The organism is Bacteroides acidifaciens (genome assembly GCF_024623065.1).
Taxonomy (GTDB): Bacteria; Bacteroidota; Bacteroidia; order Bacteroidales; family Bacteroidaceae; genus Bacteroides; species Bacteroides acidifaciens.
Genome location: NZ_JANJZR010000011.1, coordinates 1 through 57,671 on the forward strand (window position 1 = coordinate 1; position 57,671 = coordinate 57,671).

The following is a 57,671-nucleotide window of genomic DNA, read 5'->3' on the forward strand; positions in this document are numbered from 1 at the left end:
TCGGACTGCAAAGATAAAAACTTTTATTTATATGTTCCAAACTTTTTCGGAAGTTTTTTGTTTTTATCATCAAGCGGCCCTGCGCTTTGTCACTAAGTCATTTTATCAAGGCTTTCTTCTCTTGGAAAGCGGGTGCAAAAGTAGTTCCTTTTGGGATACACTCCAAATATATCAGGATCTTTTTTCGAAGTTTTTTTGAAGGATTTTGCTAAAGTGTTGAAAGAGAATAATGTTGTAGAACATATTTTTTCAACAGTAGAGAAAGGGGCATGAGAATGAGCAAAGAAACAAAAGTAATACCAGACGCTTTGAAAGAACTTAAAAAAAGCATAGCTTTAGCACTCGTAAAGCACTGCTTTAGCATTAACAAAGCACTACCCTGTTAATAACAAGCGGGTACAGCAGGTACACTTTTTCGAGGCTCTATCACACACGCACGCGCGCGCTATATAATGCCCTTATCACCTGCATTAACAAACACGCTGTATACAATCAAGCGTTTCAATCAAATGAGTGCAGTATTATTCCTAATTTATGAAGGGAGAAAGAGCAACAGGATATAAACAACAAGAACAGCAGAGAGCTCGCAAGATGAGGTAAGGTCTTATAAAATTAGCAAGAGGAACCGCACCAAAATTTGTTTCATTTTAACGGGTAAGGAACAAAACCTAGTGTGGATGAACTTGTTCAAAACTGTGTGGAGATGAATGAAAAATTGTTTTCAATTACTGATTCGCATAAGTAGAACATGAACTTTTGAGTCATAAGTTCCACCAGTTTCACCTTATCTCTGAAACATCGATGGATAAGGAGATAGCGGCATTTCGACAATCAGGTGAAATCGATGAACGGCAATGATCTTATAGTGGCATTTATTATACTTTATTCATTAAGAAAGAGGTAAGTTACACGGTGTTCCGTTATCAAATGATTCAGAACCGTGCGGAAATAAAACAAACTTTTGGTGCGGTTGCCCTGTTTGTCAATAGAAACCACTTAGTCTCAAGCGGTACTTTCTATACCTATTATACGCGCGCACGTGTGTGTGAGAAAATATGCAGTGTACCTACTGTACCTTTTGTACCCGCCGGGCTGTTCATAACTTTTTTTGTGGAGGGTAGCTCTCACCTGGTTGACATCTGAAAAATATCCTCCTGCATTTACCAGCCAGTCTCATCCCATCCGGCAGCCGAATACCATTGCAAAGTCCTAAAATAAGTATTCCATTTTGAATACCTAGTATCCGGTATATAACACCCGATACCCGAATATATATCCGAATCTATATTCACCAATTTATAATCGTCAACATAGTTCTTATATATAACTACCCTTTCCAATTGCTCTTCAAAATCAGAAGGAATATTATTATCAGTCAATTCACGCATAAAAGCTCGAAAATCATATGCCGAATGATCCAAAGAAGACCTCCCATAACCATAATGGGCTTGAAAATAATCTATTTTTCTATTATCAAACTTAACCAGATTGTCCTGATACTGCTTCATAATTGAACAAGTAATATTCGCCAATGCCGATATTTCATTCGTTTTTATCACCGCAATAGTACCCCACGAATAACTATATTCATTTTTATAGTAATCAATAAAGTCCTTTGCGACATTTATAGCATTCTGCTCTGAGTTATCCGCAGACAATAAATATTTCGTTATCTTGAAATAAGGAAAACCCGCACTCATAACCTCTGCAGGAGAAAGAATTAAATAATCAGCAGTATTTCTTAATTCATAAGCAACCTCAACTTGAGACATTAAACAAGCGTCAAATAATATATAATCAAAATGAATACCTGATTGTTCTAAAGCTTTCGATAAATCAGGAATATGAATTTTAGCTCCATTGTCGTCACCAAAAGAACGGCTTTTACTATAGTCCGCAGGCAACCATCCGGTAGCATGAGAACCCAAAATCAGACTATACTTTTCAGCTGGACAGTAAGCCTCCACATCTTTCAATACATTAATTATCACCTCATTTGATACTGAATTCTGGCTACTATAAGTTTTTATCACTTCTCTTTTACTGACAGAACCTTTGCCATCCACTTCATACTTAAACAGAGTCGGGACAGGAAACTCACCTTTTCTACTGCCACCATCCCAATAAATTACAAATGTACCAGGAGACGTAACTTCGCTCAATCCTCGTTCAACTGATGCTATATTGTTATATATATCATTACTGATATCATTGTCTCCAACAAGATACATCAAGACTGTTTTTACCGTTACTGGAACAGGAGTATCATCACCATCACAAGCTGATAAGAAAATCGACAAACATACGAACAAAAGCGATAATATTTTAATATTTTTCATAATATCTTCATGTTTAACGTGACAAAGATAAAAAAATAAGAGATGCCAAACTGCATCTCTTATCATATTAACAAATCAGTTATTATTCTTCCGGTTTCGTAAAGCGGAACTTTTCACCATCAATCCGCGATACCGTTATTCTATTGCTCCGCTTATATTTATTCAGGATTTTCGTTGCTTCCTTCTCCAGCTTCTTTTTGTTTTCGGAGAAGTAAATCATACAAGTACTATTCTGCTGCAATTGATTATCTTCTAAGAAATTCTTCAACTGATAACTATATAATTCACGATGAGCCAAGAATCCTTCCTTGCTAACTTTTGCGCTGCCCAATATCTGAATGTCCGTAAAATAGACTACTGAATCAGTGAATGAAGCAGAGATTCCAAAAGCATAAACAGGTTTAGAATGGTCCTTTTTTAAGGAAAAAGCGGAGCACATGGTAAACACAAGTGCGATGGCAAATAGTATTTTTACGTATTTCATATCATATAATTTTAATTGTGGCAAAGGTAACAAAAAAGAGGAAACAACCTCTATTTATCTTGAAGAAATAGCATTTCTTAGTCATAGATCCATAACAGGACGGGCTTCTTTGCTGCCTTGAGCAATATATCCACCTCTTTCATCACTTCATCGGAGATTACAGGACATCCCTGACTGATGCCCAACGGAAGATGCATCGGATAAACTTCCGTTTCAGGCATAGGAGAATAAGAATGCAGGACAACAGTACGCTTGAAAGCATTATCATTTGTCGCTTCCAATCCATGCAACTTGTAATGTACATTGATTCCCCACTTGCTGTACGAACGTATCCCTACTTTATACTTCCCCAAAGAAGAGCAGTAACTCCCTTCCACATTGCTGAAAACAGGTTTGGAAACCGTACTGTTCTTACCGTATCCATGCGCACACAGACTAGCATATTTGATAGAATCCCCCTTCATATCCCATACAAAGAACCGCCTTCTTCCCGAATGCAGGCTGAAATCTACCAGGAAGCAGTAGTTCGTATTATATCCGTTTTTCGAACAATAAGCCTTTGCCGCCTGCGCTTTTTCACGCAAGCGCTGTTCGGTTTCAGCAGGTACGGCAGTTTTGGAGGCAGTACATCTCCCGTACGCCATTCCCCCCACTCCCAGGAGAATAAAAACAGACAGGATTAAAATAAACTTCTTCATATAACCAGCATAGTATTAAGATAGAACCAACAGCGGACGGTTATCAAATAAAAAGTCGCATAAGTACATTCTTCCATAATGAAAAGTGCGACTTATGCGACTCAAATTCTTTTTCTTTCAGAAACTGATATTTCTTACTTATCCCAAGTAAGATTTGAGCAATTTACTACGATTACTTTGTCTAAGTCTTCTAATTGCTTTTTCTTTAATCTGGCGAACGCGCTCACGTGTGAGACCAAACTTATCGCCGATTTCCTCTAACGTCATTTCCTGTTGTCCGATACCGAAAAACATCTGAATGATTTCTTTTTCCCTATCGGTTAACGTAGAAAGAGCTCTATCAATTTCCCTCGCAAGAGACTCATTAACCAGAGAACGGTCCGCCATAGGTGAATCATCGTTCACCAACACATCCAGCAGGCTGTTGTCTTCTCCTTCCACAAAAGGCGCATCCACCGAAATATGACGGCCGGATACCTTCAGTGTATCAGAGATTTTATCAACAGGGATTTCCAGTTCGTCTGCCAACTCCTCGGGAGACGGACGCCGCTCGTTTTCCTGTTCGAACTTCGAGAAGGCTTTACTGATTTTATTCAGCGAACCTACCTGGTTCAACGGGAGACGAACAATACGCGACTGCTCTGCCAATGCTTGCAGAATAGACTGACGAATCCACCATACAGCGTAGCTGATAAACTTGAATCCACGTGTTTCATCAAACTTTTCGGCAGCCTTTATCAGTCCTAAATTGCCTTCATTAATCAAGTCAGGCAAACTCAAACCCTGGTTCTGGTACTGTTTGGCCACAGATACGACGAAACGAAGATTGGCACGTGTCAGTTTTTCCAATGCCACACGGTCACCCTTACGAATGCGTTGAGCGAGTTCTACTTCTTCCTCGACAGTAATCAGGTCTTCACGGCCGATTTCCTGCAAATACTTGTCAAGAGAAGCGCTCTCTCTGTTAGTGATACTTTTGGTAATCTTTAGTTGTCTCATTCTTTTAAAACAGATTTGGAGTGCAAAGTTACGACAAATAATTTGTTAACATACAAAATTAAGTAACTTTTACACTAAATTTTTCTACTAATAAAACAAAAAGAGATGCCGACAAGTTGTCTATCGGCATCCTTTTTCTAATTCATTAGCTTATCCCGTATCTTGTTACCTTATTTTATACCTTATTCCTGAGTCAAATCAACTGCAAAGTATCCACGTTTACCGGAAGGGAATACACCTGTCAGGAACAATACCTGATTGGGTGACTTAACGGCAGCTTTCATTACTTCTTCAAGGTCGCTGACTTTGCGCATCGGCTGGTCATTAGCTCTGAGGATAATGAAACCTTTACGAACTCCTGCATCTGACATCTTACCGGAAGAAACTCCTGTCACTTGCAAACCGTAACCCAGATTCAATTGTTTCTTCAAATCATCCGGCAATTCTTTGAAAGCAGCTCCCAGGATTTCCATGCCTGTATCCTTCACGATCTTGGTAGTACCTTGCTCGTTCTTCAACGTTACTTCAACGGTCTTTTCCTTCTTATCGCGCATCAGTTTCACTTTCACCTTATCACCCGGACGATGTTTTGCAAGAGCTTCCTGCAAGTCGGCCATATTGGATACTTTCTTATTATTCACACCGATAATTACGTCGTCCACTTTGATGTCAGCTCCTGCTGCAGAACCATTCTCTATGATTTCAGAAACCCATACTCCTTCTACAACACCCAGTTCTTTAGCTTTATCTGCCAGTGTCTTACCGGATTTATCAATCGGCTGACGGTCGTCCATCAAACTGCTACCGATAGAACCACCACGAATACCAAGCAATGCACGTTGTACTGTTCCGTATTGTTTCAGGTCGGCAATTACTTTTGTCATAATGCTGGTCGGGATAGCGAAACCGTATCCGGCATAAGCACCTGTCGGAGAAGAAAGCACCGAATTGATACCTACCAGTTCACCTCTGGCATTTACCAGCGCACCACCACTATTCCCTTGATTGATAGCAGCATCCGTTTGGATGAATGATTCTATACCACCATTATATACACCCAGAGAACGGGCTTTTGCACTTACGATACCGGCAGTTACAGTAGAGTTCAAATTGAACGGATTACCTACCGCCAATACCCACTCTCCTACTTTCAACGCTTCAGAGTCTCCTACCGGAATAGTCGGGAAATCATCACCTTCTATTTTTACCAACGCAAGGTCGGTGCTGGGGTCAGTACCAATCACGCGTCCTTTAAACTCACGGTTATCATTCAGTTTCACACTGATTTCATCCGCACCTTCAATCACGTGATTATTCGTTACGATATATCCATCCTTCGAGATGATCACTCCCGAACCAAAACCTACACGAGGTTGAGACTGTATCTGACGCTGCTGTCCGCGTCCATCACCAAAAAAGAAATCGAAGATGTCCGGCGCTTGCTGAACTGTTCTTGTTTTAGCTTCTTGAGTAGACCTTATATGTACGACAGCATGAAGCGAATTCTCCGCAGCCTGAGTCAGGTCAACAGGTTGAGCGTTCACAGCGTCAAAAGCAGCCAATTTGACATTGGGATTCTGCTTGAACATCTCATTGAAAGATGTCTCTTCAGCAGCTTCGTTAGATTGCAACAATTTGTAAGTTGTCAATCCTGCAACTCCTGAGCTAAGAAGAATGATTGCTCCTACTCCCAGAATGTTCTTTGTTGTCTGTTTCATGATTTATAATTCTTTAAATTGTTAATATTCGACATTGTTTTAACTTTTACGACGTTAAAATAATAACAAATATCGTTCACTTATTCCACTTGTCACTTTTTTTTGTCCACTTTTAACAGAGAATATTTAGAGCTTAACAGCGGTTAACGACAGCACCTGACAAATTTACATTCGTTGTATGTCAGATGGCATTAACACTCTGACATTCAAACACCCACAGTAACCATCAGCTATCATTTACCAACTATTTATAATAAGGATTATTATCCGTAGTATTCATCCCCTTCTCCTTATTAATATAAGGTAGGAAGCGAACGGCAAAAAGCAGACGTTTCGTGTTGAACTCGTCATAGTTCTTATCCGCAGAGTTCATACTACTGATGTGCACATCGCCCAAAGCGTGGATAAACTGCTTATTACCAAGATAAATACCAACGTGAGAGATTCCTTCTTTACGCTCCGGAGTCGCTTTACGACCGAAAAACACTAAATCCCCCCGTTGTACATTGGCAAAATCAGGAGCAATCTCAATATGTTCGCCCACATAAGCCTGTTGAGACGCATCTCTCGGAATAATAATATCATGCATAAAAAGCACGGTACGTACCAAGCCGCTACAATCTACTCCTTTGGAAGAGGTTCCTGCCCACAGATAAGGAACTCCCATCATCGAATAAGCAGTCGCAATGATACTTTCAACATCTTGTTTCAATGAAGCCCTCCATTTTGTTTCTGGTTGAGAAATAGATTTAGAGATGTATGCTTTCCGACCGTCAGGATAAGATACTTTGTAGAAACGCCCTTTGCTTCCCTCCCACTTCAGACGATTGCCTGCAACCACGTCGGACACAGGTTGAGAACTTTCATCCGGTTTTTCATACGCAAATCCGTAGTGCGAAGTAACCACTATCTTTTCCGCCCGGTTCCACTCATCATAACGTTCCTTCGACATGGGGGTAATCACCATCCGGTGTACCCATCCGGTATAATCATCCGGTGTTTGTATCTCGTACCAACCGGTATATTGAAGCACTTTGACCGGCATCCCCAATAATGCCTGTGTACTCATGCCGGAAGTAAATTTGCCTTCTTCGCGCAAATTACAAACAGAGATATGCACTACCCCATAAGCAGAATCGGCAGGCATGGGACGTATTTCCTGTGCTTTCAAGCCGACTGCCGCAATCACCAGAAAACAATAGAAAAGGAGGATATTCTTCTTCATTAAAATTCATTTTAATAATAGCAAAGGTAGAAATTATTTCTATTTGTGGTACTTTCTTTGGCTAAAACAAAATAAATGACGTATTTTTGCAGCCTAAAGCAGTTGGCCGGTCTGTCGCGTGCATGTTTCATGCAGGAGGAAAGTCCGGGCAACACAGAGCATCCTACTTCCTAACAGAAAGCTGTCCGCAAGGGTAGAGTAACGTAGAAGAAAATAACCGCCGCTCCTTTCAGGGAGAGGTAAGGGTGAGAAGGTGGGGTAAGAGCCCACCAGCCGCATGGTGACATGTCGGGCTGTACGTCTTAGGAGTTGTAAGGTCATGTAAACCGGCGTTATGAGAGTTGCTCGCTCCATGTCGGAGGGTAGACCGCTAAAGTGTCGTGGTGACACGCCACTCAGATAAATGACAGACACCTTATTTATATAAGGTACAGAACTCGGCTTACAGGCTGACTGCTTTTTCTTTTTAAAAATCTGATCCATGAAGAAGAAATTCACCGATATATGGAAATTCCTCACGTATGACATTTGGCGCATTACGGAAGGTGAAGTGACTAGAACTAAGTTCTCGCTCTACAATATTATTAAGACCATTTATCTCTGTATCAACCGATTCACAAAAGACCGGATGGCAAATAAGGCATCGGCCCTGACATACAGCACCCTGCTTGCCATTGTCCCGATACTCGCTATCCTGTTCGCCATTGCACGCGGATTCGGGTTCGACAGTTTGATGGAATATCAATTGCGCAACGGGTTCGGAGGAAACATAGAAACCACAGAAGCCATCCTCACTTTTGTTGATTCATATCTTTCACAAACCAAAGGCGGTCTGTTCATCGGAATCGGTCTGGTGATGTTGTTATGGACAGTTATCAACCTGGTCAGCAATATAGAAATCACATTCAACCGTATCTGGGAAGTGAAGAAAGCACGTTCCATGTACCGCAAGATTACAGATTACTTCTCCATGTTCCTATTGATGCCGATTCTAATTGTAGTTTCCGGCGGTCTTTCCATTTTCGTGAGCACCATGCTCAAGCAGATGGATGACTTCGTGCTGCTGGCTCCTATCATGAAATTCTCGATACGCCTCATCCCTTTCGTTTTGACCTGGCTGATGTTCACAGGGCTGTATATCTTTATGCCGAACACAAAAGTGAAATTCAAGCATGCATTTATCGCAGGAGTCCTGGCGGGAAGCGCCTATCAGGTTTTCCAGTACCTATATATCAGCAGCCAGCTGGGAGTATCGAAGTACAATGCTATCTACGGTAGTTTTGCCGCCTTACCACTGTTCCTGCTTTGGTTGCAAACATCCTGGACTATCTGCCTGTTCGGAGCAGAACTGACATACGCGGGACAGAACATCCAAAGTTTCAGTTTCGACCAGGACACCCGCAATATCAGCCGGCGTTACCGCGACTTTATTTCTATTCTGATTATGTCTCTCATAGCCAAACGGTTCGAAAAAAACGAGCCGCCTTATACGGCTTCGGGAATATCGGAAGAGCATAAGATACCGATTCGGCTCACCCACCAGGTGCTTTATCAACTGCAGGAGATACACTTGATTCACGAAGTCGTCACGGATACCAAAAGTGAGGAAATCGGCTATCAGCCATCAATGGATATCAACCAACTGAACGTAGCTATTCTGCTCGACCGTCTGGACACCTACGGTTCGGAAAACTTCAAGATTGATAAAGACGAAGAATTCAGTGACGAGTGGAAAGTGCTGACCGAATCCAGAGAGGAATACTATAAAAAGGCAAGCAAGGTACTACTGAAAGACTTGTAAGAAAACGCAGCCTTAAATCGCGAGAATGAATTTAAATACAATTATATTAGAAAAAATGAAAAGACTACTACTCAGTGCTTTTGCCCTATGCTTTGCAGGAGCAATCGCAGCACAAGACTCACCGTTATGGATGCGTCATTGTGCTCTTTCTCCGGACGGCACAACCATTGCCTTCACTTACAAAGGAGACATCTACACCGTACCGACAACCGGTGGACGTGCAACACAAATCACTACTAATCCGGCTTTTGACACAGAGCCGGTATGGAGTCCCGATGGAAAACAAATCGCTTTTGCGTCCGACCGCATGGGAAGTCTGGATGTTTTCACTGTATCCAAAGACGGCGGAGTCCCCCAACGGCTGACTACCCACTCCGGCAGTGAGAAGCCCATTGCCTACAAGGACAACAAGTATATCTTGTTCACAGCCAATATCGCTCCTTCTACCGAAGACGCCGGATTTCCTTCCGGCCAGTTCCAGCAGGTATACGAAGTGGCTGTGACAGGCGGACGCCCCGTCATGTTCTCATCCATGCCTATGGAATGTATCTCCATCAACAAAGACGGAATGATACTCTATCAGGATAAAAAAGGATATGAAGACTACTGGCGCAAGCATCAGGCATCCCCCATCGCCCGCGACATCTGGAGCTATACCCCCGGAAAAACGCCCGTCTACCAAAAGCAAACGACTTTCGGTGGTGAAGACCGCGAACCTGTATGGGCTCCCGACGGACAGTCATTCTATTACTTGAGTGAGGAAAAAGGTTCTTTCAATGTATTCCAACGCACTCTTGGAGCCGCTACCGCCAAGCAGATTACTTTCCATACCAAGCATCCCGTCCGCTTTTTAAGCGTAGCCGCAGATGGCAAGCTCTGCTACGGTTACAACGGTGAAATCTACACACTTGTTCCGGACGGCAAACCGCAGAAAGTGAGCATCACCATTCTGTCGGACAAGAACGACAAAGACATTATCCGCCAAATCAGAGCGAACGGAGCTACCGACATCGCTGTATCCCCTAAAGGAAAAGAAGTGGCATTTATCATGCGCGGAAACGTCTACGTCACTTCCATTGACTACAAGACAACGAAACAAATCACGAACACTCCTGACCAGGAGCGCAACCTTAGCTTCTCTCCCGACGGACGGACATTGGTCTATTCTTCAGAGCGCAACGGACTTTGGCAACTTTATACTTCGACCATCGTACGCAAGGAAGAAAAACAATTCACCTACGCCACCGAACTGAAAGAAGAACGTCTGACAAAATCCAATGTCGCTTCCTTCGAACCGCAGTTCAGTCCCGACGGTAAAGAAATAGCCTTCCTCGAAAACCGCACCGCTATCCGTGTCATTAACCTGAAAAGTAAAGCTGTGCGCACCGTGATGGATGCCAAATACCAGTATTCTTATGCAGATGGCGACCAGTGGTTCCAATGGAGTCCCGATAGCAAATGGATTCTTTCAAACTTCATCGGCATAGGCGGCTGGAACAATAAAGACGTCGTATTACTGAAAGCAGACGGAAAGGGCGAAATGGTCAACCTGACCGAAAGCGGATATAGCGACAGCAATGCCAAATGGGTGCTCGGCGGAAAAGCAATGATTTGGAACAGCGATCGTGCCGGATACCGCAGTCATGGTAGTTGGGGAAGCGAAGGCGACGCCTATATCATGTTCTTTGACGTAGATGCCTACAACCGCTTCATGATGAACAAAGAAGACCTTGCTTTACTTGAAGAAGCTGAAAAGACAGAGAAAGCGGAAAAAGATAAAAAGGAAAAGGCAGAGAAAGAAAAAGCCGACAAGAAGAAAGATAAAAAAGGAACCAAGAAAGAAGACAAGAAAGAAGACCCGGACAAGAAGAAAAAAGAAGAAGAGGTAAAACCGCTGACTTTTGACCTCGAAAACCGCTTCGACCGCATTGTCCGCCTGACCGTTAATTCTTCTCGACTCGGTGATGCCGTACTTACTCCAAAAGGCGACGCACTCTACTACCTTGCCGCCTTTGAGGGTGGCTATGATTTATGGGAACATAAACTGAAAGAGAACACCACCAAAATATTATTGAAAGGAGTTGGCGGTGGTGCATTAATCCCCGATAAAGAAGGAAAGAATATCTTTATGTGCACAGGCGGACAACTGAAGAAAATCGAAATCGCCGGCAGCAAAATCACCCCGATTAGTTTTGAGGCTTTCTTCGACTACCGTCCTTACGAGGAACGTGCCTATATCTTTGACCATGTCTACCAGCAAGTTAACGACAAATTCTATGTTGCCAATCTTCAAGGAACCGACTGGAAAGGATACAAAGAAGCATACCAACGCTTCCTGCCTCATATCAACAACAACTATGACTTCGCCGAAATGTTGAGCGAAATGCTCGGAGAACTGAACGCTTCACATACCGGAGCCCGTTTTGGTGGTGGCAGCAGCGCACTGCCTACCGCTTCACTAGGCGTGTTCTATGACGAATCATATGATGGCGCCGGACTGAAAATTAAAGAGATTCTTGCTCAGAGTCCTTTCACCCAGAAAAAGACAGATGTAAAAGCAGGATGCATCATCGAAAAAGTAGACGGACAAACCATTGAAGCCAACGCGGATTATTTCCCGTTATTTGAAGGCAAGGTAGGACGCAAAGTTATACTTACCGTATATGACCCTGCTACCAAAAAGCGTTTTGAAGAGACAGTGAAAGCCATCAGTTACGGCACTCAGAGCGAATTGCTTTACAAGCGTTGGGTGAAACGTTGCGCGCAAAAGGTGGAAGAGCTTTCCGGAGGACGCATCGCCTATGTACATATCAAGGGGATGGATAGCCCGAGTTTCCGCAAGATGTATTCCGAACTGTTGGGGCGTTACCGCAATAAAGAAGCAGTCATCGTGGATACTCGTCATAATGGCGGCGGATGGTTGCACGACGATGTAGTAACGCTGCTTAGCGGAAAAGAATATCAGCGTTTCGTTCCGCGCGGACAATACATCGGCAGTGACCCGTTCAACAAATGGTTGAAGCCTTCATGCATGCTGGTCTGTGAAGATAATTACAGCAACGCTCACGGCACACCGTATGTATATAAGACATTAGGCATCGGCAAGCTGATAGGTACTCCCGTTGCCGGAACCATGACTGCCGTATGGTGGGAACGTCAGATTGACCCGTCTATCGTATTCGGCATCCCACAGGTAGGCTGCATGGACATGCAAGGAAAATATCTGGAAAATCAAACTTTGCAACCCGACATTCTTGTCTACAACGAACCGGGAGCGAGCTTGAAAGGTGAAGATACTCAACTGAAAGCAGCGGTAGACCATTTGCTGAAAGAACTGTCAAAAAAGAAGTAAACATATTATTATAAAAGCCCCGTGTATGGGGCTTTTATAATATACTTCTATTATATCCCTATTCTGTAAGTTGGAAATATTTACTTACCGGAATCAATAACGATTATAAGAAACCACTTTCTCTTTCGGCTTCCTCATCTTCTTGCGCTTCTCTTTCATCGGATAGCCTATCGCAATATCCAGCAATACACGTTTGGAAGCAGGAATCCCCGTCAGCCGCTTCATTTCCTTTTCATCAAACCAGCCCAGAATACACGACCCCAAGCCTTCGCTTTCAGCAGCCAACGTGATATGCGCAGCTGTAATTCCAATATCAATCAGCGGGAAATGCTTGTCTTTCACTTTTCCTCCGAGCAAAGAAGTGATATTAGCCGATTCTTCCACAATCAGAATATGCACCGGAGCATCCTTAGCAAACTTGTTCATGCCCAGTCCCGCCGCTGCTTTGCCAATTTTCAAGGCCAGTTCACGGTCGGTTATTACCACAAACTTCCACGGCTGCGCATTACAGGCAGAGGGAGCCATACGCCCCGCCTCAATAATCCGTTCCAACTTCCCGGCTTCCACCGGTCGTTCTTTATCATACGCCCGGTCGCTCTGGCGGGAAAGCACCAATTGCAGAAATTCGCTATATTCCATCTTATTTATATTGAATCATCCGGCTGATATACTTACCTATAATATCAAACTCGATATTCACCACACTGCCAATGGCAAAAGTATGGAAGTTAGTATGCTCGTAAGTATAAGGAATGATAGCCACCTGGAAAGTATCATCCGTAGGGTTACATACCGTCAGGCTGACACCATTCACCGTTACCGAACCTTTATCCACCGTGATATATCCGCGTTTCGCCATTTCCTTATCAAACGCATACCGGAAAGTGAAATACCAGCTTCCCTCCGCATCCTTTATGTCAACGCAAGTGGCAGTCTGGTCTACATGTCCCTGCACGATATGACCGTCCAGACGACCGTTCATCATCATGCTGCGTTCCACATTCACCTTATCCCCCACTTTCAGCAAACTGAGGTTAGAACGTTCTAGTGTCTCTTTCATGGCAGTCACCGTGTACGTATCATCCGTCATGCTCACTACCGTCAGGCATACACCATTATGAGAAATACTCTGGTCAATTTTCAACTCATTCACAAACGAACACTTAAATGTAAAGTGTATATTCTCCTGGTCTTTCACCAGCGCTACCAAAGTAGCATATTCTTCTACAATTCCGGAAAACATAATGTTATTTACGATTTTATGATTTACAATTTATGATTAAAAAACTCTCTTTTATATAGGGCTCAAAGATACGAATAAGCTGGCAGGAAAGAAAATATGAGCATAAAAAAAAGGGGCTTTTCACAAAGCTCCTTTTTTCAGTTTTCAATAGGTATTAGTTTTTTTTAAGGTAAAAAGATTGTTTTCAGGATAACGGTGCAAATATAGGTGCTTTTACCGATATTATCCAAATTATAAAACATGTCATATAACATCTTTTTGAAAAATCTTTGGATTTATTATCATTTGAAGCAAGAACACCCGTAACTTGTCCATTACAAGAGGCAAATATAAGACAAAATTTTAATGACCCCTAATTTCTGTTTAAAAATATGCAAATATTTATTTCTCCGGATAGTGTTCTTCCGTTTTTCCACGGTGCTTTAAGACCTTTGCATCAATGACAAGAAACCGGATTATAACATAAAGAATCAGTAAGAGAGTTTTTAGCCGGTTGGGATGCAGATAATTGGAGATTTGGTTCATTTCCGCACGGGAATGAATCATTCCTTAGGGATATGGCTGTGTACTGAACCAAATTTACGGGTGACCCAAGAATTACAACTGAACCGATATTTTGCCCGTCAATACGGATTTCCCCTTTCAGACGGGCGGCAAAGTACCAATGCTGTGCCGTAAGCCAACGGCAACTGCTCTTCCATATCCGTTTCGTACTTTCGGATTCGCCACCTCGGACACATAGATAGAAACCGACAACCCGAACGGCAAAGCAAAAAGAATGGCGAGCAGGCTTTCCATGCCAACTACGAACGCCATCATCCAATACGTCAGCCAGACGAAAGAAGCTATCGGATATGTCGGACTGGCATACGCCCCCCGCATCAAAACGCTCTCCGTATCTTATGACGGAAGCCACTATGCCACGCCCACAGTGGAGAACGACACCAGCAAGACCTGCCTCATCGTCCGTCCGCTCTACTACTATTACAATGTAAAGAACAAGTCGCTCCCCTGATTCTGCACATTCTTTCACTCGACGGGCAGGACAGCATAAAAAAGAGCGGTTATATTCCAGTTAAATAAAAAAAATGTCCTACTTTTGTAGCCTGAATCATGTATTAACATAAATCGTTATGACAGATATTAAAAACGAAGAAGTACCAAGTGAAAAGAAAAGCCTGAACTTTATAGAACAGGCAGTAGAGAAAGACTTGCAAGAGGGTAAGAATGGTGGAAAAGTACAGACACGTTTCCCGCCCGAACCTAACGGATACCTTCACATCGGTCATGCCAAAGCTATTTGCCTTGATTTCGGCATCGCAGAAAAGCACGGCGGTGTATGTAACCTTCGTTTCGACGACACAAACCCTACCAAGGAAGACGTGGAATACGTAGAAGCCATCAAAGAGGATATCCAGTGGTTAGGCTACCATTGGGGCAATGAATATTATGCTTCCGACTATTTCCAGCAATTATGGGATTTCGCTATCCGCCTGATAGAGGAAGGAAAAGCATATATCGACGAACAGAGTTCCGAACTGATTGCGCAGCAAAAAGGCACTCCTACCCAACCGGGGATGGAAAGCCCCTATCGGAACCGCCCTATCGAAGAAAGCCTGGAGCTTTTCAAGAAGATGAACAGCGGTGAGATTGAAGAAGGCGCTATGGTGCTCCGTGCCAAGATTGACATGGCAAGCCCGAATATGCACTTCCGCGACCCGATTATCTATCGTGTAGTGAAGCATCCGCACCACCGTACGGGCACTACATGGAAAGCATATCCGATGTACGACTTCGCCCACGGACAAAGTGACTTCTTCGAAGGAGTGACTCATTCGCTGTGTACACTTGAATTTGTGGTACACCGTCCGCTGTACGACCTCTTCATCGACTGGCTGAAAGAAGGTAAAGACCTGAACGACAACCGTCCCCGCCAGAGCGAGTTCAACAAGCTGAACCTGAGCTACACGCTGATGAGTAAACGTAACTTGCTGACTCTGGTAAAAGAAGGTTTGGTGAACGGATGGGACGACCCCCGTATGCCGACAATCTGCGGTTTCCGCCGTCGCGGTTATTCTCCGGAATCCATTCATAAGTTTATCGATAAAATCGGTTACACTACCTATGACGCATTGAATGACATCGCCTTGCTGGAAAGCTCCCTTCGGGATGACCTGAACAGCCGCGCTATCCGCGTATCGGCAGTCATCAATCCTGTGAAACTCATTATCACAAACTACCCGGAAGGACAAGTGGAAGAACTGGAAGCTATCAACAACCCGGAAGATCCGGAAGCCGGAAGCCACCTCATCGAGTTCAGCCGCGAATTGTGGATAGAACGTGAGGACTTCATGGAAGATGCTCCCAAGAAGTATTTCCGCATGACACCGGGACAGGAAGTACGTCTCAAAAACGCCTATATCGTGAAATGCACAGGATGCAAGAAAGACGAGAACGGCGTGATTACAGAGGTTTATTGCGAATACGACGCCAATACCCGCAGCGGTATGCCTGATGCCAACCGCAAAGTGAAAGGTACATTGCACTGGGTGAGCTGCGACCACTGCATGCAGGTAGAAGTGCGCTTGTACGATCGTCTGTGGAAAGTGGAAAATCCACGTGACGAATTGGCCGCCATCCGCGAAGCTAAAAAGTGCGATGCCCTGGAAGCCATGAAAGAAATTATAAATCCCGATTCATTGAAGGTATTGCCCAACTGCTATATAGAAAAGTTCGCAGCAACCCTGCCACCACTCTCCTACCTGCAGTTCCAACGAATCGGTTACTTCAACGTAGACAAAGAGTCGACCCCGGAAAAGATGGTCTTCAACCGCACAGTAGGTTTGAAAGACACATGGGGTAAACTTAACAAATAACGAAGCCGACCGGCTTAACTTTATAAAATGGGGCTGTGACAAAAGAGGATATAAAACTTTTGCAACAGCCCCATCTTAGCAATCAAAAAACGATAAAATTAAAATGGGTAGAAAAAATTCACCGTCTGCAAAAAAGGAACTAGTCGAACTAATCACAAACTACGAAGCTGCAAAAGCTAAGGAGCAACAAATCTATCTGGACGGAGATCAATTGGCTGACATTGCCGACTGGTATGCCACCGAACGAAAATTTGACGAAGCGCAGGAAGTCATTACTTACGGACTTCATCTGCACCCGGGAAGCACAGACCTGCTGATAGAGCAAGCCTACCTTTATCTGGACACTCAAAAACTGCAAAAAGCCAAAAAAGTAGCCGCTACAATCACTGAAGAGTATGAACCTGACGTGAAAATGCTGAAAGCCGAACTTCTGCTCAACGAAGGCAAGTTGGAAGAAGCGCAAGAACTTCTAAATTCGATAGAGGATGCTGACGAACTCGTCACACTCACCGATATTGTATATCTCTTTCTGGACTTGGGGTATCCTGAAAATGCCCGGAAGTGGTTGGAGAAAGGTAAAAAACGATATGCCGAAGAGCAGGATTACCTGGCTCTGACAGCCGATTACCTGTTTGCCACACATCAACATGAAGCTGCCGCAAAAGCATATAACAAACTGATTGACAAGGCCCCATACAACGCTTCTTACTGGATGGGACTGGCGAAAATCCATTTCATCGAAGAGAATGTTGACAAAGCAATCGAAGCCTGCGATTTCGCATTGGCAGCCAACGAGAACTGTGGAGATGCCTATGCTTACAAAGCACACAGTTTTTTCTACCTGAACAATGCGGACGAAGCCATCGAGAATTATCAAAAGGCTATTGCATATAAGTCAATCCCGCCCGAACTGGGCAATATGTTTATGGGACTGTCATACGCCAACAAAGAAGAATGGCAGAAGGCAGACGAATATTATACGAAAGTAATCGACTGTTTTGAAAAAGAAGGAGAAAGCGACTCTATCTTATTGATAGACACATATACCAGCAAGGCTTATGCCATCTCCCATTTGGAAAGATATGAAGAAGCCCACCAGCTCTGCGATAAAGCCAAAAAGCTGGGGCCGAACGAAGGACTTAGCTATCTGACGGATGGAAAAATATATCTGGCGGAAGAAAAGGAAGACCAGGCAGCCGAGGCTTTCAAAAAGGCCATAGAAATTAATCCCGGCGTGGAAATGTGCTATATGGTAGCGTCCACTTATTCGGACAACGATTATCTGTACGAAGCCAAAGAATACTACAAGATGGCCTACCAGCTCGACCCGAAGTATGAGTTGGTAACGGAAAAACTGAGCGTTCTCAGTCTGATGAGCAACGAAATAGAGGACTTCTTCAAATACAACAATGAATGTAAGAATCCGCTCGACTCAGATGTCATTCTCGACCTGCTTGCCAGTCCTAACCATAGGGAAGAAGACGAGCAGACTCTTAAAGAGGTATTGAAGCGAATGAAAAAAGAAAGCAAAAAGAAAGGAAATAAATAATCAATTTAATAAACTCTATCCCTAAAAAACATGGAATCAGTAGCTTTTATCCAGTGGTGTCTGGATCATTTGAATTATTGGACTATCACCTTATTAATGACCATTGAAAGTTCTTTTATACCTTTTCCTTCGGAAGTGGTCATCCCGCCGGCTGCCTACAAAGCAGCAGTCAACGACGAGCTTAATATTTATCTGGTAGTTCTGTGCGCTACTATCGGGGCTAACATCGGAGCGTTAATCAACTATTACCTAGCTAAGTGGCTGGGACGCCCCATTATTTACAAGTTTGCCAACAGCCGTATCGGGCATATGTGCCTGATTGATGAAGCTAAAGTTCGCAATGCCGAAGTCTATTTCGACAAGCACGGTGCACTTTCCACCTTTATCGGCCGGTTGATTCCCGCTGTCCGCCAATTGATTTCAATACCTGCCGGACTGGCTCAGATGAAATTGCATACATTCCTTATCTATACTACTTTGGGAGCCGGATTATGGAACACCATTTTAGCAATCATCGGTTATCATCTGGCTAAAGTTCCCGGCATTGAGAGCGAAGCGCAGCTTATAGCCAAAGTGACGGAATACAGCCACGAAATAAGCTACGGATTTATTGCCATCGGTGTATTTGTCGTTGCTTTCCTGATTTATAAGGGAATGAAGAAGAAATGATACATTTCAGGCACGGATTTATTTTGGAAATCCGTGCCTGAATTTTCTCTTTAATCTTAGAAATTGAACTGTACTCCTACTCCCAATATCTCCTTAAACTGTACATGGGCACCTTTCGTCCCGTCTTTCTGCGCAATCTTCACATCATCGTCATACATCAGATTGGTAGTAAGTGTAGTCGAGAACCACTTATTGATAATCATATTCACCTGCACTTCCCAGTTGACGTCTATATTCAGCGGCTTATGCAGATAATCGGAATATAAGTCCAGACGTGAATATACAGTCATATTTTTCAGAAATTCATATTTCACTTCCCCTTTTAGGTTGGTACCGAAGCCGGACAACAAATGCTTGCCGGAATCCACTCCGTAAACTCCTTCATCAGAGAGGCGGTCATTCAGTACAAATGTACCGCGCCAGGAAGCAGGAGACAATACAACTGTAAATATCTTACCGGGGTCATACGTGAAGCCCAAACCTGTAATTACTTAATACTTATGTTATTTTATAGCTGCCAGCACCTTGTCATAGTCAGGTTCTTGTGTAATCTCGGGAACAAGTTCCGTATAAGCCACTTTGCCGTCCTTGCCGATTACGACTACCGCACGCGCCAGAAGCCCTGCCAATGGTCCGTCCGCCATGCGTACACCGTAGCTTTCGTCAAAATCGGAGAAGCGGAAATCCGACAATGGAACTACATTTTCGATACCTTCTGTCGTGCAGAAACGTGCGTGAGCGAACGGAAGGTCTTTAGAGATAGCCAACACGACCGTGTCCTTCATCCCGGCAGCCATCTTGTTAAACTTACGTACAGACGTAGCGCATACGCTTGTGTCCAGACTCGGGAAAATATTCAAAAGCACATTCTTGCCGTTCAAGTCTTTTAGCGAGAAAGAAGACAAATCTGTTTTCACCAGTTCGAAGTCAGGAGCGACTTTACCTACTTGTATAAATTCACCGATCAGTTTCACCGATTGTCCTTTGAAATTTGTTGTTGCCATAATGCATGTATATTTAAAATTTACTTTATATAGAAAACAACTATTACCCAAAATATGTTCACGAAAAAACTTTTCTAAATTTAGAGCCTGTTTAAATTTTCCTGAGATTATGTTAGATAGGCTTTACCGACCTGTTTTTATTCGTCACATAGTCTTCGTCATGCTCCTCACAACAACAGAAAATATACTCGAAAGCAGCTCTCAAAACTGTGTCGGGCAAAACTCGGAGCAGGCTCTTAATAACCCACTTTTCATTCATTAATAGAAAAGTTCTCTTTCATTAATTGTAAACTTCTTATTATCAGCATGTAAACTTATTTTTCGTTAACTGTAATCTATAAACGCAAGCTTCGTTTATAAAAACAAAGGCTTTGATTATAAAAACAAAGCTTGCAATTATATAATCAAAGCTTGCGTTTATAGTTTGCATCGAATGAAAAGAAAGTTTCCTTCCTGTCCGAAGGAACTTTATACTTAATGGGCGGGAAGTTTTCTATTAACAGCCAAGAGCGCAACTGTTAATACCCCTTCCGCCAACTACAGACGGACGCGACAAGAAAAGCTGGGGTAAGAGCTATAATATTATGACTGAAGAGAATTTAAACAGGCTCTCAATTTGTTATTCCCCAACGAAATCATTCCAGTATTCAATCTAAAATATCAAATTGCTGATAAGCGGCATTCTGGGAATCATCTTTGCCATCAGCAATAAAAAAGGCGTGCCCAGTGGGGGATGGTACATGGGATTCGACATCCTTGCTATCTTCTGCTCACTGCTGATATTGTGGCTGCCTGCCGTCGGAGCGCTTTACGCAGTGTACATGATTTCTTCTACTTTCCTCATTATCTGACTTTTCCGCATCATGCTCTCATTCGAACTAAAAAATCTGCATAAAAGAAAATAAAAAGCTTTCGGCGCTTACTTTGGTATTTTGTTTATCTTTGTAGGCAATTTACATATATCAATTAATTAAAAAGGAAGAAAATTATGGCAATGCATACATGGTTTGAATGCAAAATCCGTTATGAGAAAGTAATGGAGAACGGAATGCAAAAGAAAGTAACCGAACCTTATCTCGTTGACGCGCTTAGCTTCACAGAAGCTGAAGCACGAATCATCGAAGAAATGACTCCGTTTATCTCAGGAGAGTTTACCGTTTCGGACATCAAACGTGCTAACTATAGCGAACTTTTCCCCAGTGACGAAGAAAGTGCCGACCGCTGGTTCAAATGCAAACTTATTTTCATCACGCTGGATGAAAAAAGCGGTGCGGAAAAAAAGACTTCCACACAAGTATTGGTACAAGCTGCCGACTTGCGTGACGCTGTGAAGAAACTGGACGAAGGCATGAAGGGAACAATGGCGGATTATCAAATCGGCATGGTGTCCGAGACACCGTTGATGGACGTATATCCGTACAGTGCCGGCCCGAATGACAAACCGGAGTTTGATCCGTCAAAAGCATAAGTGACAATGAGTATTGCTGACAATTTAAAGCAAGTGCTGGCCGAGCTCCCGCAAGGAGTCCGGCTGGTTGCTGTCTCAAAATTCCATCCCAATGAAGCGATAAAAGAAGCATATCAGGTGGGACAGCGTATTTTTGGAGAAAGCAAGGTGCAGGAAATGACAGCTAAATACGAAAGTTTGCCCAAAGACATCGAATGGCATTTTATCGGACACCTGCAAAGCAACAAAATCAAGTATATGATACCATACGTAGCGATGATACATGGGATTGATACTTATAAACTACTGGCAGAAGTCAACAAGCAAGCAGCCAAAGCAGGACGTGCCGTCAACTGCCTGTTACAGATACATGTGGCGCAGGAAGAAACGAAATTCGGTTTCAGTCCTGAAGAATGCCGGAAGATGCTGGATGCCGGAGAATGGAAAGGACTCACCCACGTGCGGATATGCGGATTGATGGGAATGGCCAGTAACACCGATGATATAGAACAAATCAACCGGGAATTCCGTTTACTTGACAAACTCTTTCATGAGCTCAAAGAAACTTGGTTCGCCGGTTCGGATGACTTCCGGGAGTTGTCGATGGGAATGTCACACGACTATCACGAAGCAATTGCCGCAGGAAGTACCTTAGTACGGGTGGGAAGCAAGATTTTCGGAGAACGTAATTATAATATTTAACCAATCATTATGACCATAACCAATTTAAAAACTACTTTCGCAGGACTTTCTCTTAGAAACCCTATCATTATCAGTAGCTCGGGACTGACCAACAGTGTCGGCAAAAATAAAAAGCTCGCCGAAGAAGGTGCCGGAGCTATCGTTTTGAAATCACTGTTCGAAGAGCAGATTATGCTGGAAGCAGACCAGCTGAAGGATCCGGCTTTCTCTCCCGAAGGCAGCGATTATCTGGAAGAGTATATCCGTGAACACAAATTGTCCGAATACCTGACTTTGATTAAAGAAAGCAAGAAGGTCTGCCCTATTCCTATCATCGCCAGCATCAACTGCTACACTGATTCCGAATGGGTCGACTTTGCCAAGCAAATCGAAGAAGCCGGTGCCGACGCGTTAGAAATCAATATTCTGGCGCTTCAATCGGATGTGCAATATACATATGGTTCTTTCGAACAACGCCACATCGATATTCTTCGCCATATCAAAAAAACAATCAGCATTCCGGTTATCATGAAACTGGGAGACAACCTGACTAATCCCGTAGCATTGATTGACCAGCTCTATGCCAACGGCGCGGCAGCGGTTGTCCTCTTCAACCGTTTCTACCAGCCGGACATCAATATCGAGAAGCTGGAGCACATCTCAGGTGAAGTATTCAGCAATGCTTCAGACCTCGCCACTCCACTTCGCTGGATTGGAATCGCGTCGGCCGCAGTAGACAAAATCGACTATGCAGCATCCGGTGGAGTTGGCAATGCGGAAGCAGTAGTAAAAGCGATTCTCGCCGGTGCATCGGCAGTAGAAGTTTGTAGCGCAGTTTATCAGAACACGAACGCATTCATCGGAGAAGCCAACCGTTTCCTCTCTGCATGGATGACACGGAAAGGATTCAACAGCATCGCCCAGTTCAAAGGCAAACTGAATACGAAAGATGTGAAAGGTATCAATACCTTCGAACGTACGCAATTCTTGAAATATTTCGGAAAGAAGGAATAAGCGGAAAAGTAAAAGGCAAAAATCAGGCACGGATTACACAGATTACGCGGTTTAAGATAATTGGAAAAACCGTGAAATCTGTGTAATCCGTGCCAGTTTTATATTTCATCATTACATCAGGTTACTAGCCAACTCACTCAATTCACTCCGTTCACCCTTCAGCAGGTTGACATGTGCAAAGAGGTTCTGATCTTTCATACGGTCAATCATATATACCAGACCATTGGACTGACTGTCCAGATACGGCTGGTCAATCTGCTGGATATCCCCCGTAAAGACCATTTTCGTACCTTCGCCCGCACGGGTAATAATCGTCTTTATCTCATTCGGAGTCAGATTCTGCGCTTCGTCAATAATACAATACATTTCGCTCAAGCTACGTCCACGGATAAATGCCAAAGCTTCAATCACCAGTTGCTCGCTTTTCTGCATATCCTCGATACGCCTCACTTCCGTAGAATTAGCGGCAAACTGACGCTTAATCACGTTCAAGTTGTCAAACAACGGCTGCATATAAGGAGCCACCTTCTCTTGTGCATCTCCCGGAAGGAAACCGATGTCCTTATTAGAAAGAGCCACAACAGGACGTGCCAACAAAATCTGTTTGTAATCTGTCAATTTCCCCAACGCAGCAGCCAAAGCCAGCAATGTCTTACCAGTTCCCGCCTTTCCGGTCAGTGCCACCAATTTTATATTCGGGTCGTTCAGAATCTCAAAAGCAAAACTCTGTTCGGCATTGCGGGGCTCAATTCCATAGTTTTTGCCTTTCATCACACGGCAAATGGAGTGAGTGAAAGGATTGTAACGCGCCAATACACTATTGCGGTCGCTCTTCAGCACGAAACATTCATTAGGATGAACCAAATCCTTAAAGCCGAACTCACCCAAATCGATACCTTCTTTAGAAGAATAGATACGGTCTATCAATGCCGGATCCACATTTTCAAATATTTCATTGGATTTCTCGAATACATCTACATTTACAACCTTATCCGTGATATAATCTTCGCAAAGCAGACCGATGGAACGGGCTTTCATGCGCAGGTTCACATCCTTGGTCACTAGAATGGATTTCATTTTCGGATATTTGGCAGTCAGATACTCGGTTGCCGCCAGAATCAAATGGTCGGGTTTCTTGATAGGGAAAGAGTCCCATACTTTAGTAGCTTCCACTTTACTGGTCACCACAAACAGACGTCCCAATCCTTCACCCAGCTTCACTCCGTCAGTGAAAAGTTCGTCGCTGGTCAACACGTCCAGTTCGCGTACAAACTCACGAGCGTTGAAGTTAATCTGCTCGTTTCCTTTCTTGAACTTGTCCAACTCTTCGAGTACGACAAGAGGGAGATAAATATCATTTTCCTGGAAATTCTTCAAACAATTGTAGTCGTGAAGAATAACATTTGTGTCTAACACAAAATTTTTCTTAGTTCCCATGATTTCTTAGATTTAAATGTTGATATTTGCAATCTCAAATCGCCAACCACGCACATTATGGTTGAGTTGACGGTTCTAAAGATAAACAAATTAACGGGCAATAAAGATTACCCGGAGTTAAATTTTATAAAACATGGATTATCAGAACACTTTAAAGTACTTATATGAAAGTGTGCCTATGTTTCAGCAAATAGGAAGCAAAGCATATAAGCCGGGATTAGAGACTACACACAAATTGGACGAACATTTCGGGCATCCGCATCAACAATTCAAGACGATACATATCGCAGGCACAAACGGAAAAGGTTCCTGTTCACATACCATCGCGGCAGTATTGCAAAGTGCCGGCTACCGGGTCGGATTATTCACCTCTCCTCACCTGATTGATTTTCGCGAACGCATCCGCATCAACGGTGAGATGGTACCGGAAGAGTATGTAGTCAATTTTGTGGAAGAGCACCGCGCGTTCTTCGAACCGCTGCACCCTTCTTTCTTCGAACTGACCACTGCTATGGCATTCCGTTATTTTGCCGACCAAAAAGTAGACGTGGCGGTTATCGAAGTAGGCATGGGCGGACGCCTGGACTGTACGAATATCATCCATCCGGATTTGTGTATTATCACCAATATCAGTTTCGACCATACCCAATATCTGGGAGACACGCTGACAAAGATTGCCAAAGAGAAAGCCGGCATCATCAAGGAAGGCGTCCCGGTAGTTGTCGGCAGAGCCAAAGGGGCGGTGAAACGTGTGTTCACCATGAAAGCCAAAGCAATGAATGCGCCCATCGAATATGCCCGTGAAAAGACGCGCCACTGGAACATGGAGATACTTCCTTATTCAAGGTTGCAGGAGGCAAGGACAAGGGCGGACGAAATAATGCAGACCCTACACCACATGATCAAAGCAATAGGCGAGCAGTCGGAAGAACAGGGAAATCGAATGCGGCAAGCATTGCTCATGCTGGACGTACCAAGTAGCATACGTGCGATAGACCAGATACTTGACAAAAGAAAAGACGCTATCAGAATCAACAATGAAATGTTTCCTTTCGGACTTTACACAGAGTTGAGCGGAGCTTACCAGTTCGAAAACATGTTCACCATTCTGAAAGCTCTTGCGGTACTGACCAAATTGAACTACAACATCACCCCCCGGAACTACTTCGACGGTTTTGCAAACGTTTGTCAACTCACCGGACTGATGGGGCGTTGGCAGAAAGTGCACAGCTATCCGGACATTATCTGTGACACGGGACATAATATCGACGGAATCGAATATATCCACGTACAACTCGATGCTATCCGCAAAACTTTCGGTCAGGAAATTCATTTCGTATTCGGCATGGTCAATGACAAAGATATCAAAGGTGTCCTGCAAGTGTTGCCGAAAGATGCCACTTACTACTTCACCAAAGCTAGCGTGAAACGTGCGCTGCCGGAAAATGAATTGATGGAACTGGCAGAACAAGCCGGATTGAAAGGAACTGCCTACCCTACTGTGGTGGATGCCGTACAGGCAGCGAAAAAGAACTGCCCCCCAAAAGATCTTATCTTCGTGGGAGGCAGCAATTTCATTGTCGCAGACTTGTTAGCGAACCGCGATACACTCAATCTCTACTAACGCATCCTTTGGCAAAGCTTTTACGGCAAACGCCGAGCGTGCCGGAAAAGCTCCATCAAAATAGGTGGCATACACGCCATTCATCCCTGCAAAGAGGGACATATCCTGAAGAAATACAGTAGTTTTGACAATGTCAGCCATTGTCAATCCTGCTTCTTCAAGAATGTGTTTGATATTCTCCAACGACTGACGCGCCTGTCCTTCTATCCCTTCAGCCATCTCTCCCGTAGCGGCATCAATAGGTAATTGCCCGGACACAAATACCATTCCATTAGCTTCTATCGCCTGGCTGTAAGGCCCGATAGCTCCGGGTGCTTTCTCACTGCAAATTACTTTTTTCATATTTATTCTTATTTTCTGTTTTACTGACTTTCAAAGATAGTAAAAAAAAACACTCGCAAAACGATTCATTCACAAAATTACACCATCCCATTGCATTATCACTTCCCACTTTTCCGGCTGTCCGGCTCCGTGCGGACCATGCGGAACTGTGACAATCACCAAATCACAGCGGAAAATCAACGTCACCTTTATCTGTTTCAACAACTCATCTATCAAAACTCTCAAATCCTAGAGAAGCTTGGAATGGCGGTCCCAAACGATAGTACATACACTAACTTTTTGGGGCAACCTCTTTTACTTGCAGTATTTCTTAATCAATTCGTCCACGTTCGGATCGCCCAGTTCCTTCGCTTTCTTGAAGTTTGCGCAAGCCTCGTCCGTCTTCTTCAACTGCACCTGGCAAAGTCCCAGCAAGCGGTAGGCTTCGCCGTATTTCGGGTCATTTTTCAGAATACCATTCAGTATTTCAATAGCTTTCTCATAGCGTCCTACACGCAGGTTGACAACAGCGTTTTCGGCCTGGTAAGTCAAGTCTGCGGGGTTCAGTTCCACTGCTTTTGCAATGTCGTCCAATGCACGTTGGTATTGGCGCGCTTTCAAGGCAGCTTGTTCGCGATAATAATAAAACACGTCGTTCACCTGACCGTTGACAGCTTTAAAATAAGCGTCATAATCGAGCATTGCGTTCCGCGGCTGGCCGGCATTCATATTTATTTGCGCACGTTCCAGCAGATAAGGGGCAAAGTCGGCGGTAATCGGTTGCGGACAACGGGCGATGCAGCTATCCATCAATACCAAAATCTCTTTCGGTTCAGCTTTCAACAACTCTTTCGTCTTCGCAGCACTGAAGAACGTACCGGCAGAAGCCATATTGCTGGCATTTACTTTCTCATAAGCCGCCAAAGCTCCGGCATAATCCTGCTGGGCAAATAATATATCGCCTTCCAGTTGCACGTATATAGGCAGCGGGTCGATAGCGAATGCCTGACGGACATTCTTCAAAGCAGTGTCATACGTCCAATCCTTATACGTTTTCTCCGGCTTCGACAGTTGGTAAGCATACATCAGCTTACCTATATTATAATATACATCATCTTTCTTCTGAGCCACTTTCAAAGCCTGATTCAAGTCGACAACGGCTTTATCGAACCAAGACTGGTTGTCCTTAGCCTTAGCCACATAATAATTCGCGCGGCGCAGATAACCGTCTGTGTTAGCAGGGAACTGACGAATAAAATCATCCAGCAACTTGCCATAATCCTCTGATGACAGACTGGAAGAAGCCATGAACAAATACACCAATGCTTGGTCTTCCGTATCCGGCAACCCTTTCTGGATACCGATACTCTTCAGTGCTGCATCCCCAAGCGAAAGGGCGCTAATCTTCTGAGCCATGGCAAAGGCAGCTCCTGCGGCATAACAGGTAGTCACTGTATCGAGCCCGGACGACTTCTGCGCAATGCCGAACACCTGACCTTCTACATTCATCACCGGACAGCTCACCATCTTGTCTTTCATCTGCATGCCCAACGTATAATAATGGTATTCGCCGGCCACCTTGGAAACCTCTTTCACCTTGCCCGAAACGCAAGCAATGCTTTTCTGTGTAGAATAGGGAAGCATCCACGCATCAGTTCCTACTGCCGGAGTAGTCTTAGCCACCACCAACGCAGGTACTTTCTTTTCGGTAATAGCTACACGGAACTTGATGACATCATACATATCATTCGCTCCAAGTATGGTGCTAACCGGCATCTGTTTGCCTTCCGCCGTGATAACCACCGCACGCTCGGCGCCTTTAAAAAGAGAGTAGTCGGACAAAGCCAACCCATCTTCGGACACGAAAAATCCATTTCCGGTATTCAGCATCTTGTCATTCTTGTCATAAGTCACTACAGAGAAGACAGCACGTTTCGCCTTCTCCACCCATTTAGGGGTTTGTGCCATGCTTCCCTGTGCTAGGAAGAAAAGCAACAAAGGTAGGATTAAAATCTTCTTCATATCAGTCATTGTTTCTTTGTTTCACACCTTCGTAAATCAAGATGCCTGCAGCCACGGAAACGTTCAGAGACTCGATTTTTCCCAACATCGGTATCTTCACCCATTCGTCGCAGAGCGCCAGATTCTCATAAGACACCCCTGTATCCTCCGCTCCCATGATGATACACAACGGGCCTGTATAATCGGCTTTCGTATAGTCGTAATCCCCCTTCTCAGTGGCAGCCACAATGCGGAAACCGCTATCTTTCAGGTATTGCAGCGTCGAACGCAAGCTCTGCTCGCGGCATACAGGAAGCGTATGCAACGCCCCTGCCGAAGTCTTCACGGCATCCGCATTCACAGATGCGCTGCCACGGGCAGGAATAATCACGGCGTCTACGGCAGCACACTCGCAAGTACGGGCAATCGCACCGAAATTACGCACATCCGTCACTCCGTCCAGCATCACAAAAAACGGATTCTTCCCCTGCTCGAACAAGAAAGGAACAAGGTCTTCCGTCTTCTGATAAGTCACAGACGAAATGAACGCCACCACACCTTGGTGATTCTTCCGGGTAATACGGTTGATACGCTCCACCGGAACACGCTGAACCGGAATCAACAAACCTTTCAAAGCTGCAAAAAGTTCCTTGGAAAGTTCACTCTGAATGTCTTTCTTTACCAGGATTTTATCAATCTCTTTTCCAGCCTGAATGGCTTCTATCACGGCACGAACGCCGAAAATCATTTCACTTTTATCTAACATCGCGGTTATTTACTATTTTACTATTTACCAATTAACTATTTGTCTACCCCTAATCGTTACTTGCTGTTTAACAGAGCTTTGGCGTTACTGAGAGCGGCTTCGGTCAGCGTAGCGCCGCTCAACATATGAGCAATTTCCTCTACCCGTTCTTCATCGGTGAGACGGCGGATATGGCTGTTCGTTTCCGTATCACTGTCTTTCTTATATACTTTATAATGCGCACGTCCGCGGGCAGCGATTTGCGGCAAGTGGGTGATACTGATAACCTGGCGATTCTGCTCGCCCATCTCCTGCATCATGTCCGCCATGCGGTCGGCTATCTCGCCGGATACTCCGGTGTCTATCTCATCAAACACGATGGTCGGCAGCTTCACGGCTCCGGCAATCATGGCTTTGATAGAAAGCATGACGCGGGCTATCTCACCGCCCGAAGCTACGGAAGAGATATTCTGCAACATACCGTTCTTGTTGGCGGAAAACAGGAAGCCGACAGTGTCTTCCCCTTGCAATCCGGGTTCTTTCTTGAATCCCATTTCCACCTGAAAACGAACGTTCGGCATCCCTAGCGGAACCAAGCGTGCCGCCAATTGCTTTTCCACTTCACGTGCCGCCTTCGTACGGGCTTTGGTGAGCAGTTCCGCCTGTTGCTTCACTTGCTTATATTGTTCTTCCTTGCGGTCGGTCAGCCCGGCAATACGGTCATCATAAGAAGTGATGGCAGACAACTTGCTCCGATACTCTTCCGTCAATGCAATCAGCTCGCCGAGTGTCTGTACACGATGTTTCTGTTGCAAGGAATAAATCAGGTTCAAGCGCTCGTTCACTTCATCGAGCCGCACAGGATTAAATTCTACAGAGTCACTTTGCGAAGAGACTTCATGCGAAATATCCTTCAGCTCGATATAAGCACTTTCCATACGTTCGGTAAGCTCCTTGGCGGGTTGGTAGACTCTTTGCAGGCTGTTCAGCGTGTTCAGACTATCTTTCAGATAAGAGAGCAAACCGCCCTCGTCGGAAACAAAGGATTGCTCCACCCGGTAAAGCCCCGCCTTGATTTCTTCCGCATGGCTCAAGGTTTCGGCTTCCTGTTCCAGCTCTTCCTGCTCGCCTTCGGAAAGGTGGGCTTCTTCGAGCTGTTCCAGTTGGAAACGTATATAATCCTCGTCCGCACGGCTCTTCTCCGCCAGTGCCGTCAGTTCCGCCAGTTCGCGTTCGGTCTGCTTCCATTCGGCATAACGGGCATGGTATTTTTCCAATGCAGCGTCATTATGTGCCAATATATCAAGTACATTCAACTGGAAACCTTCTTTATTGAGCAACAGGTTCTGATGCTGTGAATGTACATCAATCAACAGCTCGCCCAGCTCCTTGATTTGCGCCAGTGATGCAGGAGTATCATTGATGAATGCCCGGCTCTTGCCGGATGCCTGCACTTCACGGCGCAAAATGCACTCCTCGTCATATTCCAGTTCGTTGTCTTCAAAAAACGGACGCATACCGTAGCCCGATATATCAAAACGAGCTTCTATGATACATTTAGAAGCTCCACGACGAATCGCCTTCACATCGGCACGCTGTCCCAGCAGCAGACCGATGGCTCCTAGAATAATTGATTTTCCGGCTCCCGTTTCACCTGTTATAACGGAAAAACCTGTCTCGAAACTGATGTCCAGTTTCTCTATCAACGCGTAATTCTGAATGTATAGTGAACGTAACATTGGGATAAGTTAAGAGTTAAGAGTTGAGAGTTTCAATTCATCAGACAGACGGTCGATGATATCCTGCGCCACTTCCGTTTTCGATTTCAGCGGATAGTCCGTGCGGCCTTTCCGGTCGATGATACTGATTTTGTTGGTATCGTGACGGAAGCCGGCTCCCACGTCGTTCAGCGAGTTGAGCACGATAAAGTCGAAGTTCTTGCGTTCGAGCTTTCCTTCAGCGTTCTGCTGCTCGTTGTTGGTTTCGAGAGCAAAGCCCACCAACAACTGACCTTCTCTTTTCGCAGCCCCCAAGCCGGCTGCAATATCTTTCGTTGCTTGAAGATGCAATGTCAGTTCCCTCTCTTTCTCCCGTTTTATCTTCTTGTCGGCCACTGTCTCCGGACGATAATCGGCAACTGCCGCACAGAGGATGGCTGCATCGGCATCGGAGAAACAGGCTTGTGAGGCGACATGCATTTCTTCCGCCGATTCCACGTCAATACGGTGGATACGGGAGTGCTTTGCCTCCAGTTGCACAGGCCCCGCAATCAGCGTAACTTCCGCGCCACGGCGGGCGCATTCTTCCGCCAAAGCGAATCCCATCTTGCCTGAAGAATAATTGCCGATAAAACGGACAGGATCTATCTTTTCATAGGTAGGCCCGGCTGTTATCATAATTTTCCGCCCTTGCAACTCGCCACTTGTCGAGAAGAATTCATCCAGTGCACGGATGATGGCTTCCGGCTCTTCCATACGTCCCTTCCCTACCAGATGGCTGGCAAGTTCTCCCGTTCCCGGTTCGATAATATGATTGCCAAACGAGCGCAGTGTGTCCAAGTTCTTCTGAGTGGAAGGGTGGGCATACATATCCAAATCCATGGCAGGAGCAACAAATACCGGGGCTTTTGCCGAAAGATAAGTGGTTATCAGCATATTGTCGGCTATCCCGTTTGCCATCTTGCCGATGGTAGAAGCGGTGGCAGGCGCAATCAGCATCGCATCCGCCCACAGGCCAAGGTCAACGTGGCTGTTCCACGTCCCGTCACGTTGAGCAAAAAATTCGCTGATGACCGGTTTGCTAGTCAAAGCCGAAAGAGTGATGGGAGTAATAAATTCTTTTCCCGCCGGAGTAATTACGACTTGCACTTCCGCCCCTTGCTTAATAAGTCCGCGAATGATATAACAAGCCTTGTACGCGGCAATACTGCCGGTAATTCCAAGAATTATCTTTTTTCCTTTTAGCATTATTTTGTAATCAAATTACTCATTTCACGCAAACGGATTTTTGTCAATGTCGCTTTTGTATTCAGCGTAAAATCACTGTTCAAAATCCAACTGTAATATCCGGGGTCTTTCTTCAATACCTCAGCTACGGACATTCCTTTGTACTTTCCGAAATTGAACACTTCTACCCCATTATCATCGTACACCATACGTCCGGCAAAGTCCACATTCTTGTTGTAGCTGGAGTAATCCGCCAAAAATGCCATATCGTTCTGAAGGTCGGGATAACGGTCGAGTTGTGCTTTCAGCACTTCGTAAGTAGCCCGCGTATCCGCTTCCGCAGTATGCGCATCTTCCAGATTCTTTTCGCAATAGAATTTGTAGGCAGCAGACAGGGTACGTTGTTCCATTTTGTGGAAAATCACCTGTACATCTATAAATTTCCGCTTTGTCATGTCGATATCTACTCCGGCACGCAGAAACTCTTCCGCCAGCACCGGAATATCGAAACGATTGGAATTGAATCCCGCCAAGTCACAACCCTCGATATCGCGGGCAATGTTCTTTGCCACTTCCTTGAAAGTAGGGCAGTCAGCCACATCGGCATCATAAATACCGTGTACGGCAGAAGATGCTTCCGGTATATGCATTTCAGGGTTGATACGCAAGGTTTTTGCTTCCTCGTTCCCATTCGGGTAAACTTTCAAATAACAGATTTCAACAATACGGTCTGTGTTGATATTGGTTCCAGTCGTCTCAAGGTCGAAAAAGACGATGGGATTTTTCAAGTTTAATTTCATTTCTGTTTATTTTATTGAGTCACCACAGAGGACACAGAGGACACAAAGGGTTATTTAATAATAAATATTCAAATTTATCCTCTGTGTCCTCTGCGTCCTCTGTAGTAAATTAACATTAATCGTTCAGCATCATAGGCATCAGCAACATCAGCAAGTCTTCGTTCTCTTCCTGTTCCACGGGGATGATTACGCCGGCACGTGACGGGTCTGCCAATTCGATGATTACTTCATCTGCCGAGATATTGTTCAAGATGTCAATCAGGAAGGTAGACTTGAAGCCGATACTCATTGCGGCACCTGCATACTGGCACACCTGGGTTTCTTCGGCAGAAGTAGAGAAGTCGATATCCTGCGCTGAAATCACAATCTGGTTCTCCTGCATACGAAGTTTAATCAAACTGCTCGCTTGTGACGAGAAGATAGACACACGGCGCAAGGCTCCCACCAACTGCTGGCGGTCTACGGTCAACTTGTGAGGGTTGTTTTGAGGAATCACCGAGTTGTAGTTTGGATAACGTCCTTCGATGAGACGGCACACCATGCGGTACTTTTCAAGCATAAATACGGCATTGCGTTCGTCAAATTCGATAGTTACGGTTCCCTGTTCTTTCGGCAGAAGGTTCTTGAGCAGCGTAGCCGGTTTCTTCGGCAGGATGAAGGCTGCGCGTTCGTTGCCTTTGGCGGCCAACGTCTTGCAACGCACCAGTTTATGACCGTCCGAAGCCACCATTGTGATGTCTTCTGTGGTAATATCGAAGTAAATACCATTCATTACAGGACGAAGTTCATCGTCGGCCGTAGCAAATACAGAGCGGTTGATACCACCCAGCAATACTTCTGCGTCCATTTCCACACGGACAGCGTTGTCACCCAATGTAGCCGACTGCGGGAATTCATCCGCGTTCTGCCCCATCAGGCTGTATTTTCCGTTTTGGTACTGCACTGTAATTTCGTAATTCTCCGGATTGATATCGAATGTCAGCGGTTGTTCCGGTATTTCTTTCAGTGCATCAAGCAGTGTTTTCGCTACTACGGCAAAACGCCCGTTTGTATCGCCATTCACTTCGACGGTAGTCACCATCGTTGTTTCGCTATCAGATACGGTCACAGACAATGTTCCGTCTTCCAGTTCGAAGAGGAAACAATCGAGAATAGGCAACGCATTTTTTGAATTAATCACACGGCTGATGGCCTGTAAATGGCTGGAAAGAGCAGTACTTGAAACGATAAATTTCATATATTTTCGTGTATTTAAGTTTTAAAAGTTCTATCGCACAAAGTTACGAAAAAAGATTCGTGCCACCCAACAAAACAAAAGAAAAAACAGAGTTTGTGTGAGGGATATTCCTAAAAAATCGTAACTTCGCCGCAGAATTTAAATTAATCGCAATGGAATTTACAGGAAAAATTATCGCTATACTCCCCCCAAGAGGCGGAGTTTCAAAGACTAGCGGCAACGAGTGGAAAGCACAAGAGTTCGTTATCGAAAACCACGACCAATACCCGCGCAAAATGTGTTTCGATGTATTCGGTGCGGACAAAATCGAGCAGTTCAACATCCAGATGGGCGAAGAACTAACCGTATCATTCGACGTTGACGCCCGCCAATGGCAAGACCGTTGGTTCAACAGCATCCGTGCATGGAAAGTTGAACGTGTCGGCGCAGGTGCTCCGATGGCTCCGGGTGCCCCCGTTCCACCGCCGGCTCCGTCAGCAACTCCAGCTTTCACTCCGGGCGATGTAAAAGACGACCTGCCGTTTTAAGCCGAAAATATTCCGCTTGACGATACAGATAAAAAAGACTTCTGGTGAGAATGATTCTTACCGGGAGTTTTTTTATGCCCACACTTTGTAAAGATTCCGCCACGGGCTGAAAAGGCTTTCCTCCGGGGATGGACGGCACTCTGCTGCGGGACGGAAAAAATCTGTCCACAGGTTACGGAAGGAATCAGGCAACATCAACCACAATACTTCTCCTTTTCTCAGAATCCCGTTTTCCTTTTCTCAAAATTCCATCAGCAACAAGAGCAGTTTTTTCTATTTCTTTTTCTTTCTGTTCTTATATTCTTCTCTATTCTCTTGGGTTATGATTATTTTTTACACCCTACTAGAAGGCGTTTCAGAAGTTTTTTCTGACGAAAAAAGAGGCATACTTTTCGACTAGCTTTTGTAGGTTTTCCGTAGATATTCCATTAAGGGTTCATTGGGTTTTCTACTTTTCAAATCCAATAATTCTTAGTTGCCCCCTTCTGCCACATAGAAAAACAGACTGTCGGATGAGATTTCCGAGCAGGATTCTACTCGGTTTTATACCACAAAACGATATTGGGATACACCACTCCATCGGCACAGGTGAACTGAGCAAAAAGTATAAAATTACGAAAAAAACCGGAGTTGCGCAGGAAGAAATCCGGCACGAAATGGACTTGTTTTTCCGCCTGATGGAACAGATGGTCAAAGTCTGCCATCAGCATGAAATGATAAGAATCAGAGAGGCTATCCATTCCCGCCCGATACGCTATCGCTCCATCAAGCACATCACCTTTATCCAACTGCCGTATATAGCGCGACAGACTGCCCTCATCAGGAGCCAGCAATAGACGCCCGCCATAGAATACGGCATACATATACGATGTCGGTTCCACAAAAGTGGTCAGTTGCGCAAACAACGTTGTTTGAGACAAGCGATAGACGGAATATGCCTTGTTGGCGGTATAACAAAAAGTTATACGAGGTGTCTTCACCCCTTCTTCAGCCGGGGCAGTGTTGACAAGTGAGCGCAACTTCCGTTCCGCTTCCGTCACATCCAGCACAGACAGGCTCAGAACAGCCGCCGCACCCTGCAATGTGTCTTCCTGCTGAAACAGGCAGGCTACCAAGTCGTGTCCGGTATTCTCCATCAGATAGCACGATAATTCCCGGTTTCTTTCCTGCATCTCGGTAGTACGACCTGCGGTCGCATATGCCTGCATGCCTCCGTAAGAGAGCAAGGACGTCCAGTCCGTGATGCTTTGTCTGCTGAAATAAAAAGCTGTAGAAGGTAACACTTCACTTGGAAATCCTTTCACGGATTCCTGTTGGCGAAGCAGGTTGATAAAGTTAAAACAGGTATCGGTGTCATGACTGACTCCTGTAAAATAAATAAAATCATCCTTCATCTTCATATCGAATTCCGTCCATCCCATCATGCCGTTCACACGGGTGTATATAGTGGCAGTAGCCGTACTTTTCTTTGAAGCAAGCACTCCCATGAACGTAGGGTCGTACGCCAGTGAGCCACCTTTCTTATAGACATCAATAACATCTTCCACCAATTTCTTTTGGAAACTCAGCACCATGAAATCGGGTGTGAGATAGCAGGCGAGGAAATCGCCATCCGACAGGGGGTAAATCATTATTTCCTCTCCTTTGTAGTCGAATTTCTTCGGTGGATAGAGCGACGAAATGTATTTCTGCGTGAATCTGCCAATCAATTCCCTGTCTCCATTTCCCAAACGGCAATAAAGTACCTGATTACGGTCGTTATCCGGCTCGTGGAAGCTAATCAGCATTTGATTCATTTGCCGGCTCAAGCCGTGAGGAGTATCTTCCGAAAATGCATAGAGCGACTGTTTCAGGCAAGAGAAAAGTTTGGAGACATGTAGATATTGGTGGTTCTTGCTACACGTCAAACCGTCTATTTCGGTGACAAACCCGAGCACATCATCGGTTGCAAATACTGCGGAAGCGGTGGTCGGCACCAGTTCGTAGAGGTTGAAATCCTTCTGTCCTTCGGCTGCCGACAGTCTGAAAAAAGAGTATAAAACGAAACCTGCGCACAAGAGTACAACAGAAGAAGTGACCGCTATTTTCACTATCGTACGAAGCTTCATAATATTCGCTGTTTATCGGTTAGATGCAAAAATAATAAATTCTACAAAGAAAACAAAACTTTTGCTAAATATTTTACCAACAATCAGAGATAGATTTCCAATCCGTCATATGCCAGGTGAATATCGTCCGGAAGTTCCCGTTCAACCTCGGCATGCAAGCCCATATCATGGCTCATATGTATAAAGTAGGTTTTCTTTGCCTGAATACGCCGCGCGACTGCCAATGCTTCTTCCAAACTCTGATGCGTAGGATGCGGGACAATCCGTAGTGCATTCATTATCAAAACATCTATCCCCGCCAATTGTTCAAAAGATTCTTCGGGCATGGTCAGCATATCGGTGATATAACCCAGCTTCCCGATGCGGTAACCCAGAATCGGCAAGCGTCCATGTATCACGCGCAGGGGAAGCACCTCGGTCTGATTTATGGAGAAGCGCTGCCCCGGTTCTATTTCCTGCAAAGGGATGTCTGGCACGCCGGGGTAACGATGGTCTACGAAACAGTAGGGCATGCGCAGGCGCAATGCTTTCGCTACATATTCTTCGGCATAAATCGGCACGGAACCGAAGCGACAGAAGGGACGCAAATCATCCAGTCCGCCTACGTGGTCGTAGTGTTCATGCGTTATGAGCACACCGTCTATCCGTTCGTAAGGGAGATGCAATACTTGTTCCCGGAAATCGGGACCGCAGTCTATCAGTATCCGTGCATCGTCTGTCTCTACGATGGCGGATGCACGCAAACGGTTATCTTTCGGGTTGGCAGAAGTACAGACTGCACATGTACAGCCTATTTGGGGTACTCCCGTCGATGTTCCACTTCCTATGATTCTTACTTTCATTTCTCGTTATCAGACAAAATTTACTTCGGGATGAATGTCGATGCCGAACTTCTCACGCACGGAAACTCTCACTGCATCCGAAAGCGCAATAATATCACTACCTTTCGCTCCGCCCCGATTCACAAGGACGAGTGCCTGTTTATCGTGCACTGCCGCAGGCCCCAGGGATTTTCCTTTCCATCCGCATTGGTCTATCATCCATCCCGCAGGGATTTTGACCTGACCATCGGCCAGTTCATAATAAGGTATCTGCGGATATTCTTGTTGCAGTACCAGCAATTTTTCTTTAGGAACAATGGGGTTCATAAAGAAACTGCCTGCATTTCCCATCACTTTCGGGTCAGGCAGCTTACTTTCGCGAATGTCAATGATTACTTTCCGGACTACCGGCAGCGTCAGTTCAGGGTATTTGCCAAGTTCCTGGCGGATGGTTCCGTAGTCCAATGTGTAATATTCTTCCTTGCTAAGCCGGAATCGCACATAGGTAACAAAGACCGACTTATTCTCAGGACGCTTGAAGATGCTATTGCGGTAGGCATATCCACATTCTTCTATGGAGTAAACACGTTGGTCGCCTTGAATGTTCACTGTCTCTACGGCGGTTATCAGGTCTTTCACTTCGACACCGTAGGCTCCGATATTCTGCACGGCGCCCGCTCCCACTTCACCAGGAATCAAGGAGAGATTTTCTGCTCCATACCATCCGTGTGCCACGCAGTATGCCACGAAGTCGTCCCATACGACGCCCGCCCCTACCCGCACAGATACGGTGCGCTCATCTTCTTCCGTCACTTCGATGCCTTCAATACATGAATGGAGTATCAGCCCGTCATAGTCTTTGGTAAACAGCAGGTTGCTTCCGCCACCTATATGCAAAAAAGGTGTCGTAACGGCACCTTGCGCAATCTGTTGTTGCAACTCTTCAACTGAAGCATATTCTAAAAAACGGGCGGCACTGACATCAATGCCGAATGTATTGTGAGACAAAAGGGAATACATCATCTATACTGTTTTAGGGGTTACATACTTTTAAGAGTTATATACTTGTAAGAGCTATATACTTGTATCTTCAAATTTATACAGTTTCCATTCTCCGGCTTTCCGGTGGAAATAAAGGATGTTGGAAAAACCGTTGCCGATGCCCTTCAATGCCAAGATTTTCATCGTAGAGTTATCGTCGTTCCGTTGCCCATAGTTGATATTGGAAAGGCGTTCGGAAGGCAGTTCGGGCTTGAAGGCAAACCATTGGTTCAAGTCGAGACTCGTTTCAAGTATGGAGAAGTCATCGTCCGGGTCGCTGGTGACAAAAGCCAACGGGTCATTCACACGCTGACTCTGAAAAAGGCTGTCGGTGGCAAAACGACCGAAAAACTCGACAAAGTTCTCGTTGTCATTCGGCTCGATAGGGCGCTGGTTGATTGCTTCCAGTATCCATGCGCCTTTGATACGCTCAAAATAATATCGCTTCATCATCCGCGTCTTGACGAATATCCATTCGACCTGTACGGACGTAAGCGAAGTATCTCCTACCAAGTCCATATCTTCTTCCTTATCAAACAAGAGCGTATAATAGTGTTGTTTGGTAAACAAGTTATCGTGCATCCAATGATATTCGTCGATTTCCAACTTTTTTTCTCCATTGTAGTAGGGCAACGGGAATTTCACACGCTGACGCTGTAATACTTCATCGGAAGCAAAATTATAGATAAAATCGTCGAAAGATTCGTCAGCCTGTATAGGCTGCGGCTCTTCCGGCAATTTATCTTCGGGGATAGAATCGGCTTGATGCCAGATTGAATCCACCTCGTGAGTAATAGATGCGAAGGGGTCAATATTGTTTTTCTTGTTGCCACAAGAACCCAGTATGCTGAACAATATGACCCCTGCGATTAGTTTTTTCATTATTTCAGTTTCTCTCTTAACTTTTCAAGCATATCCACTGTCATGCTTTCCAAATCGTAAGCCGGCTTCCACCCCCACTCTTCACGAGCACAAGTGTCGTCCAGGCTATCAGGCCAACTATCGGCGATGCGCTGCTTCAAGGGGTCGATGTCATAAACCATCTCGAATTGCGGCACGTGCTTCTTGATTGCCTGATAAATCGTTTCCGGGTCGAAACTCATAGAAGCGATATTGAAAGCATTGCGGTGTATCAATTTTGTCGGATCGGCTTCCATCAGCGTAATGGCTGCGTTGAGCGCGTCCGGCATATACATCATATCCATCAGGGTGCCTTGTTTGATAGGACACACGAATTTCTCCCCTTTTACCGCCGAGTAATAAATGTCGACAGCATAATCGGTGGTTCCGCCACCGGGAGGTGTCACGTTCGAGATAATGCCCGGAAAACGGACAGCACGAGTGTCAACACCATATTTGTTAAAATAATAGTCGCTCAGCAACTCTGTGGTTACTTTAGTGACTCCGTACATCGTACGAGGACGCTGAATAGTATCCTGCGGTGTTTGTGTGTGCGGCGTTGTCGCACCGAAAGAACCGATAGAACTGGGAGTGAAAACGGCGCATCCTTGTTCGCGCGCAACTTCCAGTACATTCCATAACCCGTCGATACCGATTTTCCAAGCCAGCTTGGGCTTCGATTCTGCCACGACCGACAACAGCGCAGCAAGATTATAAATCGTATCAATCTGATACTCTTTTACCACAGAAGCGATTGCTTCTGCATCCGTTACATCAGCAATAGCTGACGGCCCGGACTCTTTCAACTCACCTTTAGGTTCTGCACCCGGGATGTAACCAGCTACTACATTTGCATTTCCGTAACGTTTACGTAGCTCCATCGTTAGTTCGGAGCCTATCTGTCCAGTGGCTCCAATAATCAAAATGTGTTTCATTTTTTTTCGTACTTAAGTTGTTAAGCTAAATAGCGCACAAAGTAAGCACTTTTTTTTTAGATTTTAATCAAAAAGACATTGTTATTCCAAGAAAAATTGTGTCCTTTGTAATCGAACTTAATTACTCAAACACTATGTACGGTAAAATGAAAGAATTCCTCAGCCAAACATTGGCTGAAATCAAAGAAGCCGGGCTTTACAAAGAAGAACGACTGATTGAAAGTGCGCAGCAAGCTGCCATCACTGTAAAAGGCAAAGAAGTGCTGAACTTCTGCGCTAACAATTATCTGGGACTGTCCAATCACCCACGACTGATTAAGGCGTCCCAAGAAATGATGAACCGACGCGGATACGGTATGTCGTCTGTCCGTTTCATCTGTGGAACACAAGATATACACAAGGAACTGGAAGCCGCTATCTCCGATTATTTCCAAACGGAAGATACGATTCTGTATGCTGCCTGCTTCGACGCGAACGGCGGGGTATTCGAACCGCTTTTCACCGAAGAGGATGCCATTATTTCGGACGCTCTGAACCATGCTTCTATTATCGACGGTGTCCGTCTGTGCAAGGCTAAACGTTACCGTTATGCTAACGCCGACATGAAGGACTTGGAAAGATGCCTGCAAGAGGCACAGGCACAACGTTTCCGCATTATCGTGACCGACGGTGTGTTCTCTATGGACGGTAACGTTGCTCCGATGGACCAGATTTGTGACCTCGCCGAGAAGTATGACGCGTTGGTAATGGTGGACGAGTCTCACTCTGCCGGTGTGGTAGGCGCTACGGGACATGGCGTAAGCGAACTATACAAGACTCACGGACGTGTGGATATTTATACCGGTACATTAGGCAAGGCTTTCGGTGGTGCATTGGGCGGATTTACTACCGGCCGGAAGGAGATTATTGATTTGCTGCGCCAACGCAGCCGTCCATACCTGTTCTCCAACTCATTGGCTCCGGGAATTATCGGTGCAAGCCTTGAGGTATTCAAGATGCTGAAAGAGAGCAATACACTGCATGACAAGCTCGTTGAAAACGTAAATTATTTCCGCGACAAGATGACGGCTGCGGGATTCGACATCAAGCCGACTCAGAGTGCTATCTGTGCCGTAATGCTGTATGACGCGAAGTTGTCGCAGATTTATGCCGCACGTATGCAGGAAGAAGGTATCTATGTGACAGGTTTCTACTATCCGGTAGTGCCGAAAGACCAGGCACGCATCCGCGTACAAATCTCCGCAGGACACGAGAAGGAACATCTCGACAAATGTATCGCTGCCTTTATCAAAGTAGGTAAAGAACTCGGCGTACTTAAGTAAAACATTTTCATGTCTTCCGTTGTTAGTATTGTAAGCATAAGATTGCGGCAATATAACAACGGAAGATTTTTAATTTACTTATGGAAGAACTGACTCTCACTACTCCCGCCCTGCTTTTCTCGGCAGTTTCTCTGATTTTACTGGCTTACACCAATCGTTTTTTATCATATGCGCAGCTCGTACGCCAACTGCGTGACCGCTATATGGAGAATCCTACGGATATCACCGTAGCGCAAATCGAAAACTTACGGAAACGGTTGAATCTCACGCGCACCATGCAAGGGCTGGGAATTGCAAGCCTGTTCCTCTGTGTAGTCAGCATGTTTTTTATCTATATCGGGCTGCAACTGCTCTCTGCCTATGTGTTCGGAGTGGCTTTGTTGTTGCTTATCGCCTCTCTTGGCGTATCTTTCCGTGAAATACAGATTTCCACCCGCTCACTGGAGATTTACTTGGGAGCGATGGAGAAAAGACAAAAAAAGCTGTCAGAAAACACTTCCCGACAGCTCTGATTATATATATCTTTAAGATATTCTCAATCCATCATCAACGTTGTCCCAATTGCGAGTCAACAAAGAAGATTCCTGCATCACCGACTTTCTTGAGTTTATCAACAATACCCTGTGCGGTAGCCTCTTCTTCTACCTGTTCGCGAACGAATCCCCACAGGAAATCTTGAGTAGCCTTGTCTTTTTCAGCAGCAGCCACGTCTACCAGCTTATCTATCAATTGAGAAACATGACATTCATGTTTGTAAACGTGTTCGAATACTTCCAGCGGAGTGCCCCATCCGTTAGGTACCACATCTATTTTATCCACTTTTGCAGTACCTCCACGTTTGATAACATAATCTGCCATAGCATAAGCATGTTCCATTTCTTCTTGGGATTGCTTTTTCATCCAATGAGCAAAACCGCTGAAACCTTCTTTCTCAAAGTAGAAAGACATTGCCAGATACAGGTTAGCGGACCACATTTCAGCAGTAATCTGTTCGTTAATTGCATTCTGTAATTTTTCTGAAATCATAATCGTATTTTTTATTAAGTTGTTAATGTAGTTTCTTTTTGAACTCATTACAAAAATAATACGCTTTCAGTTAAGATTGTTGCATGTACCCTGTATTTTTAAACTACATTCACATTTTGATTGTAATGGTTCATTGTCCACTTACACCAATTCGTCGGAAATATATCCTTTCGGCAGTTCACGACAATTGTATCCAGAAGCCATTATTTCACCGTATGCGCCTGCCGAACGAAGGGCTATCAAGTCGCCGCGCTTCACTTTGTTCAGGTCAATTGCCTTGCCGAAAACATCGGACGATTCGCAGATAGGCCCTACTACGTCATAAGCCTCTATCGGTTCTTCAGAGGTAATATTTTCCATTTTATGATAAGCCTGATATAATGCCGGACGGATTAAGTCGGTCATACCGGCATCAAGGATAGCAAACTTCTTCTTTGCGCCTTGCTTCACATACAAAACTTTAGAAATCAACGTACCGCACTGACCGACTACCGCACGTCCTAATTCAAAATGTAAAGTCTGGTAAGGACGCAGCTTCAATTGTCCGGCGTAGGTAGCAAAGTAATCTTTGAAATTCGGGATAGCCTGACGGTTGGGATGCCCGTAATCAATACCGAGTCCGCCGCCTACATTGATATGTTCTACTAAAATATGACGGGCTTCAAGTTTATCCTGCAATTCGTTGACACGATTACAGAGAGCTACAAAGTCACCCATATCAAGAATCTGCGAACCTATGTGGAAGTGCAGTCCTATGAATTTGACATTCTTCATTTCCTGAGCCACATCGATCACCTTATCCATATCCTGCATGCTGATACCGAATTTATTTTCTGCCAGTCCGGTAGTAATATTGGCATGAGTATGTGCACCGACATCAGGATTGATACGGAAAGCCACATTGGCAACTTTATTTTGGGCGGCAGCTAATTCATTGATTACTTCCAGTTCGGGGATAGACTCGACATTGAAACAGAAGATACCATATTCCAATCCGAGATTGATTTCCCAATCAGCCTTGCCTACTCCGGCAAAAACAATTTTGCCGGCAGGGAATCCGGCACGAATAGCAGCGCGGATTTCTCCACCACTCACACAGTCGACTCCCATTCCGCCCTCACGGATAATGGTAAGTACCTTCGGGTTGGCATTGGCTTTAACAGCATAATGCACTGAATAATTAGGATATTTGGCAACCTCATGGTTTATAGCCGACAATGTATCGCGCAATACCTTAGTATCATAATAATAAAAAGGAGTCTGCAAAGTGCGGAATTTATCAATTGGAAATATTCCTTTCATAGTTCGGAAAACTTGTTTAGTTAGTTAAAAAGAGCGCTTTTATCAGTTCAGTAAAAGCGCTCACATTATTTGTGGAATTATTTGTTGTTGAAAAGCATATCGCTCAGCGATTGCAATGCCCTCTTCTTGTCACACTCACGGATGAGGAAAGAAATATTGTAATTACTTCCACCAAAAGAAATCATTCGTACCGGAACATCACGCATCGCATCAAGTGCCTTGGCTTCAAAGCCAACGTTCTCCCATTCCAAATCACCTACAACACAAATAATACACATCTCTTTGTCAACGGTTACTGTTCCGTATTTTTTCAGATCGTCCAGAATCTCGTTCAGATGCTTCGTGTTATCGATTGTTACAGATACACCTACCTCTGAAGTACAGATCATGTCGATAGACGTCTGATAGCTTTCGAAGATCTCGAATACCTTGCGCAAGAAACCGTGGGCAAGTAACATACGGCTGGATTTGATTTTGATAGCCGTAATGTTTTCCTTCGCTGCTACTGCCTTGATTTTACCTTTTTCCGTGTCGTTGGAAATCAGCGTACCGGGAGCTTCCGGGTCCATGGTGTTCAACAGACGTACAGGGATATTGGCATATTTGGCAGGCTGGATACAGGTGGGATGCAGGATTTTTGCACCGAAGTAAGCCAACTCGGCCGCTTCTTCAAAATGAAGCTGACGAACCGGGGATGTCTTGTCGACAACACGCGGGTCGTTGTTATGCATACCATCGATGTCTGTCCATATCTGGATTTCGGAAGCGTTCACAGCAGCACCAATCAGGGATGCGGTGTAGTCGCTACCACCACGTTGCAGGTTGTCTATCTCGCCGTAAGCGTTGCGGCAGATGAAACCTTGCGTAATGTAGATTTCTACATCCGGATAGAGATCAAGCTGTGCGCGCAATTTATCCTTAATATATACAGGATCCGGTTCTGCGTTCTTGTCAGTACGCATGAATTCCAAAGCCGGAAGCAACACAGACTTCACACCACATTCCTGCAGATAGAAGTTCACCATGGCCGTAGAAATAAGCTCTCCCTGTGCCAAAACCACTTTCTCTTCAAACAAAGTGAAAAGGTCTTTCGTATAGGAGCGGATGTAGTCGAAGTGGGATTTGACAACTTCAAGACCTTTCTGTTTATATTCCTGAGTGGCGAAAAGCTCATCAATGTGCTGTTTATATTTTGCTTCCAACTTATTGATAATCTCGTTGGCACCCTCCGGATTCTTCTTATACAGATAGTCCGAAATTTCCACCAATGTGTTTGTCGTGCCTGACATAGCAGAAAGGACAACAATCTTCTGTTCACCATCGGTAATCAATTTGGCTACTTCCTTCATGCGCTGAGCAGAACCTACGGAAGTTCCTCCAAACTTTAAAACTTTCATTTTCGTTACTGTTTTAGTTATCTATATTTAAATCTATTTCTATTGTTCTCTGCCGGGGCATATATTCGGCTGTCACATCTACAATCTGATGGTCGGCACAACGATATACCCTGCCCGGATACTCTTTCAGCAATTGCAGATTGTGTGTCGTCATCATTACGGACGAACCGGAACCACAGATATTGTGCAACAATTCAACAATGGACTTTCCGGTTTCCACATCTAAGTTTCCCGTCGGTTCATCCGCAAGGATGATGGCGGGAGAATTGAGTACGGCACGTGCAATCACAATGCGTTGTTGCTCACCACCGGAAAGCTCGTTCGGGAGCTTATAACCCTTGTTGGACATTCCCACCAGCTGAAGCACCTCTTCAATGCGGTCTTGGATTTCCTGTTTGTTTTTCCAGCCTGTGGCACGAAGTACAAATTCCAGATTATTATATACAGTCCGGTCTGTAAGCAACTGAAAATCCTGAAAGACAATGCCTAATTTCCGGCGCAATTGCGGAATATGCTTACGTTTGATAGAACGCATGTCATAACCTAACACTTCCGCTTCACCGTCGATTATGTCCAGTTCGCCATACAAGGTCTTGAGCAGACTCGTTTTTCCCGAGCCTACTTTTCCTATCAGATAGACGAACTCTCCTTTGTGCAATTCCAGATTTACATCGCTTAGCACACAGAGTTCCTGTTGATGGATTTCTACGTTCTTATATTGAATCAACGCCTCGTCATCCATACCGACTCTTGTTTCATTTTTTAATTTTTAAATATTAATTGTTCAATGTTTCTTCCATGTACTGCTGTGTCTTTCCTGCAATTCACGTGCAAGATCTTCGAGACGATAGCCTTTTGAAGTAAGCAATACAATCAGGTGGTAAATGAGGTCGGCTCCTTCGTAAATCAGGCGGTCGTCTGTTCCGTTGGTTGCTTCGATGACTGTTTCTACGGCTTCTTCACCTACTTTTTGAGCCATCTTATTGATTCCCGACTGAAACAGACTGGTAGTATAAGAACCTTCGGGCATTTCTTCATGACGTTTGTCAATGAAATCTTGCAATGCTTTCAGGAACATAACCGGTTCTTCGTTTTTCTCACCCCAGCAAGTATCTGTACCTGTATGGCATACGGGACCTACCGGATTCGCCTGTATCAGTAGTGTATCATTGTCACAATCGGCTTTGATAGAAACTACGTGAAGGAAGTTACCGCTTTCTTCGCCTTTTGTCCAAAGACGATTCTTGGTGCGGCTGAAGAAAGTAACTTTTCCGGTTTCTACCGTTTTATCATAAGCTTCTTTATTCATGAAGCCCAGCATCAGGACTTTACGTGTCTCGTTGTCCTGTATGATAGCCGGAACGAGTCCGTTCGTTTTATCGAAATCCAATTCCATTTTTATATAAGTTCCAATTACTATTTCAAATTACAATTATGAGCTATTCGCCTATGAAGTTTTTTGCAGATATCTTATTCTATTTATCTAAATAGATTATTCATCCGCATGGAAACCTGGCCGGGGTGCCTCACCCCTAATGGTAATTCCTTCGCCGCAGCCTGAAGGATAATTTTTGCTGCGCAGTAATTACCTAATGGTAATTCCTTCGCCGCAAAGATACAATTTTAATTCGGTAATTTTAATTTCTCCGAAGTGAAAAACACTGGCAGCCAAGGCGGCATCTGCTTTTCCTTGTAAAAACACATCACGGAAGTGCTCTTTGCAGCCTGCCCCGCCCGAAGCTATGATAGGAATGGAAAGCTGATCCGCCAAAACAGCAAGTGCATCATTTGCATAACCGGCCTTTACACCATCGTGATTCATGCTTGTGAAGAGAATTTCTCCCGCTCCACGCTCCTGGGCTTCTTTTGTCCATTCGAACAGGTCTTTATCCGTTTCAATACGTCCTCCATTCAAGTAACATTTCCAACCATTTTCGGTTTGTTTGGCATCTACCGCCAACACACAAACCTGCGAACCGAAATTCTTTGCAATTTCGTCAATCAGTTGCGGATTGCGGATTGCGGAAGAGTTGATAGAAATCTTGTCAGCTCCGGCATTGAGCAGACGGTCTACATCGCTTAGTTCGTTGATGCCGCCACCTACGGTAAACGGGATATTGATATTAGCAGCAATCCGTTTTACCAATTCCGTGAAAGTCTTGCGTCCTTCATGACTTGCAGTGATATCCAGGAAAACAAGTTCATCGGCTCCTTGTTCACTGTAAGCCCGCCCCAACTCTACCGGATCACCGGCTTGGCGCAAATTGACAAAATTCGTTCCTTTCACGGTTTGCCCGTCTTTTATATCCAGACAAGGTACTATTCTTTTTGCTAACACAATCCTATTTTATTTATTGTTCAACAATTTATAATCTATATCCCTGAAGTTTGATTATTTATCTATATCCCTAAAGTTTAATTATTTATCTCCTCTTATAATAAGAAAGCAACCATTTATAATACAAACAGCCATTTTATTCCGGTACGCTAATTATAAAAAGATTCTCAAATCTTTTAGGGTGATATGTCCTTCGTACAATGCCTTGCCGAAAATTACTCCGGACACTCCGGCTTCGTTCAAGGCAATAATGTCATCGACATTACTTACTCCGCCACTGGCCATCAGATAGAGGTCGGGAAATTTCTCCAGCATCTCCTTATATAAATCAATGGAAGGTCCACTCAGCATCCCGTCACAACTGATGTCTGTGCAGATTACTTTTCGTATACCTTTCTCCATATAATTTTCAAGAAATGGAAAAAGTTCACAGGCACTTTCGTCTTTCCAACCATTGACGGCTATCTTATGATCTTTTACGTCTGCCCCCAAAATAATTCTCTCGCTTCCGTACACGTCAAGCCAATGACAGAACAGTTCGGGGTCTTTCACGGCAATGCTGCCACCCGTCACCATTTGTGCACCGCTTTCGAAAGCAATTCTCAAGTCTTCATCACTCTTTACTCCACCACCAAAATCTATTACCAAGGAAGTACGGATAGCAATCCGTTCCAACACCCGATAATTGACTATATGATGAGAAGCGGCCCCGTCCAAGTCTACCACGTGAAGCCTGCGAACACCGTTCGCTTCAAACTCCTTGGCAACTTCCACCGGATTTTCGTTATATACTTTCTTACTGTCGTAATCTCCCTGGGAAAGGCGTACGCACTTTCCGTCAATAATATCAATGGCTGGAATAATTTCTATCATCTATTATTTATTTGCTAAAAGTTTATTATAAACGATGAACGAGTTTATTATAAACGATGATGGAGTTTATTATAAACAGCGACATTGTTTATCATAAACAGCGATATAGTTTATTATAAACGGCGACATAGTTTATCATAAACAGCGATATAGTTTATTATAAACGGCGACATAGTTTATATTTATAGATTCAAAAAGTTCATCAGAATCTTCTCTCCCGTCTTACCGCTTTTCTCCGGATGAAACTGGGTGGCATAAAAATTGTCTTTATGCAAGGCGGCACTAAAGGGGTGAATATAATCAGTTGTAGCAGCAGTAAAGTCACAGGCAGGCACATAAAAGCTATGTACGAAATAGACGAACTCTTCTTCGGTGAATCCTTCAAAGAGTTTGCTGTTCGTGCTCCCAATGGTATTCCATCCCATGTGCGGAACTTTATCCTCGTGCTTCTGCGGAACAAAACGTTTCACGTCCACATCAAAGATATTCAAACAATCAACCGCTCCTTCTTCGGAATGCCGGCACATCAACTGCATGCCAAGACAAATTCCCAATACAGGCTGACGGAGACTCTTTATCAATTCGTCCAGCCCTGTCGCTTTCAGGTGTTTCATGGTAGTCTCCGCCTCTCCCACTCCGGGGAAAATAACTTTATCTGCCGACTGGAGTTTTTCCTTATCGGCAGTAATCACCGCTTCCACGCCCAACCGCTTCAAAGCATAATCCACGGAACGAATATTGCCGGCATTGTATTTTACAACTGCTACTTTCATCAGCTAAATATTACTGTTTTATTTTTATAAGCCAAAACTTTACGTTCGATATGCTTCTGTACGGCACGCGAGAGGACAATCTTCTCCAAATCCTTTCCTTTATTTACAAGGTCTTCGATAGAGTCTTTATGAGTGATACGCACCACGTCTTGTTCGATAATCGGACCTGCGTCCAGTTCGGTCGTTACATAATGACTGGTTGCACCGATAATCTTCACCCCTCTTTGGAAAGCGGCATGGTAAGGCTTCGCACCTACGAACGCAGGAAGGAAAGAGTGGTGAATATTGATTATCTTATTCGGATAAGCGTTTATCATCTGTTCGGAAATCACTTGCATATAGCGTGCCAATACGATAAATGTAATCTTATGCTTGGCAAGCAGTTCCATTTCCTTGCGTTCCTGTTCTTCTTTCGTCTCCTTCGTGATGGGGAACAGATAGAAAGGAATGCCGAAACGTTCGGCCACATGCTGCAAATCGGGGTGATTGCTTATAATAAGAGGTATCTCTACATTCCACTCACCTGCCGTATAGCGTGCCAGCATATCGAAAAGGCAGTGCGACAGCTTGGAAACGAAAATAGCCATACGCGGTTTCACATCCGAGAAATAAAGGCGGAAATCCATTTCGTATTTTTGAGCGTAAAGTGTTCTGAAATAATCTTCAATCTTTTCCTGAGGAACTAAAAAGTCTTTCAATTCCCATTCAATACGCATGAAGAATATGTTTTCTACATGGTCTACATATTGGTCCAAATAGATAATATTTCCTTTGTTTACCGTAATAAAGTCCGTCACTTCCGCAAGGATTCCCGGTTTGTCGGGACAGTGCAATAACAGTTTGGCTGTTGTCATCATTCTTTTTGCTAATTTACGATTCCAGGCAGAATTGTTTTCCACCTTTCTAATTTTAGTTTGCAAAAATAACGATTTATTGCAAAATCGCGAATTATTCAAGCAGAAAGTTGATATAAAAACAGAGATTTCTTACAGATAGAAAGAATTCGGGAGCTATTTTCTATGAATAGAATGACAAACTTCGGGATAATGATGCTATTGCCTTCGGGATAGTGATGCTATTGCCTTCAGGATAATGACGCCATCCGATTGTCATAGTGACGCCATCCGGTTGTCATAGTGACGCCATCACAATAGGATAGCGTCACTATCCGAAGAGAAGAAAAAAACGATATTTTTTTCATTTCAAAAGTACTCAAAATGAGACACTAAGCATTTTTCCCGTTTTTTCTTGAAAAAAACTTTTCCTAAAACGCTTGCAGATTTACAAAAAACAACTACCTTTGCACCCGCAATCGAGAGAGAGATGCAGATTAACAAAATGAAATTCTGGTGCGTTAGTTCAGTTGGTTAGAATACATGCCTGTCACGCATGGGGTCACGGGTTCGAGTCCCGTACGCACCGCTTCTTTAATAGAGAGGCGGAAAGAAATAAAATGAGTTAGTCTGAATAAAAGCAGAATAAAATTTGGTGCGTTAGTTCAGTTGGTTAGAATACATGCCTGTCACGCATGGGGTCACGGGTTCGAGTCCCGTACGCACCGCAATAAACACTGAAAATTAATGTATTACAAGTATAACACCCAGTTTTACACCCAATAATGTAAAACTGGGTGTTTTTATTTTATTTAAGTTTTTTCTTCTCTAGTCATTTTTTTTCTGAAGAAATCAGAACTAAGTGAGTATGTTTTTCTAGTTTTGCATGCAAAACTAATCGAGTATTTTATAGTTAGAGTTATGAATTTAGATGATATTTATAAAAGAGGTGTGTGTATCATTCAAGGAATGTCTATAAACCTCAAACGTTTTACCGAAGATGACCATGCGTTAATAGAAAGATTGTTCTCAGATATTTCTGTTAATAATTATTTTATATTACGAGATGATCACCGTGAAAACTTAAAACTATTTACTGAACATTTACTTAACTGGATGAGGGAGTATAGTGGTTTTACGTTTGTAATTGAAGATAAAGGAGGAAGACAAATAGGTTTTATTGTCTGTGAATTTGGGCAATGGAACGGGGAATTTGGCGCATTTCTTTCTTTTGCGGTCTTACCGCAATATCGAAATCAAGGTTATGCTACAGAAGCTGTTGCATTATCTATCGCATTAATGGGGAACTCTGTAATTAAAAATATTATTTTAGATATTTCTTCATCCAATCAATATTCTTCAAACATTGCTAAATCATTGGGCTTTATACCTGATAAAAAACCTTTATATGATATATTTCATCCAGAAGTTGGAGTACGGTATAATTGGGTAAGACAAGCTCCTTGTAACAATGAGGTTATTGACGTTAAAGGTTTGCGTGATAAGAAAAGGGCACAAGTTATAGGTATAGAAAATGGAGTATATCTTGGATTCGATTCTGATAATGGGGTGCCTTTATATTGGGCAAAAACTAATTTGATAGCTCAAAAAGATGATATCTTTTGTTTTGCAAGTTCTCCAACTTATTTAGTTAAAAACAATAGCTATTCAGAAGATGCAGAAGACTGGGACTTATTTTGTTGGGGTGATACAACTGGAAGACTTTTAAAATCAGAATTAGATAGGCTTCCTCAAAATATCTGTGGTGATACAAAGTTTGATTTAGCATCTGTTAAAATTGGAAATAATTGGCGATTACCATCTTTATCTGAATTTGAAAAGCTTGAAAAATATTGTAGCTGTGAATGGTCTACGGATTATCGTATTTCAGGAATGGAGTTTGTTAGTCGTATAAATGGACAAAGTATATTTTTACCGGCATTAGGTCTTAGAGGAGGAAATCGTGGGCGTGTCTATGGTGGAGGATTGGGCTGTTATTGGACTGGTACGTTGGACAGTAGTAATGAACCATACTATTTTTATTTCGGACGAGGTGGCTCCGGTCTTAAACCTGTTCCGTTATATTATGGTGTTTGCATTAGACCTGTTATCGATAAATTATAAAATAAGTAATGTGTCAAACATACTCAAAATAAAGCTCACCCACACTACAAATATTTGTGGTATGGGTGTAGTTTTTAAAAAAGTTTTTTGACACATTCTCTTTTTATTATCTCCCTTCAAAGTTTTATCCAACGTAAAAAGCAATCGGGTCTGTCTGAAAACTTTGTGGGTATATTATGTTAATTCAAGTTTCGCAAGTGTATTATCTTTGCGGTTAGATTAAAAAAAACAACCATCCAATGAATTCTAATCGCCCCCTACACCAAGGTATACCATTCTTTGTGTTTAGATTATGCAAACTAACAATGTAGATTTAATGTACCCGCAGGTTTTTCAGACTGACTCGTTTATTCCATCCGATGCCGTTCTTGGTTAATGGTTAAATGGGCTCAACCACGCTGTAATTATGCTTCAATGCAGTCAACAATCACCGACGGGAGAAAGTTTTCCGACAGGCGCCCCGTTCTGTTAACGGATGCAAACGCAATAAGAGAGAGTTTGTCCGCATTTTGAAAAACGCAACAAGCCATCCACCGCTTTACATCATTTAACAATAACGCATCAAATTCCGCTTTATCCTCGCTTCATGAAGCATTCATTTTCGTTTCTTCACGGATATTAAGTAAATATTTATTCAATTTTAGAACGGAGATGGAACGAAGGTGATACGGAGGTGATACGAAGGTGATACGGAGAAGTGACGAAAAAGCAGCGGGAAAGCAAGGAAAAGACAAAAAATCAGAATCTTCGGAAAGGCTCCGGAGGGAGTTTGTTTTTTTGTTTTTTTACCAGTTCGTTAACCAAGATTAAGCGTCTGGAGTGAACCGCCGAATGGAAAATCTTGGGTATGGATGTTGCAGCACCCTGACAAATTCAACATACCCACAGGGCTTTCAGGCTGCCCCTTTCCATGCTGCCCCTTTCCATGCAGTTACCTGATTATCATCATTTCGACTGTCCGAGTTTGTCATACTCATCATCCGTAACCGGTTCAAGCCATTCATTGGAAGTGTTTTCGCCGGATACTTCAAAAGCCAGATGGGCAAACCAACTGTCGGCAGCAGCTCCGTGCCAGTGTTTCACATGGGCTGGAATATGGATAACCGTACCGGGCAGAATCTCTACCGCCGGTTTGCCCTCTTCCTGATACCAGCCCCGACCTGCTACACCAATAAGCATCTGTCCGCCACCTTTCGTTGCATGGTGAATATGCCAGTTATTGCGGCAACGCGGTTCGAAAGTAACGTTAGAGATATTCACCTGCTCGCGCGAAACCGTAGCAAGATAGCTGTTACCAGTGAAATACTGTGCATAGGCGGTATTGGGTTCGCCAATAGGGAAAATCATCTCACGCTGGAAAGCTGTTTTGGCATCCTCACCAACAATATCTTCTGCCCATACTCCTTTTGCCAGGTTGAAGGCTGCCCACGCCTTCGGCCAGCCAGCATAGAAACCTATGTGAGTGATAATCTCCGCAATCTCTGTGCGGGTGATGCCGTTCTTCTTTGCCGACTGAAGATGATAAACGAGCGAATTGTCCGTGATTCCCTGACTGATAAGAGAAGTAATGGTTACTAAACTGCGGTCACGCAGACCGAGTTTATCGGTGCGGCTCCAAACTTCGCCAAAGAGAACATCGTCATTGAGTTCCGCAAACTTGGGGGCAAACGTTCCCAACTGGTCGCGTCCTGCCGTCTGTACAATTCTTTCTTGTGCCATAACATTGAGTGTAAAAATACCGAATACTGAAAATAAAAAAATCTTATTCATAATCATTCCGTTTTTTGAATGAAGTTATTAATGCGGTTGCCGGATTAAGCGGCATCTGGTCGGAAAGTACGAGCGTCTTGACCATGTGCAGCGTTGCTTGTTTGTACTTTTGAAAATGCTCCGATGCAATATGAGATTCATAAGCCTCCTGACTCGCGTAAGTTTCAAGAATAGTGATCCTGCCTGGGTTCTCTTTTTCGCTGACGGCATACATAGTCAGCACTCCCGGTTCAGTACGCAAGGAGACTTCACCCGCTTCGGTCGCATATTTTATATATTCTTCAAGATACTCCGGATAAACCTCGATTTTTGATAGCCGCACAATGCCATCAGCCGCCATAGGTAATTTGGCGCACATACCAGACGGTTGTTTCATATCCTTTTTCCCTGTCATACTGCAAGATAACATAACCAATAAAGACAAAACACTGAGAATCGTTTTTATCATCATCTCCTATCTTTTCATTGTCAAACTTCTGATTGCAAATTTACTGGGATAAAACGGATGGGATTGTATATCAATTACGGATTTTTGTACCCAAATCCCCGATTCTGTAATAATGCCGAATAAGAATCAATTATTATCAGATACAAATCAATATTGGGGGGCTGCCAATATGGGGGCTTTGTTTTTATAACTACCCAATTATAACTGCACTTTATTTTTTCCGGATACAATCAGTTATCAATGTAACGCTTTATTTCAGTCGCTTTACAGCTTCCGGAAGCGGAAGAAAGCAGGCAGGCGGTCGGGATTCAGCGTGTAGCGGGCACGGTCTTTCAAAAACGGTTCGGCGTTCATCACCGCACAAGAATGGGGTACTGCCGACATCATTTCCCAATCTTTCTGCGAGTTGCCGACAATCAATACTTGCTCCAAAGGGAAAGCTAAAACTTTACATATATGGAGCACTCCTTCCTTTTTGCCGGCTTCTTTATGTACAACTGTGATAAGGGGTGGTTTATAAAACACCTGATAAGGTTTCTCTTTCAACAGGGAAAGAATGTTCTCCCTCTGTCCTTTCTCATAAACCAGCATGCTATACTTATAGACTTGGCCTTCATAGCTATGCGCCGTTATCTTTGCCGATTTTTCGTTTACGTCCGGTAGTGATTCAACCGGTAAACATCGGCTCTGCCCGTCGTACAACAATAATCCGCCGTCGGCAAATGCCCCACCTTTGAACAAACTGAAAAGAGTCTTACCCAATTTTCTCCGCGCCTGTTCCATAGATAAAGAAGTAGCCAGATACAAAGGAACAAATTGCGCTATGTACCGCAAGGCATGGGCATAACTTTCCGAAACCCTTCCTTGTGCATCGGTAAGAGTTCCGTCCACATCAAAAAACACGGAAGTAATCAAGGGTTTATCCGGTATCCGCCAAAATGCCCCCTCTCCCATTATCCGATGCAAAGGATGATTAGTCTGATTACTGAAAGCAATGTAACAATCACAAACTTTCCTCTGACAAGGAAGCGAGATATCCAACTTCCGACTCTGATAAAGATTGCCTATTTTCACCCGACTTCGGGGACAGGCAAAGATATCTCCTTTCCAGTCAATGAAACAACTGCTTCTCCCTCCCAAACAGATATCCCATTGGGCCGAAGCGTTTTTTAAATCATACTCAAAAAGGTTATCCAGTTGCGTAAAGAAACGAATATCTTCTATGCTCAACGGAGACTTCAACCCCTGCATAGCATTAATAAACAAATAAATATCCGGCAAAAGAGCATTTCGCAAATCGCTAAGTACACTTTTTGCCATCGGATTGCCTACTGCTCCGGCACAGACCTGTATTCCTGCATGATAAAGCGTATGAAGTTGCCGAACAAAACTTTCTACCGAAGTCATTTCCGGATGAAAGCTGGCCCAAATCTTTATCTTACCCCTCAATGCCGGAGTTGCGCGGAGTTCGTCCAGCCATTCGTCGGCAGAAAAAGAAAGATTAGTCTGACAGGAAATTCCGGTCACATGTGGCAATGACGCAAGCCGTATTATTCCTTCCCTATAATAGCGATGTATGAGTGCTTCACCATAAGGAATGACAAATAGTTGCAAAGCCTCTCCTGCCCATTGCTCAATAGCGGCAATAAAACGACTCCATGCCTGCTTGTCCTGCATTGTTGTAGATGCAGGATGAGACTTCTTGCCAAAAGGACAATAAGAACAAGTGTAGTTACAACTATTCAATTTACCCCGATAGTATATACGTCGGATAGAAAGTAAAGAGCCTTCGTTTGCCATTGTCATTTCATTCAAATATCATTCAAATATCACCCAATTTTCACTCAGTAAGAATAAGTATCCATTAGTCGCCTGATTCTCTGTGGGATAAATAACTGACCGATATAATCGGAATAACCAAGTCCTTCGGGAGTCAGCCGGATACGGTCGGAAGTTTCCTCTATCCAGTGCTGTTCTGCCAGTTCGCGAAACAACGGAGTCCTGTCAATCGGCTCTCCAAAACGCCGGGTATATTCAGCCTTGTCAATCCCCGTATAATACATCAGATTCTTGATGATAAAACGCTGCTGTTGTTCCTTTGCGGAAAGGATAAATCCGTTCCGGGCTACGGTGAAATCAGTGGTTGCCATATATTCGTCTATCTCGCGGGCAATGCATTGCTGACAGACGGTATATCGGGTGGCATAGTGTAAATCACCCAAATAACTGCGTCCGCCCGACCCGCACGAAAGCATCACTTCGTCGCCACATGAGACTTCCGCGTCAGTGGACGGATGATGAATGAAACGCCGCATGGATGTTTGCAGAAAGCCTTTCGCCTGCAACAACTCGCAGGCAGCGCGATACATTCGGAAACAGACATCATCCGGTTCCCGTTCGGTAATACCCGTACCCTGACGCACATATAGCGGATAGATAAAGAGTTCGTTAGGCTGGAACCGGAGCGCTTCTTCCAGTGAATAGAGGAAACTTTCTACCGTCTGTCCCTTAATGCCATAAATCAAATCGATATTGAAATAGGGAAAATCCATTTGACGAATACCTTCCAACGCTTGATAAATAGTGTTTTGCCGGGGGCGCCTTTTGATAGCTTTCAGTTCTTCATCTTGAAAACTCTGTATGCCGATACTTACGCGGGCTACTCCCGCCTGTTTCAAGACATTGAGCCGCGAACGGTCTGCGTATTCCGGTGAAGTCTCTACAGAAGTAAAGGCATGAGACGGATGCACACCGAACAAAGCGGCGGCAGCCATTAATCGTTCCAGTTGCGGAACAGTCAGTAGCAACGGAGTACCGCCGCCAATGGCAAAGCTATCGAACGTCAGTCTGGCAGTGAGCGGCGAAAGTTGCTGTGCCTGTCTGTGAAGGGTGTCCAGATAAGCGGCAATATATTCTGTACGGTT

48 protein-coding genes, 2 tRNA genes, 1 other RNA gene and 4 pseudogenes (1 of these 55 running past the window's edge) are annotated in these 57,671 nt (G+C 44.2%); 18 read left to right on the forward strand and 37 right to left on the reverse strand.

The features are described 5' to 3' along the window. Positions 1–1,160 precede the first annotated feature (1,160 nt). From NSB03_RS04995 to NSB03_RS05020, 6 genes are all read right to left on the reverse strand, one after another. Complete coding sequence (locus tag NSB03_RS04995) at positions 1,161–2,339, reverse strand: clostripain-related cysteine peptidase (protein ID WP_024988241.1); 1,179 nt, start codon at positions 2,337–2,339, stop codon at positions 1,161–1,163. An 82-nt stretch (positions 2,340–2,421) separates the two neighbouring features. Continuing rightward, on the reverse strand, positions 2,422–2,823 hold the full coding sequence (locus NSB03_RS05000) for a hypothetical protein (RefSeq protein ID WP_024988240.1): 402 nt from the start codon (positions 2,821–2,823) through the stop codon (positions 2,422–2,424). 77 nt (positions 2,824–2,900) lie between these two features. Next, positions 2,901–3,521, reverse strand: coding sequence for a murein L,D-transpeptidase catalytic domain-containing protein (locus NSB03_RS05005; RefSeq protein ID WP_121767082.1), 621 nt, complete (start codon positions 3,519–3,521; stop codon positions 2,901–2,903). A gap of 138 nt (positions 3,522–3,659) precedes the next feature. Further along, positions 3,660–4,520, reverse strand: coding sequence for a sigma-70 family RNA polymerase sigma factor (locus tag NSB03_RS05010; protein WP_002561589.1), 861 nt, complete (start codon positions 4,518–4,520; stop codon positions 3,660–3,662). A gap of 182 nt (positions 4,521–4,702) precedes the next feature. Further along, positions 4,703–6,238 (reverse strand): trypsin-like peptidase domain-containing protein, encoded by a 1,536-nt coding sequence (locus NSB03_RS05015; RefSeq protein WP_024988239.1) that lies wholly within the window; start codon positions 6,236–6,238, stop codon positions 4,703–4,705. 244 nt (positions 6,239–6,482) lie between these two features. Next, the gene (locus NSB03_RS05020; protein WP_257466259.1) at positions 6,483–7,463 is read right to left on the reverse strand and encodes a C40 family peptidase; all 981 of its coding nucleotides are present in this window, start codon (positions 7,461–7,463) and stop codon (positions 6,483–6,485) included. Between the two features lie 98 nt (positions 7,464–7,561). Here NSB03_RS05020 and rnpB point away from each other — a divergent pair. The 3 genes from rnpB (at position 7,562) to NSB03_RS05035 (ending at position 12,616) form a co-directional block, all read left to right on the forward strand. Further along, positions 7,562–7,924: RNase P RNA component class A (rnpB, locus tag NSB03_RS05025), an RNA gene on the forward strand. Positions 7,925–7,944: 20 nt separating this feature from the next. Next, a complete protein-coding gene (locus NSB03_RS05030; protein ID WP_024988238.1) occupies positions 7,945–9,264 on the forward strand; it encodes a YihY/virulence factor BrkB family protein in 1,320 nt (439 codons plus the stop codon). 55 nt (positions 9,265–9,319) lie between these two features. After that, positions 9,320–12,616, forward strand: coding sequence for a S41 family peptidase (locus tag NSB03_RS05035; protein WP_024988237.1), 3,297 nt, complete (start codon positions 9,320–9,322; stop codon positions 12,614–12,616). A gap of 93 nt (positions 12,617–12,709) precedes the next feature. Here NSB03_RS05035 and NSB03_RS05040 read toward each other — a convergent pair whose 3' ends face one another. Together NSB03_RS05040 and NSB03_RS05045 are read right to left on the reverse strand one after the other, a co-directional pair. Further along, a complete protein-coding gene (locus NSB03_RS05040; protein WP_024988236.1) occupies positions 12,710–13,255 on the reverse strand; it encodes a nitroreductase family protein in 546 nt (181 codons plus the stop codon). Position 13,256: 1 nt separating this feature from the next. Continuing rightward, positions 13,257–13,859, reverse strand: coding sequence for a riboflavin synthase (locus NSB03_RS05045; RefSeq protein ID WP_024988235.1), 603 nt, complete (start codon positions 13,857–13,859; stop codon positions 13,257–13,259). A gap of 778 nt (positions 13,860–14,637) precedes the next feature. On the opposite strand from NSB03_RS05045, the pseudogene NSB03_RS05050 reads away from it, so the two are divergent. The 4 genes and pseudogenes from NSB03_RS05050 to NSB03_RS05065 all read left to right on the forward strand — a co-directional run. Beyond that, positions 14,638–14,942, forward strand: a pseudogene (locus NSB03_RS05050) (PstS family phosphate ABC transporter substrate-binding protein); the annotation flags it as partial. Between the two features lie 50 nt (positions 14,943–14,992). Next, positions 14,993–16,735 carry a glutamine--tRNA ligase/YqeY domain fusion protein gene (locus NSB03_RS05055; RefSeq protein WP_024988233.1) on the forward strand — a complete coding sequence of 581 codons (1,743 nt, stop codon included), beginning with the start codon at positions 14,993–14,995 and terminating at the stop codon, positions 16,733–16,735. Between the two features lie 103 nt (positions 16,736–16,838). After that, positions 16,839–18,284, forward strand: a complete 1,446-nt coding sequence (locus tag NSB03_RS05060; RefSeq protein WP_024988232.1) for a tetratricopeptide repeat protein — start codon at positions 16,839–16,841, stop codon at positions 18,282–18,284. Positions 18,285–18,314: 30 nt separating this feature from the next. After that, a complete protein-coding gene (locus NSB03_RS05065; protein WP_024988231.1) occupies positions 18,315–18,953 on the forward strand; it encodes a DedA family protein in 639 nt (212 codons plus the stop codon). 56 nt (positions 18,954–19,009) lie between these two features. Here NSB03_RS05065 and NSB03_RS05070 read toward each other — a convergent pair. Further along, positions 19,010–19,438, reverse strand: a pseudogene (locus tag NSB03_RS05070) (DUF3078 domain-containing protein); the annotation flags it as partial. Positions 19,439–19,456: 18 nt separating this feature from the next. After that, positions 19,457–19,957 (reverse strand): thiol peroxidase, encoded by a 501-nt coding sequence (gene tpx / locus NSB03_RS05075; RefSeq protein ID WP_024988229.1) that lies wholly within the window; start codon positions 19,955–19,957, stop codon positions 19,457–19,459. A gap of 725 nt (positions 19,958–20,682) precedes the next feature. Here tpx and NSB03_RS20860 point away from each other — a divergent pair. The 4 genes and pseudogenes from NSB03_RS20860 to NSB03_RS05095 form a co-directional block, all read left to right on the forward strand. Then, positions 20,683–20,808, forward strand: a pseudogene (locus NSB03_RS20860) (HdeD family acid-resistance protein); the annotation flags it as partial. A gap of 137 nt (positions 20,809–20,945) precedes the next feature. After that, positions 20,946–21,425, forward strand: a complete 480-nt coding sequence (locus tag NSB03_RS05085) for a DUF4494 domain-containing protein (RefSeq protein WP_005678170.1) — start codon at positions 20,946–20,948, stop codon at positions 21,423–21,425. A gap of 6 nt (positions 21,426–21,431) precedes the next feature. Further along, a complete protein-coding gene (locus NSB03_RS05090; RefSeq protein ID WP_024987179.1) occupies positions 21,432–22,106 on the forward strand; it encodes a YggS family pyridoxal phosphate-dependent enzyme in 675 nt (224 codons plus the stop codon). Between the two features lie 15 nt (positions 22,107–22,121). Then, positions 22,122–23,099, forward strand: a complete 978-nt coding sequence (locus tag NSB03_RS05095) for a dihydroorotate dehydrogenase-like protein (protein ID WP_024987178.1) — start codon at positions 22,122–22,124, stop codon at positions 23,097–23,099. Positions 23,100–23,210: 111 nt separating this feature from the next. Here NSB03_RS05095 and NSB03_RS05100 read toward each other — a convergent pair whose 3' ends face one another. Beyond that, positions 23,211–24,536, reverse strand: coding sequence for a PhoH family protein (locus NSB03_RS05100; protein ID WP_024987177.1), 1,326 nt, complete (start codon positions 24,534–24,536; stop codon positions 23,211–23,213). A gap of 133 nt (positions 24,537–24,669) precedes the next feature. On the opposite strand from NSB03_RS05100, the gene NSB03_RS05105 reads away from it, so the two are divergent. Beyond that, the gene (locus tag NSB03_RS05105) at positions 24,670–26,160 is read left to right on the forward strand and encodes a bifunctional folylpolyglutamate synthase/dihydrofolate synthase (protein ID WP_024987176.1); all 1,491 of its coding nucleotides are present in this window, start codon (positions 24,670–24,672) and stop codon (positions 26,158–26,160) included. Here NSB03_RS05105 and NSB03_RS05110 read toward each other — a convergent pair. From NSB03_RS05110 to dnaN, 8 genes are all read right to left on the reverse strand, one after another. After that, a complete protein-coding gene (locus tag NSB03_RS05110; protein ID WP_121766673.1) occupies positions 26,128–26,502 on the reverse strand; it encodes a RidA family protein in 375 nt (124 codons plus the stop codon). The two genes, NSB03_RS05105 and NSB03_RS05110, sit on opposite strands and share 33 nt — an antisense overlap. A 69-nt stretch (positions 26,503–26,571) precedes the next feature. Continuing rightward, positions 26,572–26,703 carry a hypothetical protein gene (locus NSB03_RS05115; protein WP_255261005.1) on the reverse strand — a complete coding sequence of 44 codons (132 nt, stop codon included), beginning with the start codon at positions 26,701–26,703 and terminating at the stop codon, positions 26,572–26,574. 93 nt (positions 26,704–26,796) lie between these two features. Then, positions 26,797–28,503, reverse strand: coding sequence for a serine protease (locus NSB03_RS05120; protein WP_257466260.1), 1,707 nt, complete (start codon positions 28,501–28,503; stop codon positions 26,797–26,799). A 1-nt stretch (position 28,504) separates the two neighbouring features. Continuing rightward, the gene (gene rlmB / locus NSB03_RS05125) at positions 28,505–29,248 is read right to left on the reverse strand and encodes a 23S rRNA (guanosine(2251)-2'-O)-methyltransferase RlmB (RefSeq protein ID WP_024987175.1); all 744 of its coding nucleotides are present in this window, start codon (positions 29,246–29,248) and stop codon (positions 28,505–28,507) included. Between the two features lie 56 nt (positions 29,249–29,304). Further along, positions 29,305–30,966 carry a DNA repair protein RecN gene (recN, locus tag NSB03_RS05130; RefSeq protein ID WP_024987174.1) on the reverse strand — a complete coding sequence of 554 codons (1,662 nt, stop codon included), beginning with the start codon at positions 30,964–30,966 and terminating at the stop codon, positions 29,305–29,307. Between the two features lie 9 nt (positions 30,967–30,975). Then, entirely contained in the window at positions 30,976–32,193 is a 1,218-nt protein-coding gene (gene coaBC / locus NSB03_RS05135; protein WP_024987173.1) for a bifunctional phosphopantothenoylcysteine decarboxylase/phosphopantothenate--cysteine ligase CoaBC, read from the reverse strand. Then, on the reverse strand, positions 32,193–32,972 hold the full coding sequence (locus NSB03_RS05140) for a 3'-5' exonuclease (RefSeq protein WP_024987172.1): 780 nt from the start codon (positions 32,970–32,972) through the stop codon (positions 32,193–32,195). Before NSB03_RS05140 ends, coaBC begins: the two co-directional genes overlap by 1 nt. 115 nt (positions 32,973–33,087) lie before the next feature. Next, on the reverse strand, positions 33,088–34,209 hold the full coding sequence (gene dnaN, locus NSB03_RS05145; RefSeq protein WP_121766676.1) for a DNA polymerase III subunit beta: 1,122 nt from the start codon (positions 34,207–34,209) through the stop codon (positions 33,088–33,090). A 152-nt stretch (positions 34,210–34,361) separates the two neighbouring features. Here dnaN and NSB03_RS05150 point away from each other — a divergent pair, with 152 nt between their 5' ends. Next, positions 34,362–34,736, forward strand: a complete 375-nt coding sequence (locus NSB03_RS05150) for a DUF3127 domain-containing protein (RefSeq protein WP_024987171.1) — start codon at positions 34,362–34,364, stop codon at positions 34,734–34,736. 533 nt (positions 34,737–35,269) lie between these two features. Here the strand turns inward: NSB03_RS05150 and NSB03_RS05155 are convergent. The 5 genes from NSB03_RS05155 to NSB03_RS05175 all read right to left on the reverse strand — a co-directional run bounded on the left by NSB03_RS05155 (position 35,270) and on the right by NSB03_RS05175 (position 40,541). Next, a complete protein-coding gene (locus tag NSB03_RS05155) occupies positions 35,270–36,844 on the reverse strand; it encodes a DUF3352 domain-containing protein (protein ID WP_121766677.1) in 1,575 nt (524 codons plus the stop codon). Between the two features lie 83 nt (positions 36,845–36,927). Next, complete coding sequence (locus NSB03_RS05160; RefSeq protein WP_024987170.1) at positions 36,928–37,686, reverse strand: MBL fold metallo-hydrolase; 759 nt, start codon at positions 37,684–37,686, stop codon at positions 36,928–36,930. A 9-nt stretch (positions 37,687–37,695) separates the two neighbouring features. Then, positions 37,696–38,685 (reverse strand): UDP-N-acetylmuramate dehydrogenase, encoded by a 990-nt coding sequence (gene murB / locus NSB03_RS05165; protein WP_024987169.1) that lies wholly within the window; start codon positions 38,683–38,685, stop codon positions 37,696–37,698. Between the two features lie 54 nt (positions 38,686–38,739). Next, the gene (locus NSB03_RS05170) at positions 38,740–39,588 is read right to left on the reverse strand and encodes a DUF4348 domain-containing protein (RefSeq protein WP_024987168.1); all 849 of its coding nucleotides are present in this window, start codon (positions 39,586–39,588) and stop codon (positions 38,740–38,742) included. Continuing rightward, positions 39,588–40,541, reverse strand: coding sequence for an NAD-dependent epimerase/dehydratase family protein (locus NSB03_RS05175; RefSeq protein WP_024987167.1), 954 nt, complete (start codon positions 40,539–40,541; stop codon positions 39,588–39,590). Before NSB03_RS05175 ends, NSB03_RS05170 begins: the two co-directional genes overlap by 1 nt. Positions 40,542–40,675: 134 nt before the next feature. Between NSB03_RS05175 and kbl the strand changes: the two genes are divergently transcribed. Further along, on the forward strand, positions 40,676–41,863 hold the full coding sequence (gene kbl, locus NSB03_RS05180) for a glycine C-acetyltransferase (protein WP_024987166.1): 1,188 nt from the start codon (positions 40,676–40,678) through the stop codon (positions 41,861–41,863). An 80-nt stretch (positions 41,864–41,943) separates the two neighbouring features. Beyond that, entirely contained in the window at positions 41,944–42,375 is a 432-nt protein-coding gene (locus NSB03_RS05185; protein WP_022138585.1) for a DUF2721 domain-containing protein, read from the forward strand. 34 nt (positions 42,376–42,409) lie between these two features. Here the strand turns inward: NSB03_RS05185 and NSB03_RS05190 are convergent, their stop codons facing one another. The 9 genes from NSB03_RS05190 to purU all read right to left on the reverse strand — a co-directional run bounded on the left by NSB03_RS05190 (position 42,410) and on the right by purU (position 50,429). After that, positions 42,410–42,889 (reverse strand): ferritin, encoded by a 480-nt coding sequence (locus NSB03_RS05190; protein ID WP_024987165.1) that lies wholly within the window; start codon positions 42,887–42,889, stop codon positions 42,410–42,412. Positions 42,890–43,030: 141 nt separating this feature from the next. Beyond that, on the reverse strand, positions 43,031–44,191 hold the full coding sequence (gene lysA, locus NSB03_RS05195) for a diaminopimelate decarboxylase (RefSeq protein WP_065538969.1): 1,161 nt from the start codon (positions 44,189–44,191) through the stop codon (positions 43,031–43,033). A 77-nt stretch (positions 44,192–44,268) separates the two neighbouring features. Next, positions 44,269–45,588 carry an aspartate kinase gene (locus NSB03_RS05200; RefSeq protein WP_257466261.1) on the reverse strand — a complete coding sequence of 440 codons (1,320 nt, stop codon included), beginning with the start codon at positions 45,586–45,588 and terminating at the stop codon, positions 44,269–44,271. A 13-nt stretch (positions 45,589–45,601) separates the two neighbouring features. After that, entirely contained in the window at positions 45,602–46,330 is a 729-nt protein-coding gene (locus NSB03_RS05205) for a cell division ATP-binding protein FtsE (RefSeq protein ID WP_024987164.1), read from the reverse strand. 42 nt (positions 46,331–46,372) lie between these two features. Next, positions 46,373–46,984: a bifunctional phosphoribosyl-AMP cyclohydrolase/phosphoribosyl-ATP diphosphatase HisIE gene (gene hisIE / locus NSB03_RS05210; RefSeq protein WP_024987163.1), complete on the reverse strand. Its 612-nt coding sequence runs from the start codon at positions 46,982–46,984 to the stop codon at positions 46,373–46,375. A 189-nt stretch (positions 46,985–47,173) separates the two neighbouring features. Continuing rightward, the gene (hisF, locus tag NSB03_RS05215) at positions 47,174–47,926 is read right to left on the reverse strand and encodes an imidazole glycerol phosphate synthase subunit HisF (protein ID WP_024987162.1); all 753 of its coding nucleotides are present in this window, start codon (positions 47,924–47,926) and stop codon (positions 47,174–47,176) included. 153 nt (positions 47,927–48,079) lie between these two features. Next, complete coding sequence (gene hisA / locus NSB03_RS05220) at positions 48,080–48,799, reverse strand: 1-(5-phosphoribosyl)-5-[(5-phosphoribosylamino)methylideneamino]imidazole-4-carboxamide isomerase (protein ID WP_024987161.1); 720 nt, start codon at positions 48,797–48,799, stop codon at positions 48,080–48,082. A gap of 182 nt (positions 48,800–48,981) precedes the next feature. Then, the gene (gene hisH / locus NSB03_RS05225) at positions 48,982–49,572 is read right to left on the reverse strand and encodes an imidazole glycerol phosphate synthase subunit HisH (RefSeq protein WP_136000109.1); all 591 of its coding nucleotides are present in this window, start codon (positions 49,570–49,572) and stop codon (positions 48,982–48,984) included. Continuing rightward, on the reverse strand, positions 49,572–50,429 hold the full coding sequence (purU, locus tag NSB03_RS05230) for a formyltetrahydrofolate deformylase (RefSeq protein WP_024987160.1): 858 nt from the start codon (positions 50,427–50,429) through the stop codon (positions 49,572–49,574). Before purU ends, hisH begins: the two co-directional genes overlap by 1 nt. Before the next feature lie 491 nt (positions 50,430–50,920). On the opposite strand from purU, the gene NSB03_RS05235 reads away from it, so the two are divergent. The 3 genes from NSB03_RS05235 (at position 50,921) to NSB03_RS05245 (ending at position 52,529) form a co-directional block, all read left to right on the forward strand. After that, positions 50,921–50,994 (forward strand) — tRNA-Asp (locus tag NSB03_RS05235). Between the two features lie 65 nt (positions 50,995–51,059). Continuing rightward, a tRNA-Asp gene (locus tag NSB03_RS05240) sits at positions 51,060–51,133 on the forward strand. A gap of 193 nt (positions 51,134–51,326) precedes the next feature. Next, the gene (locus NSB03_RS05245; protein ID WP_128824316.1) at positions 51,327–52,529 is read left to right on the forward strand and encodes a GNAT family N-acetyltransferase; all 1,203 of its coding nucleotides are present in this window, start codon (positions 51,327–51,329) and stop codon (positions 52,527–52,529) included. Between the two features lie 945 nt (positions 52,530–53,474). On the opposite strand, the gene NSB03_RS05250 is transcribed toward NSB03_RS05245, so the two are convergent. The 4 genes and pseudogenes from NSB03_RS05250 to NSB03_RS05265 form a co-directional block, all read right to left on the reverse strand. After that, complete coding sequence (locus NSB03_RS05250) at positions 53,475–54,299, reverse strand: carboxymuconolactone decarboxylase family protein (RefSeq protein WP_128824315.1); 825 nt, start codon at positions 54,297–54,299, stop codon at positions 53,475–53,477. Between the two features lie 2 nt (positions 54,300–54,301). Further along, positions 54,302–54,672: pseudogene (locus NSB03_RS05255) on the reverse strand (putative quinol monooxygenase); the annotation flags it as partial. A 339-nt stretch (positions 54,673–55,011) separates the two neighbouring features. Next, complete coding sequence (locus NSB03_RS05260) at positions 55,012–56,547, reverse strand: STM4011 family radical SAM protein (RefSeq protein WP_024987157.1); 1,536 nt, start codon at positions 56,545–56,547, stop codon at positions 55,012–55,014. Positions 56,548–56,591: 44 nt separating this feature from the next. Further along, positions 56,592–57,671, reverse strand: the 3' portion of a protein-coding gene (locus NSB03_RS05265; RefSeq protein WP_135039200.1) for an STM4012 family radical SAM protein. It continues 195 nt past the right edge of the window; the window shows 1,080 of its 1,275 coding nt (coding positions 196–1,275); the start codon falls outside the window, past its right edge — the gene reads right to left on this strand; its stop codon occupies positions 56,592–56,594.

Coding starts and splice junctions, on each gene's coding strand:
- NSB03_RS04995 (WP_024988241.1), bottom strand. CDS start 2,339: ATGAAAAATATTAAAATATTATCGCTTTTGTTCGTATGTTTGTCGATT.
- NSB03_RS05000 (WP_024988240.1), bottom strand. CDS start 2,823: ATGAAATACGTAAAAATACTATTTGCCATCGCACTTGTGTTTACCATG.
- NSB03_RS05005 (WP_121767082.1), bottom strand. CDS start 3,521: ATGAAGAAGTTTATTTTAATCCTGTCTGTTTTTATTCTCCTGGGAGTG.
- NSB03_RS05010 (WP_002561589.1), bottom strand. CDS start 4,520: ATGAGACAACTAAAGATTACCAAAAGTATCACTAACAGAGAGAGCGCT.
- NSB03_RS05015 (WP_024988239.1), bottom strand. CDS start 6,238: ATGAAACAGACAACAAAGAACATTCTGGGAGTAGGAGCAATCATTCTT.
- NSB03_RS05020 (WP_257466259.1), bottom strand. CDS start 7,463: ATGAAGAAGAATATCCTCCTTTTCTATTGTTTTCTGGTGATTGCGGCA.
- NSB03_RS05030 (WP_024988238.1), top strand. CDS start 7,945: ATGAAGAAGAAATTCACCGATATATGGAAATTCCTCACGTATGACATT.
- NSB03_RS05035 (WP_024988237.1), top strand. CDS start 9,320: ATGAAAAGACTACTACTCAGTGCTTTTGCCCTATGCTTTGCAGGAGCA.
- NSB03_RS05040 (WP_024988236.1), bottom strand. CDS start 13,255: ATGGAATATAGCGAATTTCTGCAATTGGTGCTTTCCCGCCAGAGCGAC.
- NSB03_RS05045 (WP_024988235.1), bottom strand. CDS start 13,859: ATGTTTTCCGGAATTGTAGAAGAATATGCTACTTTGGTAGCGCTGGTG.
- NSB03_RS05055 (WP_024988233.1), top strand. CDS start 14,993: ATGACAGATATTAAAAACGAAGAAGTACCAAGTGAAAAGAAAAGCCTG.
- NSB03_RS05060 (WP_024988232.1), top strand. CDS start 16,839: ATGGGTAGAAAAAATTCACCGTCTGCAAAAAAGGAACTAGTCGAACTA.
- NSB03_RS05065 (WP_024988231.1), top strand. CDS start 18,315: ATGGAATCAGTAGCTTTTATCCAGTGGTGTCTGGATCATTTGAATTAT.
- tpx (WP_024988229.1), bottom strand. CDS start 19,957: ATGGCAACAACAAATTTCAAAGGACAATCGGTGAAACTGATCGGTGAA.
- NSB03_RS05085 (WP_005678170.1), top strand. CDS start 20,946: ATGGCAATGCATACATGGTTTGAATGCAAAATCCGTTATGAGAAAGTA.
- NSB03_RS05090 (WP_024987179.1), top strand. CDS start 21,432: ATGAGTATTGCTGACAATTTAAAGCAAGTGCTGGCCGAGCTCCCGCAA.
- NSB03_RS05100 (WP_024987177.1), bottom strand. CDS start 24,536: ATGGGAACTAAGAAAAATTTTGTGTTAGACACAAATGTTATTCTTCAC.
- NSB03_RS05105 (WP_024987176.1), top strand. CDS start 24,670: ATGGATTATCAGAACACTTTAAAGTACTTATATGAAAGTGTGCCTATG.
- NSB03_RS05110 (WP_121766673.1), bottom strand. CDS start 26,502: ATGAAAAAAGTAATTTGCAGTGAGAAAGCACCCGGAGCTATCGGGCCT.
- NSB03_RS05120 (WP_257466260.1), bottom strand. CDS start 28,503: ATGAAGAAGATTTTAATCCTACCTTTGTTGCTTTTCTTCCTAGCACAG.
- rlmB (WP_024987175.1), bottom strand. CDS start 29,248: ATGTTAGATAAAAGTGAAATGATTTTCGGCGTTCGTGCCGTGATAGAA.
- recN (WP_024987174.1), bottom strand. CDS start 30,966: ATGTTACGTTCACTATACATTCAGAATTACGCGTTGATAGAGAAACTG.
- coaBC (WP_024987173.1), bottom strand. CDS start 32,193: ATGCTAAAAGGAAAAAAGATAATTCTTGGAATTACCGGCAGTATTGCC.
- NSB03_RS05140 (WP_024987172.1), bottom strand. CDS start 32,972: ATGAAATTAAACTTGAAAAATCCCATCGTCTTTTTCGACCTTGAGACG.
- dnaN (WP_121766676.1), bottom strand. CDS start 34,209: ATGAAATTTATCGTTTCAAGTACTGCTCTTTCCAGCCATTTACAGGCC.
- NSB03_RS05150 (WP_024987171.1), top strand. CDS start 34,362: ATGGAATTTACAGGAAAAATTATCGCTATACTCCCCCCAAGAGGCGGA.
- NSB03_RS05155 (WP_121766677.1), bottom strand. CDS start 36,844: ATGAAGCTTCGTACGATAGTGAAAATAGCGGTCACTTCTTCTGTTGTA.
- NSB03_RS05160 (WP_024987170.1), bottom strand. CDS start 37,686: ATGAAAGTAAGAATCATAGGAAGTGGAACATCGACGGGAGTACCCCAA.
- murB (WP_024987169.1), bottom strand. CDS start 38,685: ATGTATTCCCTTTTGTCTCACAATACATTCGGCATTGATGTCAGTGCC.
- NSB03_RS05170 (WP_024987168.1), bottom strand. CDS start 39,588: ATGAAAAAACTAATCGCAGGGGTCATATTGTTCAGCATACTGGGTTCT.
- NSB03_RS05175 (WP_024987167.1), bottom strand. CDS start 40,541: ATGAAACACATTTTGATTATTGGAGCCACTGGACAGATAGGCTCCGAA.
- kbl (WP_024987166.1), top strand. CDS start 40,676: ATGTACGGTAAAATGAAAGAATTCCTCAGCCAAACATTGGCTGAAATC.
- NSB03_RS05185 (WP_022138585.1), top strand. CDS start 41,944: ATGGAAGAACTGACTCTCACTACTCCCGCCCTGCTTTTCTCGGCAGTT.
- NSB03_RS05190 (WP_024987165.1), bottom strand. CDS start 42,889: ATGATTTCAGAAAAATTACAGAATGCAATTAACGAACAGATTACTGCT.
- lysA (WP_065538969.1), bottom strand. CDS start 44,191: ATGAAAGGAATATTTCCAATTGATAAATTCCGCACTTTGCAGACTCCT.
- NSB03_RS05200 (WP_257466261.1), bottom strand. CDS start 45,588: ATGAAAGTTTTAAAGTTTGGAGGAACTTCCGTAGGTTCTGCTCAGCGC.
- NSB03_RS05205 (WP_024987164.1), bottom strand. CDS start 46,330: ATGGATGACGAGGCGTTGATTCAATATAAGAACGTAGAAATCCATCAA.
- hisIE (WP_024987163.1), bottom strand. CDS start 46,984: ATGGAATTGGATTTCGATAAAACGAACGGACTCGTTCCGGCTATCATA.
- hisA (WP_024987161.1), bottom strand. CDS start 48,799: ATGATAGAAATTATTCCAGCCATTGATATTATTGACGGAAAGTGCGTA.
- hisH (WP_136000109.1), bottom strand. CDS start 49,572: ATGAAAGTAGCAGTTGTAAAATACAATGCCGGCAATATTCGTTCCGTG.
- purU (WP_024987160.1), bottom strand. CDS start 50,429: ATGATGACAACAGCCAAACTGTTATTGCACTGTCCCGACAAACCGGGA.
- NSB03_RS05245 (WP_128824316.1), top strand. CDS start 51,327: ATGAATTTAGATGATATTTATAAAAGAGGTGTGTGTATCATTCAAGGA.
- NSB03_RS05250 (WP_128824315.1), bottom strand. CDS start 54,299: ATGAATAAGATTTTTTTATTTTCAGTATTCGGTATTTTTACACTCAAT.
- NSB03_RS05260 (WP_024987157.1), bottom strand. CDS start 56,547: ATGGCAAACGAAGGCTCTTTACTTTCTATCCGACGTATATACTATCGG.